General features: G+C 38.7%; 58 protein-coding genes (1 of these 58 cut by a window edge). 29 read left to right on the forward strand and 29 right to left on the reverse strand.

Going from position 1 to position 56,622, the window contains the following annotated elements; genetic code table 11:
- Positions 1-410 carry the 5' portion of a DUF47 domain-containing protein gene (locus ACLIJJ_RS05500; RefSeq protein WP_233317352.1) on the reverse strand. It extends 208 nt beyond the left edge of the window, so only the first 410 of its 618 coding nucleotides appear in the window; it begins with the start codon at positions 408-410; its stop codon lies beyond the left edge, outside the window.
- Between the two features lie 281 nt (positions 411-691).
- Here ACLIJJ_RS05500 and ACLIJJ_RS05505 point away from each other — a divergent pair, with 281 nt between their 5' ends.
- The 4 genes from ACLIJJ_RS05505 to ACLIJJ_RS05520 all read left to right on the forward strand — a co-directional run bounded on the left by ACLIJJ_RS05505 (position 692) and on the right by ACLIJJ_RS05520 (position 3,408).
- Positions 692-1,198 carry a GNAT family N-acetyltransferase gene (locus tag ACLIJJ_RS05505; protein ID WP_233317351.1) on the forward strand — a complete coding sequence of 169 codons (507 nt, stop codon included), beginning with the start codon at positions 692-694 and terminating at the stop codon, positions 1,196-1,198.
- Positions 1,199-1,205: 7 nt separating this feature from the next.
- Entirely contained in the window at positions 1,206-2,048 is an 843-nt protein-coding gene (locus ACLIJJ_RS05510; protein WP_396953794.1) for an SDR family oxidoreductase, read from the forward strand.
- A gap of 76 nt (positions 2,049-2,124) precedes the next feature.
- Entirely contained in the window at positions 2,125-2,955 is an 831-nt protein-coding gene (locus tag ACLIJJ_RS05515; RefSeq protein ID WP_411410806.1) for an aldo/keto reductase, read from the forward strand.
- A 198-nt stretch (positions 2,956-3,153) separates the two neighbouring features.
- Positions 3,154-3,408, forward strand: coding sequence for a GlsB/YeaQ/YmgE family stress response membrane protein (locus ACLIJJ_RS05520; RefSeq protein ID WP_233317348.1), 255 nt, complete (start codon positions 3,154-3,156; stop codon positions 3,406-3,408).
- Positions 3,409-3,456: 48 nt separating this feature from the next.
- Here the strand turns inward: ACLIJJ_RS05520 and ACLIJJ_RS05525 are convergent, their stop codons facing one another.
- On the reverse strand, positions 3,457-4,383 hold the full coding sequence (locus tag ACLIJJ_RS05525; protein ID WP_411229462.1) for an RluA family pseudouridine synthase: 927 nt from the start codon (positions 4,381-4,383) through the stop codon (positions 3,457-3,459).
- A gap of 155 nt (positions 4,384-4,538) precedes the next feature.
- Between ACLIJJ_RS05525 and ACLIJJ_RS05530 the strand changes: the two genes are divergently transcribed.
- Positions 4,539-4,925, forward strand: coding sequence for a DUF5365 family protein (locus ACLIJJ_RS05530; protein ID WP_251645091.1), 387 nt, complete (start codon positions 4,539-4,541; stop codon positions 4,923-4,925).
- Positions 4,926-5,051: 126 nt separating this feature from the next.
- Positions 5,052-6,599 carry a bifunctional GNAT family N-acetyltransferase/carbon-nitrogen hydrolase family protein gene (locus tag ACLIJJ_RS05535; protein WP_233317345.1) on the forward strand — a complete coding sequence of 516 codons (1,548 nt, stop codon included), beginning with the start codon at positions 5,052-5,054 and terminating at the stop codon, positions 6,597-6,599.
- A 54-nt stretch (positions 6,600-6,653) separates the two neighbouring features.
- On the opposite strand, the gene ACLIJJ_RS05540 is transcribed toward ACLIJJ_RS05535, so the two are convergent.
- A complete protein-coding gene (locus ACLIJJ_RS05540) occupies positions 6,654-6,899 on the reverse strand; it encodes a YhdB family protein (RefSeq protein WP_233317344.1) in 246 nt (81 codons plus the stop codon).
- Between the two features lie 175 nt (positions 6,900-7,074).
- Between ACLIJJ_RS05540 and ACLIJJ_RS05545 the strand changes: the two genes are divergently transcribed.
- Both ACLIJJ_RS05545 and ACLIJJ_RS05550 read left to right on the forward strand, forming a co-directional pair.
- Positions 7,075-8,067 (forward strand): M14 family zinc carboxypeptidase, encoded by a 993-nt coding sequence (locus ACLIJJ_RS05545; RefSeq protein WP_233317343.1) that lies wholly within the window; start codon positions 7,075-7,077, stop codon positions 8,065-8,067.
- Between the two features lie 28 nt (positions 8,068-8,095).
- Positions 8,096-8,425: a DUF3889 domain-containing protein gene (locus ACLIJJ_RS05550; protein WP_233317342.1), complete on the forward strand. Its 330-nt coding sequence runs from the start codon at positions 8,096-8,098 to the stop codon at positions 8,423-8,425.
- A gap of 29 nt (positions 8,426-8,454) precedes the next feature.
- On the opposite strand, the gene ACLIJJ_RS05555 is transcribed toward ACLIJJ_RS05550, so the two are convergent.
- From ACLIJJ_RS05555 to corA, 5 genes are all read right to left on the reverse strand, one after another.
- Complete coding sequence (locus ACLIJJ_RS05555) at positions 8,455-9,435, reverse strand: DUF2705 family protein (RefSeq protein ID WP_233317341.1); 981 nt, start codon at positions 9,433-9,435, stop codon at positions 8,455-8,457.
- Positions 9,428-10,339 (reverse strand): ABC transporter ATP-binding protein, encoded by a 912-nt coding sequence (locus tag ACLIJJ_RS05560; RefSeq protein ID WP_411410645.1) that lies wholly within the window; start codon positions 10,337-10,339, stop codon positions 9,428-9,430. Before ACLIJJ_RS05560 ends, ACLIJJ_RS05555 begins: the two co-directional genes overlap by 8 nt.
- Positions 10,332-11,123 (reverse strand): SGNH/GDSL hydrolase family protein, encoded by a 792-nt coding sequence (locus tag ACLIJJ_RS05565; RefSeq protein ID WP_233317339.1) that lies wholly within the window; start codon positions 11,121-11,123, stop codon positions 10,332-10,334. Before ACLIJJ_RS05565 ends, ACLIJJ_RS05560 begins: the two co-directional genes overlap by 8 nt.
- Positions 11,124-11,294: 171 nt before the next feature.
- On the reverse strand, positions 11,295-12,164 hold the full coding sequence (locus tag ACLIJJ_RS05570; protein WP_396953795.1) for a YitT family protein: 870 nt from the start codon (positions 12,162-12,164) through the stop codon (positions 11,295-11,297).
- A 191-nt stretch (positions 12,165-12,355) separates the two neighbouring features.
- A complete protein-coding gene (gene corA / locus ACLIJJ_RS05575) occupies positions 12,356-13,306 on the reverse strand; it encodes a magnesium/cobalt transporter CorA (RefSeq protein ID WP_411410646.1) in 951 nt (316 codons plus the stop codon).
- Positions 13,307-13,452: 146 nt separating this feature from the next.
- Here corA and ACLIJJ_RS05580 point away from each other — a divergent pair, with 146 nt between their 5' ends.
- Positions 13,453-14,079, forward strand: coding sequence for a nitroreductase family protein (locus tag ACLIJJ_RS05580; protein ID WP_233317336.1), 627 nt, complete (start codon positions 13,453-13,455; stop codon positions 14,077-14,079).
- Between the two features lie 159 nt (positions 14,080-14,238).
- On the forward strand, positions 14,239-14,940 hold the full coding sequence (locus ACLIJJ_RS05585; protein ID WP_233317335.1) for a response regulator transcription factor: 702 nt from the start codon (positions 14,239-14,241) through the stop codon (positions 14,938-14,940).
- Positions 14,941-14,978: 38 nt separating this feature from the next.
- On the opposite strand, the gene ACLIJJ_RS05590 is transcribed toward ACLIJJ_RS05585, so the two are convergent.
- The 3 genes from ACLIJJ_RS05590 to ACLIJJ_RS05600 all read right to left on the reverse strand — a co-directional run bounded on the left by ACLIJJ_RS05590 (position 14,979) and on the right by ACLIJJ_RS05600 (position 18,831).
- The gene (locus ACLIJJ_RS05590; protein ID WP_411410647.1) at positions 14,979-16,355 is read right to left on the reverse strand and encodes a hemolysin family protein; all 1,377 of its coding nucleotides are present in this window, start codon (positions 16,353-16,355) and stop codon (positions 14,979-14,981) included.
- A 441-nt stretch (positions 16,356-16,796) separates the two neighbouring features.
- On the reverse strand, positions 16,797-18,095 hold the full coding sequence (locus tag ACLIJJ_RS05595; RefSeq protein ID WP_237942237.1) for a hemolysin family protein: 1,299 nt from the start codon (positions 18,093-18,095) through the stop codon (positions 16,797-16,799).
- Positions 18,096-18,273: 178 nt separating this feature from the next.
- A complete protein-coding gene (locus ACLIJJ_RS05600; protein WP_233317394.1) occupies positions 18,274-18,831 on the reverse strand; it encodes a GNAT family N-acetyltransferase in 558 nt (185 codons plus the stop codon).
- A 260-nt stretch (positions 18,832-19,091) separates the two neighbouring features.
- On the opposite strand from ACLIJJ_RS05600, the gene ACLIJJ_RS05605 reads away from it, so the two are divergent.
- The gene (locus ACLIJJ_RS05605; protein WP_233317332.1) at positions 19,092-20,360 is read left to right on the forward strand and encodes a methyl-accepting chemotaxis protein; all 1,269 of its coding nucleotides are present in this window, start codon (positions 19,092-19,094) and stop codon (positions 20,358-20,360) included.
- Between the two features lie 159 nt (positions 20,361-20,519).
- Complete coding sequence (locus ACLIJJ_RS05610; RefSeq protein WP_233317331.1) at positions 20,520-20,975, forward strand: helix-turn-helix transcriptional regulator; 456 nt, start codon at positions 20,520-20,522, stop codon at positions 20,973-20,975.
- 51 nt (positions 20,976-21,026) lie between these two features.
- On the opposite strand, the gene ACLIJJ_RS05615 is transcribed toward ACLIJJ_RS05610, so the two are convergent.
- On the reverse strand, positions 21,027-21,329 hold the full coding sequence (locus tag ACLIJJ_RS05615) for a hypothetical protein (RefSeq protein ID WP_233317330.1): 303 nt from the start codon (positions 21,327-21,329) through the stop codon (positions 21,027-21,029).
- 235 nt (positions 21,330-21,564) lie between these two features.
- On the opposite strand from ACLIJJ_RS05615, the gene ACLIJJ_RS05620 reads away from it, so the two are divergent.
- The 3 genes from ACLIJJ_RS05620 to ACLIJJ_RS05630 all read left to right on the forward strand — a co-directional run bounded on the left by ACLIJJ_RS05620 (position 21,565) and on the right by ACLIJJ_RS05630 (position 27,033).
- A complete protein-coding gene (locus tag ACLIJJ_RS05620) occupies positions 21,565-22,851 on the forward strand; it encodes an MFS transporter (RefSeq protein ID WP_411410648.1) in 1,287 nt (428 codons plus the stop codon).
- A gap of 418 nt (positions 22,852-23,269) precedes the next feature.
- The gene (locus ACLIJJ_RS05625) at positions 23,270-25,036 is read left to right on the forward strand and encodes an ABC transporter ATP-binding protein (protein ID WP_411410649.1); all 1,767 of its coding nucleotides are present in this window, start codon (positions 23,270-23,272) and stop codon (positions 25,034-25,036) included.
- Positions 25,033-27,033, forward strand: coding sequence for an ABC transporter ATP-binding protein (locus ACLIJJ_RS05630; RefSeq protein WP_411410650.1), 2,001 nt, complete (start codon positions 25,033-25,035; stop codon positions 27,031-27,033). Before ACLIJJ_RS05625 ends, ACLIJJ_RS05630 begins: the two co-directional genes overlap by 4 nt.
- Positions 27,034-27,094: 61 nt before the next feature.
- On the opposite strand, the gene ACLIJJ_RS05635 is transcribed toward ACLIJJ_RS05630, so the two are convergent.
- A complete protein-coding gene (locus ACLIJJ_RS05635; RefSeq protein ID WP_233317326.1) occupies positions 27,095-27,298 on the reverse strand; it encodes an alpha/beta-type small acid-soluble spore protein in 204 nt (67 codons plus the stop codon).
- A gap of 274 nt (positions 27,299-27,572) precedes the next feature.
- Here ACLIJJ_RS05635 and ACLIJJ_RS05640 point away from each other — a divergent pair, with 274 nt between their 5' ends.
- Positions 27,573-27,812 (forward strand): hypothetical protein, encoded by a 240-nt coding sequence (locus ACLIJJ_RS05640; RefSeq protein ID WP_233317325.1) that lies wholly within the window; start codon positions 27,573-27,575, stop codon positions 27,810-27,812.
- A 38-nt stretch (positions 27,813-27,850) separates the two neighbouring features.
- Here ACLIJJ_RS05640 and ACLIJJ_RS05645 read toward each other — a convergent pair whose 3' ends face one another.
- The 8 genes from ACLIJJ_RS05645 to ACLIJJ_RS05680 form a co-directional block, all read right to left on the reverse strand.
- Positions 27,851-28,948, reverse strand: coding sequence for an ABC transporter ATP-binding protein (locus ACLIJJ_RS05645; RefSeq protein WP_233317324.1), 1,098 nt, complete (start codon positions 28,946-28,948; stop codon positions 27,851-27,853).
- A 161-nt stretch (positions 28,949-29,109) separates the two neighbouring features.
- The gene (locus ACLIJJ_RS05650) at positions 29,110-29,736 is read right to left on the reverse strand and encodes a metal-dependent hydrolase (RefSeq protein WP_233317323.1); all 627 of its coding nucleotides are present in this window, start codon (positions 29,734-29,736) and stop codon (positions 29,110-29,112) included.
- 122 nt (positions 29,737-29,858) lie between these two features.
- Complete coding sequence (locus tag ACLIJJ_RS05655) at positions 29,859-30,758, reverse strand: PucR family transcriptional regulator (RefSeq protein WP_411410651.1); 900 nt, start codon at positions 30,756-30,758, stop codon at positions 29,859-29,861.
- Between the two features lie 175 nt (positions 30,759-30,933).
- Complete coding sequence (locus ACLIJJ_RS05660; protein WP_233317321.1) at positions 30,934-31,104, reverse strand: hypothetical protein; 171 nt, start codon at positions 31,102-31,104, stop codon at positions 30,934-30,936.
- Between the two features lie 42 nt (positions 31,105-31,146).
- Positions 31,147-32,331 (reverse strand): YheC/YheD family endospore coat-associated protein, encoded by a 1,185-nt coding sequence (locus tag ACLIJJ_RS05665; RefSeq protein ID WP_237940764.1) that lies wholly within the window; start codon positions 32,329-32,331, stop codon positions 31,147-31,149.
- Positions 32,328-33,692 carry a YheC/YheD family endospore coat-associated protein gene (locus ACLIJJ_RS05670; protein WP_233317319.1) on the reverse strand — a complete coding sequence of 455 codons (1,365 nt, stop codon included), beginning with the start codon at positions 33,690-33,692 and terminating at the stop codon, positions 32,328-32,330. The genes ACLIJJ_RS05665 and ACLIJJ_RS05670 overlap by 4 nt, the downstream gene beginning before the upstream one ends.
- On the reverse strand, positions 33,670-34,764 hold the full coding sequence (locus ACLIJJ_RS05675) for a YheC/YheD family endospore coat-associated protein (RefSeq protein ID WP_237940766.1): 1,095 nt from the start codon (positions 34,762-34,764) through the stop codon (positions 33,670-33,672). The genes ACLIJJ_RS05670 and ACLIJJ_RS05675 overlap by 23 nt, the downstream gene beginning before the upstream one ends.
- Positions 34,757-36,157: a YheC/YheD family endospore coat-associated protein gene (locus tag ACLIJJ_RS05680; RefSeq protein ID WP_233317317.1), complete on the reverse strand. Its 1,401-nt coding sequence runs from the start codon at positions 36,155-36,157 to the stop codon at positions 34,757-34,759. The genes ACLIJJ_RS05675 and ACLIJJ_RS05680 overlap by 8 nt, the downstream gene beginning before the upstream one ends.
- 284 nt (positions 36,158-36,441) lie before the next feature.
- Here ACLIJJ_RS05680 and ACLIJJ_RS05685 point away from each other — a divergent pair, with 284 nt between their 5' ends.
- Positions 36,442-36,795: a YlbF/YmcA family competence regulator gene (locus tag ACLIJJ_RS05685; protein ID WP_233317316.1), complete on the forward strand. Its 354-nt coding sequence runs from the start codon at positions 36,442-36,444 to the stop codon at positions 36,793-36,795.
- A gap of 84 nt (positions 36,796-36,879) precedes the next feature.
- Here the strand turns inward: ACLIJJ_RS05685 and ACLIJJ_RS05690 are convergent, their stop codons facing one another.
- On the reverse strand, positions 36,880-37,077 hold the full coding sequence (locus ACLIJJ_RS05690) for an alpha/beta-type small acid-soluble spore protein (protein WP_233317315.1): 198 nt from the start codon (positions 37,075-37,077) through the stop codon (positions 36,880-36,882).
- A 211-nt stretch (positions 37,078-37,288) separates the two neighbouring features.
- Between ACLIJJ_RS05690 and ACLIJJ_RS05695 the strand changes: the two genes are divergently transcribed.
- The 10 genes from ACLIJJ_RS05695 to ACLIJJ_RS05740 all read left to right on the forward strand — a co-directional run bounded on the left by ACLIJJ_RS05695 (position 37,289) and on the right by ACLIJJ_RS05740 (position 50,189).
- Positions 37,289-38,155 (forward strand): Cof-type HAD-IIB family hydrolase, encoded by an 867-nt coding sequence (locus tag ACLIJJ_RS05695; RefSeq protein WP_233317314.1) that lies wholly within the window; start codon positions 37,289-37,291, stop codon positions 38,153-38,155.
- A 162-nt stretch (positions 38,156-38,317) separates the two neighbouring features.
- Positions 38,318-39,814, forward strand: coding sequence for a coproporphyrinogen III oxidase (locus tag ACLIJJ_RS05700; protein WP_411410652.1), 1,497 nt, complete (start codon positions 38,318-38,320; stop codon positions 39,812-39,814).
- A gap of 193 nt (positions 39,815-40,007) precedes the next feature.
- Positions 40,008-41,306, forward strand: a complete 1,299-nt coding sequence (locus ACLIJJ_RS05705; RefSeq protein WP_411229470.1) for an NCS2 family permease — start codon at positions 40,008-40,010, stop codon at positions 41,304-41,306.
- A 124-nt stretch (positions 41,307-41,430) separates the two neighbouring features.
- Positions 41,431-42,330, forward strand: coding sequence for an ABC transporter ATP-binding protein (locus tag ACLIJJ_RS05710; protein WP_233317311.1), 900 nt, complete (start codon positions 41,431-41,433; stop codon positions 42,328-42,330).
- Positions 42,323-43,567 (forward strand): ABC transporter permease, encoded by a 1,245-nt coding sequence (locus tag ACLIJJ_RS05715; RefSeq protein ID WP_233317310.1) that lies wholly within the window; start codon positions 42,323-42,325, stop codon positions 43,565-43,567. The genes ACLIJJ_RS05710 and ACLIJJ_RS05715 overlap by 8 nt, the downstream gene beginning before the upstream one ends.
- A gap of 120 nt (positions 43,568-43,687) precedes the next feature.
- Complete coding sequence (locus ACLIJJ_RS05720) at positions 43,688-44,557, forward strand: S66 family peptidase (RefSeq protein WP_233317309.1); 870 nt, start codon at positions 43,688-43,690, stop codon at positions 44,555-44,557.
- Positions 44,558-44,621: 64 nt separating this feature from the next.
- Positions 44,622-45,836: a metallophosphoesterase family protein gene (locus tag ACLIJJ_RS05725; RefSeq protein ID WP_411410653.1), complete on the forward strand. Its 1,215-nt coding sequence runs from the start codon at positions 44,622-44,624 to the stop codon at positions 45,834-45,836.
- Between the two features lie 3 nt (positions 45,837-45,839).
- Positions 45,840-48,836, forward strand: coding sequence for an ATP-binding protein (locus tag ACLIJJ_RS05730; protein WP_411410654.1), 2,997 nt, complete (start codon positions 45,840-45,842; stop codon positions 48,834-48,836).
- Between the two features lie 52 nt (positions 48,837-48,888).
- Positions 48,889-49,857, forward strand: coding sequence for a 3'-5' exoribonuclease YhaM (yhaM, locus tag ACLIJJ_RS05735; RefSeq protein ID WP_237940779.1), 969 nt, complete (start codon positions 48,889-48,891; stop codon positions 49,855-49,857).
- Positions 49,858-49,988: 131 nt separating this feature from the next.
- On the forward strand, positions 49,989-50,189 hold the full coding sequence (locus ACLIJJ_RS05740; protein WP_233317393.1) for a sporulation YhaL family protein: 201 nt from the start codon (positions 49,989-49,991) through the stop codon (positions 50,187-50,189).
- A 38-nt stretch (positions 50,190-50,227) separates the two neighbouring features.
- On the opposite strand, the gene ACLIJJ_RS05745 is transcribed toward ACLIJJ_RS05740, so the two are convergent.
- Positions 50,228-51,112, reverse strand: a complete 885-nt coding sequence (locus ACLIJJ_RS05745) for a peptidylprolyl isomerase (protein ID WP_233317305.1) — start codon at positions 51,110-51,112, stop codon at positions 50,228-50,230.
- A 358-nt stretch (positions 51,113-51,470) separates the two neighbouring features.
- Between ACLIJJ_RS05745 and ACLIJJ_RS05750 the strand changes: the two genes are divergently transcribed.
- Both ACLIJJ_RS05750 and ACLIJJ_RS05755 read left to right on the forward strand, forming a co-directional pair.
- Positions 51,471-51,554: a YjcZ family sporulation protein gene (locus ACLIJJ_RS05750; protein ID WP_060670486.1), complete on the forward strand. Its 84-nt coding sequence runs from the start codon at positions 51,471-51,473 to the stop codon at positions 51,552-51,554.
- A 52-nt stretch (positions 51,555-51,606) separates the two neighbouring features.
- Positions 51,607-51,699, forward strand: a complete 93-nt coding sequence (locus ACLIJJ_RS05755; RefSeq protein WP_127736325.1) for a YjcZ family sporulation protein — start codon at positions 51,607-51,609, stop codon at positions 51,697-51,699.
- Positions 51,700-51,800: 101 nt separating this feature from the next.
- On the opposite strand, the gene ACLIJJ_RS05760 is transcribed toward ACLIJJ_RS05755, so the two are convergent.
- The 6 genes from ACLIJJ_RS05760 to ACLIJJ_RS05785 all read right to left on the reverse strand — a co-directional run bounded on the left by ACLIJJ_RS05760 (position 51,801) and on the right by ACLIJJ_RS05785 (position 56,206).
- Positions 51,801-51,980, reverse strand: coding sequence for a hypothetical protein (locus ACLIJJ_RS05760; RefSeq protein WP_233317392.1), 180 nt, complete (start codon positions 51,978-51,980; stop codon positions 51,801-51,803).
- Between the two features lie 157 nt (positions 51,981-52,137).
- Positions 52,138-52,683, reverse strand: coding sequence for a DUF3267 domain-containing protein (locus tag ACLIJJ_RS05765; protein WP_233317304.1), 546 nt, complete (start codon positions 52,681-52,683; stop codon positions 52,138-52,140).
- A gap of 187 nt (positions 52,684-52,870) precedes the next feature.
- Positions 52,871-53,440, reverse strand: coding sequence for an HTH-type transcriptional regulator Hpr (locus ACLIJJ_RS05770; RefSeq protein ID WP_233317303.1), 570 nt, complete (start codon positions 53,438-53,440; stop codon positions 52,871-52,873).
- A 526-nt stretch (positions 53,441-53,966) separates the two neighbouring features.
- Positions 53,967-54,329 (reverse strand): YtxH domain-containing protein, encoded by a 363-nt coding sequence (locus ACLIJJ_RS05775; RefSeq protein ID WP_233317302.1) that lies wholly within the window; start codon positions 54,327-54,329, stop codon positions 53,967-53,969.
- 122 nt (positions 54,330-54,451) lie between these two features.
- Entirely contained in the window at positions 54,452-55,531 is a 1,080-nt protein-coding gene (gene serC, locus ACLIJJ_RS05780; RefSeq protein ID WP_233317301.1) for a 3-phosphoserine/phosphohydroxythreonine transaminase, read from the reverse strand.
- Between the two features lie 255 nt (positions 55,532-55,786).
- Positions 55,787-56,206, reverse strand: a complete 420-nt coding sequence (locus ACLIJJ_RS05785) for an HIT family protein (RefSeq protein WP_233317300.1) — start codon at positions 56,204-56,206, stop codon at positions 55,787-55,789.
- Between the last annotated feature and the right edge of the window lie 416 nt (positions 56,207-56,622).

Consider the following 56,622-nt stretch of genomic DNA (forward strand, 5'->3'; position numbering starts at 1 on the left):
TTTGGAAGTTTTTTCGTTGATAGAAGTTCAACTGATTTTTGAATTTCTACTCCACAGCTTTTAATTGCTTCAACAAAACGAATCATGAATTCGTCAGCTGTTGTGATATTGTACATCTCAAACAAAGCAGCACAATGCTCAAGTCCGTCAAGAACATCATCCATGCTCATAGAAAGTGCAAGAATATCTTCCCTTTCAATAGGAGTGATGAAAGCTTTATTTAACTCAGTAATTACATCATGGATGTATGTATCACCTTTTGTTTCAATTTCTTTCATGGTTTCGGAAAACGTTTTTAAGTCGCTTACGTTAGTGATTTTGTAATCTGCGAAATAGTCAGCGCCTTCCTTTAAGTTCGTTGCAATATTATTTAAAAGTACAGCGAATTTATCTTGTTTTTTGAAAACCATAATTGTTACCCCCGATTTAATTTAGACCCCAAAATAGTCAAGCCTTACATAGTTTATAGGAAAATTGTCGAATCTTAAAGTATTTAGACGAAAAATTTACAAAAACTTAATAATTGGTTTACAAAAAATATAAATTGGAACCTTATGTTATTTACATTCTTTATACTGTATTTACAAATCTTTTCTTTGTTTTACTGTTATTGTTAAACATTAAGCTTGTCACAATACCTCTGATATGGAATAGAATATATGATTTAATATTTGCCATTGGAGTGAGTGATATGTTGGAAAATGATATGATATTTATTAGGAAAACAACTGAAGAGGATTTACCGTATATTTTGAGAACAGAAAGTGATTCGGAAAACTCTCCGTTTATCCAGCAATGGACAGTCGATGAGCATATAGATGCAATCGTGCAGGATCAAAACCTTCTTCATTTAACTGTTATTAGTAAAGATTTAGAGGTGCCTGTCGGTTATTTATTAGTCAATGGCTTACTAAACGAAAACAACAGCATAGAATTGAAAAGAACCGCTTTTTCTCATAAAGGGAGAGGTTATGGAAGACAAATGCTGCTGTTAATTAAAAGTTGGGCATTTACTCAGCAAAATGCGAACAGACTGTGGCTTGATGTGGTGGAACATAACAAAAGGGCCAAGGATTTATATAAATCAGCAGGATTTCACGTAGAGGGGCTGCAGCGGGAAGCCGTCAAAATTATGGGGCGGTATGAGTCCATTTATTTAATGTCTATTTTGAAGGAAGAATATGATAACGGCTTATAAGGGGGATATAATGGCAAAGACAGTTCTAGTAACAGGAGCGAGCAGCGGTTTCGGATTCATCACAGCATTAGAGTTTGCTAAAGAGGGTTATGAAGTCATTGCAGCAGTTCGTAATAGGCAAAAAGGGGCCAAGCTAATAGAAGTAGCGAAGAAATTGGAGGTGCATGAACGAATTGCCTTGGAAATACTTGACGTTACGTGCACAGAATCCATTACAGCATTGAAAGAAAAGGTCGAAGCACAGGGGAAGCTTGATATTCTTGTTAATAATGCTGGTTTTGCGGGGGCAGGCTTCGCAGAGGAAATTTCGCTGCAAGAGTACAAGGAACAAATGGAAACAAACTTTTTTGGTGCTATTGCTGTAACGCAAGCTTTTCTTCCAATGATGAGAAGCAACAGATACGGTAAAATAATCATGATGAGCAGCATAAGCGGCAAAATTGGTTTCCCTGGCTTAAGTCCGTATGTATCCTCAAAGTTTGCCCTGGAAGGCTGGAGTGAGTCGCTTAGACTAGAACTCCTTCCTTTTTCGATATATGTCACATTAGTAGAGCCTGGTTCTTATAAAACAAATATTTGGACTGAGGGGAAAAAAATTACAGAAAAATCGCAGCTCGCAAGCTCCCCGTACGCCAGTCAGCTGGAAAGTGTTGAGGCTTATTTAAAACAGGGAGAACATAAGTATGGAGATCCACTGGAGGTTGCCCGTAAAATCGTTGTGATAGCAGAAACGAAAAAGCCGAAGCTGAGGTATCGTCTTGGAAAAGGTGTGGGAATGACTATCTTCCTAAAAGAGCATCTGCCTTGGAAATGGTGGGAAAAAACAGTTCTATATATGTTGCGAAAATAATACATATAGGTAGTAACTAACTTAATGCAGCAATCATAATTGCTGCAACCATTTTTATGTCTTCATTCTTTTGGAGGTGTCTATGAATATCCATCATAATTTGAAACTGCATAATGGGATAGAAATGCCTCTTATCGGTCTTGGCACTTATAATCTTGAAGGTGGCAGGCCGACAGTGGAAACGGTCAAGGCAGCACTTGATCTTGGGTTTCGGTCAATTGACACTGCTTCCTTCTATAATAATGAACTAGAGGTTGGTGAAGGAATAAAAGAAAGCGCTGTCTTTAGGAAGGACGTTTTTGTAACAACGAAGCTCTGGAATGATGAGCATGGTTATGATGCTGCGTTAAGAGCTTTTGAAGCTAGTTTGCGAAGACTGGATATGGACTATGTAGATTTATATTTAATACATTGGCCTGGCAAGGATAAATATATCGAGACTTGGAAAGCCTTTGAGCGTTTGTATGGAGAAGGGGTTGTTAAGGCGATTGGCGTCAGTAATTTTCAAGAACATCATCTAAGCAAACTTTTGTCCACCTGTAATGAAAAGCCGGCTGTAAATCAAATAGAATTGCATCCCCGCCTTACTCAGGAGAAATTAAGAGAATACTGCAAGAAGCTAAATATTAAAGTGGAAGCTTGGTCACCACTGGCCAACGGCAGGCTGCTGAACGAACCGACAATCAATTATATTGCCAAAAAACATGGCAGGACACCAGCGCAAATTATATTAAGATGGCATGTTCAAAATGACATCATAGTCATACCAAAAACATCCTCGATAAAGCGCCTTGCAGAAAACGGAAATATTTTTGATTTTCGCTTAAGCATGGAAGAAATGAATTTAATTGACAGCCTAAATATGAATGAACGAATTGGCCAAGATCCAGATAAAATGATTTTTTAATCTAAAGTATATAAGAAGGTGCAAGCTGTTTTGACGGCTTGCACCTTCTTGTTATACTGCTAGGTTTAAAAATAAAAACATGTGGTAAATATAGAGTACAAGCAGATAGCATAAAAGAATTACAAACAAGCTGCAGCTAATGTTACCTTGCTATCGCAATTTTTACTTAACAAAATGGAACTAAAAGGAGTGTTTAAGATGGGCTTTATTTGGTCTTTAATTATAGGTGGTATTATCGGTTGGCTTGCAGGGCTGATTGTCGGGAAGGATATTCCAGGAGGAATTATCGGTAACATTATCGCCGGATTTGTCGGTGCATGGTTAGGGTCATTAATTCTAGGAGATTGGGGTCCAACACTTGCTGACTTCGCTATCATTCCAAGTATTATTGGAGCAGTAATTCTAGTGTTTGTTTTAAGCTTTATTTTGAGAAAGATGCGCAAAACAGCGTAAATATAACTAAAAAACGGGATAAAGGCAGAGTGCCTTTATCCCGTTTTTTTATTCTCCGAGCAGCGTAAGTGCATTTTCAGGAAATACTGGCGGATCATCAAGGAAAGGAGCATATACTGTTAAGCTTTCCCCTGTAATCGGATGTGTCAGCTCAAGCCTTGCTGCATGCAAAGCCTGCCTGCTATACACAGGTGTTCCGCCGTACAGAATATCTCCTGCAAGAGGATGGCCGATGGAACTTAAGTGGACGCGGATTTGATGCGTTCTGCCAGTATCCAGACTGCAGGAAACTAATGATAAATCTTTTTCAGGAAAATAAGCAAGCTTTCTGTAGTTGGTGACAGCGGCTTGTCCATTTTCTGAGATCCTTCTTCTTGTAGCATGATGACGGTCTTTACCAATTGGCTTGTCAATCTTGCCTTTTTTTCCTTTAACATATCCGTGAACAAGAGCTAAATAGGTTCTTTTTATTTTCCGTTCCCGCAAAGCATAATCTAACATATTTCCAATTAGTTCATGCTTGGCAAATAATATACAGCCTGTTGTATTCCGATCTAGTCGATGAATATGTTTAAGCTGTCGTTCCTCTCCATTCATTAACAAATGAAATGCTGCCCCGTTTGTAAGGGAGGAAACATCTTCTAAGGAATTAGGATGGGTATCTATCTCTGCAGGTTTATTTATGATTAATAAGAAGTCATCTTCATACACAATGTTTAGCTCCATATAGGTAGGTTCTATATTAGCAGACTGCGAATCAAACATCTTAATGGATAACGTATCACCAGTAGTTAATGTTGTGAGCCAATTTGTGATTATTTTATTGTTCAGCATTACTTTTTTTTGCATCTTGAAAAGATGCACTTGTTTTTTAGATGCAAGCATTACCGTGCGGAATAAGTCCTCAAGAGACATATTCTTCCATTTATCAGGTATAGCCAGCTGCATCCATTCGCCTTTTCTTTCGAAATGCATAATTAAACCTCCATTAGTGCTGGTTTTGGCAATTATTAATAATCTTGCATAACCCATCATATCATGGTTTTAATTACCACGGAAAACTGGATGTGGTCTATGTTATTCTATTGATAATACTTTATGTATATTTTTAAAGAGGGTGGTAAAATCCAATGAAGGTAGCTTATGCTTCAACACCTGCACAGGAAGAGCAAATAAACGAACTTATACAAACTTTTTATACGTCCATTTTCCCCGACTTTTTTTCTGACGATGAAATTAACAAGTTCTCACGTTTGAATGTACTGCGTCTAACACAAGAGCAAGCCTATATGCTTAGCACCCTAAAAAACTCCTACCAAGTTATAGCAGCATTGCAGACCATTATTTCAATCGTCGAGAATGCGGAAGAAAGTGACCAATACGATTCATTATTCGAAAAGAATGTCGAGATTTTAGATGAGTTCGAGTTATTTTTCCCTTTCCGTCTGGATAATTTCACAAAAAAAGATAAAAGCCTAAGTATTTATGCAGAGGCAGCCAATGAACATTTAATATAAAGATGCCGCAGGATAAGCCTGCGGCTCTTTTTTTTGCATATACATAATATTATGTTCATAACAAGATTATCTTACAGGGAAATAGGGAAATGTAGAATTAAAAAGTGGAAAAAGGGAGCAGCTTAAATGACAAAACTAGATTTATCCAAGTTTGAAAAGCGGTTGATTATTAGAAATACAGAATATAAAGATATAGACAAAATTATGCAGCTTCAGGCAGAGTGCTTTCCTGGCATGGAACCGTGGACGAAAGCCCAGCTAAAAAGCCATTTGGATTTATTTCAGGAGGGGCAATTTGTTGCTGAATATAATGGAGAAATTATTGGGTCATGTTCTAGCCTGATTATCAATTTTGATGAGTATGATGACAGACATACATGGGATGATGTTACAGACAAAGGGTACATAACGAATCATAATCCAGACGGCTATAATTTATATGGTATTGAAGTTATGGTTGATCCAAAGTATAGAAGAATGAAAATAGGTCATCGCCTCTATGAAGCGCGCAAAGAGCTGGTACGCCGCCTAAATTTGAAAAGCATCATTATTGGAGGCAGAATCCCGAACTTTTATAAATATGAAAATGAAATGTCTGCGAGAGAGTATGTGGAAGAAGTTATCCATCACCGGATTTACGATCCTGTATTATCCTTCCAGCTGATTAACGGTTTTACGATGATGCGCATAAACCCTAATTATCTGCCGGATGATAAGCAGTCCAGCAAATATGCGACGTTAATGGAGTGGAATAATGTTGAATATTTGCCGCAGTCAAAGCGTTTTTTCAAAAGCAGTTATCCTGTCAGAATCTGTGTAGTTCAGTATATGATGCGGCAAATTGACAGCTTTGAGGACTTTGCTAACCAAGTTGAGTATTATACAGATGTTGCATCAGATGCCTCATCTGATTTTGTTGTATTTCCTGAAATTTTTACAACACAGCTTATGTCTTTCCTTGACGAGAAGATACCGATAAATGCTATCCGTAAAGTGACGCAATATACAGAGCAGTATATAGAGCTGTTCTCCAGTCTTGCGATCCGATACAATATTAACATTATCGGGGGCTCCCATTTTGTGCAAGAAGACGATGAAGAGATTTATAATATCTCGTATTTATTTAGACGAGATGGAAGCATTGAGAAGCAATATAAGCTTCATATTACTCCGAATGAGCAGAAATGGTGGGGAATCAGCCAAGGTGATCAAGTTCGTGTATTTGACACAGACTGTGGTAAAATTGCGATTCTGATTTGTTATGATATTGAGTTTCCGGAGCTTGCAAGGATTGCGACAGATATGGGTGCAAAAATCATCTTTACACCATTCTGTACAGAAGACCGCCAAGGATATTTACGTGTCCGCTATTGTGCTCAAGCAAGAGCTGTGGAAAACCAAATTTACACTGTTATCGCAGGGACTGTCGGTAATTTACCGCAGACCGAAAACATGGATATTCAATATGCCCAGTCTGCGATCTTTTCACCATCTGATTTTGAATTTGCAAGAGATGGAATTGTCGGTGAGACGAATTCGAATATTGAAATGGTCATGATTGGCGATGTAGATTTAGAAGTGCTTCGCCGTAAACGGCAAAATGGTACAGTAAGACATTTGAAGGACAGAAGAGACGATCTTTATGAAATTAATTATAAACATAAAAGATTTTAATGAAGTAAAAACCGCGGAACCCTAACCGCGGTTTTTTTTTGGTGGAATTCTTTTTTACATCATTGTTGTGTGAATGTCATATCCGCTTACATTGTCGTTGGCATGGTCAATGTAGCGGAGCAAAGAATATAAATGATTCTCGATTACAGTATAATCATGTTCGAAATTATAGGCGTGCAGGAAATGTTCAATTTTTTTTGAAAGAAAATGATCCTTAGTGCGCACCATTAATATTAAAAGATTATCCCATTCTGAACGATGGGTGTAGTACAGTGCACGATCATAATCGACTTTATTCAAGCTGTCCGCCTCCTTTTGTTTGAAGGAGATACTTATAGTATATAGCTGATCTGAACAAAATCTCATTCTAAAACTTGGCTATGTTGAATTATCAGGGTTTTCTTTTTTTACCTGTATAAAAAAGCTGAATAAAAATCTGTAATTGATAAAAAATAAAAGGGAAAAGGAGGGCAATATGAAGAAAATAACCATTTTTATGCTTTGCCTTGCACTTTTCCTTCCATCTTCAGCTAAAGTTTTAGGAAAGGAGCTAAGCAGGGAGGAGCAATACACATATGATGAATATCAGCGAGATATATGGAAAATGAAAAGCAGATACAAAAGGCAATTGGAAGTACATACAATTGGCTATTCAGAATATGGGAGAAAGCTGTACGGAATAAAAGTTGGAAAAGGTGAAAAATCCATTCTGATTAGCGGAGCGCATCATGGCAGAGAGTGGATCACTGCTCTTTTAATGATGAAAATGATTGAAAATCAAGTGCAGCAGGAGGATTTGTATAACCGTATGGGAGAGTATTCTATCTGGTTTGTGCCGATGCTCAATCCAGATGGTGTTACCATCCAGCAGGGAGACCTGCAGAAGTTTCCGCTGTTTTCACGTATTTCTTTAAAAAGGATGAATGAAGGATCGAAAGACTTCACCCGCTGGAAAAGCAATGGAAGAGGAATTGATTTAAACCGTCAATATCCGGCAGGCTGGGATGAGTTGAAGGGTGAAAGTCCGAAGCCTTCTTATAAGAATTATAAAGGCAAAAAACCGCTTGAAGCAAAAGAGGTTCAAGCGATCGTAAGCTTGACGGAAAAAATCAAGCCGACAATTGCTGTCGCTTATCATTCCTCTGGCCAAGAGATTTATTGGGAATACAACAATAAGGAAAACACAGAAAGAGACCGAGCTATTGCTGCAAAATTGGCAGAAACAACAGGCTATGACCTCGGCACTCCTGATGTGGACGCAATTGGCTCAGGTTATACAGACTGGTTTATCAGCACCTATCATTTGCCTGCATTCACCATTGAAATTTGTCCTTCTGTTGAAGAGACAAATCCGCCAATGGACACATTCGGTGAAGAATGGAAGCGGAATGTTCATGTTACGTCTGTTTTGCTCGAGGAAGCAAAACAATTGGAAAATGTACATAAAAAGAATCTAGACTACAGATAATAGGAAAAAAACCAAACGGAGGATTACTATGAAAAATCGGGCTTTTCCTATTTTAGTTGCTTCTATTCTTATTATGGGATTTTTGTTTCCATCCCATAATATAGCAGTCCAGAAAGTGGATTATGAAAAGTATGGGAGCATTGCCATTGCTGTAGTCAAAGCAGATTATCCTGAACAAGCTGTTACAGACTATAAATACATGGGCCGAAAGAAAATATCGACAATGGAAGTGGAAGACAGCTTTCAGTTCATAGTGAAGGAAAATAGCAAAGAGAAAACAGTTCAAGTGACAATTAAACATGATATAAAGAATGATAAGTTTATTTCTTTAACGGTAAGCGAACCTGAGCAGCCATAAAAAAAATCTGGGGGGAACCCAGATTTTTTTTAATAGACATCCTTTTTTGTAAAAGTGAAAAAGGAAACAGCTAATGCCGCAATTCCCCAAACTGCCAATACTGTTAACGAAAACGGCAAGGACATGCCTTCAATAGGCGGGATATTTCCTTGCAAATAATCGGTTAGCCTCAAGTTCACCATAAATAAATATTTGGCAGCTTCCCATGATGATGCAATATTAGAGATGATGGTCCCAGAAATTAAAAAGGCAAGCATCACTCCCATGCCAGCAGCTGTACTCCTGACAAGAATAGACAGCATAAAGGAAAGGGTCCCGACAACAAGGGAGACAAACCAGGCTAAACCAAACACCATCAATATATACTGCCATTGAGGAACGAGATGGACTCCTGCAGTATTAAGCTCTCCAGCTTGGACCGTAAATCCAGTCAAGATTGGAGCAGTCCAGCCTACATAGCCAAAGAACAGTCCGCTGATAAGATAAGAAAATAAACCGAACATAAACAAGATGAACGAGATGGACAGCACCAATGTGATGTATTTGCTGAGCAATATTTTCCAGCGGCGGACCGGCCTTGTTAAGAGCAGCTTTATGGTGCCGATGCTCCTTTCAGATGAAACTAGGTCGGCTGCGACAATCATCACCATTAACGGCAGCAAAAGCTGCATAGAGTTATCAAGAAACACTCGCAGAAATGTTGGCGCCCCAGGCTCCTGCGGATTAATATCATGATCAAGATAATATTGGGATTGACTGATTCGGACTTTTAGCTGATTCCGCCATTCGTCAGAAATCCCGCTTGAGCCTATTCTATTTTGAGTGTCGATAATGGATTGCTGCAAGGTTGTCCGCCAATCCACATCTCCTAATCGTTTCTTTAAGTTTTCCATTTCGCGAAACTGTGCATATGTGAACATAGCAATCATCACGGCAATAATTAAGGTAACAATATACAGCCTTTTGCTCTTAACAAGCTTAAGCATTTCGTTATAGACAAGATTACTCAATCGTGCCACCTCCTGTCAGTTCAAGGAAGAGATGCTCTAAAGAAGGAATTTGTCTATTCATTTCAATTATATTAACATTCGCCTCAAACAACATTTTGCTCCACTTGCTTGCCTCTTCTTCTAAAAAAGGCGTAATGACGTTTTCGCCGTCAATTTTGACAGAAGGAGAGACGCTCTTTAATAGATCAATACCAACATCCATAGGAGTAAAGCGCCAAATAATTCTTTCTTGTGCAGTAAGCAAGGATTGAACAGATTCTGTATGAATAATCTTGCCATTCAAGATGATTGAGACTCTGTCACAAAGCAGCTGGATTTCACTGAGGAGGTGGCTTGAAACTAAAACACTTAAGCCTTCCTTTTCCGCCAAAAAGCGGATAAATTGTCTCATTTCTCTTATGCCGGATGGATCTAAACCATTTGTCGGCTCATCAAGTATTAAAACTTTAGGTCTGCTTAAAAGTGCCTGCCCGATGCCAAGTCTCTGTCTCATCCCGAGTGAGTAGGTTTTTACCTTATCATGAATTCTGTCTTTCAAACCGACAAGCTCGATGATATCTTCAATCCGTTTATCATCAACCCCCTTTAACATGCGCGCAAAAAATTGCAGGTTTTCCCAGCCGGTTAAGTAAGGATATAGCTCTGGATTTTCTACAATGCAACCAAGCCTTTCCATTGCTTTAGAAAAATCCTGTTTAACATCATAGCCGCAAATTTGGATGGAACCAGAGGTTGGCTTAATCAAACCGACAAGCATTCGAATTGTTGTTGTTTTTCCGGCTCCGTTTGGTCCAAGAAAACCAAATACTTCTCCGCTTTTCAGTTCAAAGCTGATATCTTTAATAATCTTTCTTTTCCCAATCGTTTTCGTCAGGTTTTTAACTGCCAGTGTTGTTTCACTCATTTTCTTCTACCTCCCAGGAAATTAAGGAAGCGACTCTGTCTGCCATCAATTCGTATCCTTGTTTGTTCGGATGGAAATGGTCTGAATAAAGATAGGTTTGGACATTCTGCTGGAAAATATCATATGTAGGAACAAAGATTGTCTTCGCAAAAGCTGCACTCGTTTCCGCACTTTCATAATTCCAGTCCCGGACAATTTTAGAGGTAAGCTCACTATCTTCCAAATCACTGAAAGGATTATAGAGACCAATCAGGTAAATTGGTGTCTTCTCATTTGTCGCTCTAATTGTTGTCAAAATATCCTCTAAATTCTGATTATAGGTTGCAGATAATTTGGAAACAGTACCATCATCAAAATGGGATAGTGTTTCTCCACCCTGGAATAAATCATTTCCGCCTATCGTAATAAAAATGATGTCGGCATTTTTAATTTGCCGCTGTATTTCCTGCTGCTTGACCTGGGCCGAGAGCTCTGTAGAGGTTTGGCCTTTAATACCATAGTTTTTTAGTGTAATGTCTTCATCTGTTTTATCAGACAGCTTGTCTTTCAGATAGCCGATATAGCCTTTTCCTGCCTCATCGCCAGTTCCCCTTGTAAGAGAATCTCCTAGAGCTAAAAGCTGTACCCCTCCAGATGGTGCTGCTTCTGCAGGTTTATTGGATGTGTCTAATTCCTTCTTAGAGCCTTGGGCATAATCGACAAGCACCCAGCCGAGACCAAACATCCACATCAAACAGACGAGCAAAGAAAGCGAAGTAATATAGATGGTTGCCTTCTTTTTCAATATGTCTCCCCCTTTTTCTTTTTTAAGTTCTTATGTCATATTTTATCGATGCTTGTAAGCGGAAGCAAACAATAGCTAGTTTTAAGTGTTGACAAGTAAAAGATTAAATAGACGTTATCGATGTTAAAGCAAAAAAAGAGTCAGGCAAAAGCGCAAGACTCTATTTCTATGTTAATGAATGTCCTTTTTCTTAAAGCGTCCGCCTCGAACCTCTGCAATATTAGCTACTGCAAGGAAAGCAGTTGGGTCCAGCTCCTCTACAATCAGCTTCAGCTTCGCTTCTTCCAATCTGTTGATGACACAGAAGATGACTTTCTTATTATCGCCAGTATAGGCACCTTCACCTTTCAGATAAGTTACCCCCCGTCCTAATCTTGCGATAATTGTCTCACCAATCACTTCAGCATTGTCGCTGATAATCCAGGCTGACTTTGATTCATCGAGTCCAGCTATGACAATATCGATCACTTTAAAGGCAATAAAGTAAGCGATGATGGAATACATTGCACGATCCCAAGTGAAAACAAAACCTGCCGTAATAAAAATAAAAAAGTTAAAAAACATAATAATTTCTCCGACAGAAAAGGGAAGTTTCTTACTGAAAAGAAGTGCGAGTATTTCGGTGCCATCCAATGAGCCTCCGAAACGAAGAACGATGCCAACGCCAACACCAAGAATAATTCCGCCGAAAACAGTTGCAAGCAGTAAATCTTCTGTAAATACAGGTACATCATGAAGCAGAATGGTTGTTATGGAAAGAACCGTTATTCCTAATAATGTGGAAAGGGCGAATGTCTTCCCAATTTGTTTATAACCGATGTAAAAAAACGGAATATTCAAAAGGAAGATAAAGAAGCCTAGCTTAACGGATAGCAAGTGGGAAAGGATAATGGAAATACCGACAATTCCGCCATCAAGGATTTGATTAGGAACAAGAAATTCTTCAATGCCAATTCCCATCATGACACTTCCTAAGATAATAAAAAGTGCTCTTTTCAATAGAACGCTTTTAGGCAGCACTTTATGCTGCGGTTTTTCCATATTTATAGATGTTTCAAGCTGTGGTGATTCCATTCAGTTTCCTCCAATCAATATAGTGAATTTTAAGAATTATTAAAATTTAAAAAGGGCAAATATAAAGGGGATACTCTAAATAGAGGGGTTAGTATTATTTTATCATACAGATGTTTAGTTGGCATATTCTAAAGCTTAAAGAAGAAGCTAGGCTGGCTTTATTTAAACCAGCCTTTTCGTTTGAAGTATAAGAACATGCAGCAAGCTATCAGAACCATTGTTCCTAATAAACTAAAGTAACCATATTTCCAGTTTAACTCAGGCATATACCGGAAATTCATGCCGTAAAGGCCAGCAAGAAAGCTCAGTGGCATGAATATGGTTGTAATCACTGTCAGGATTTGCATAATGCGGTTGGACTGGTGGGCATTATAAGACAGGTAGCTGTCTCTAATATCAGCAGTCATTTCTCTGTTAGATTCAATTACTTCTGCCAGCTTCAATAAATGGTCGTAAATATCTGAGTAGTATTCCCGTTTATTAGAAACAGCTGTTAATCTTTTTGTGTTTAACAATGTATAGAGGAGATCTCTCATCGGCACAACTGTATGGCGCACAGATAATAATCGATGCCTTGTTTCATAAAGGTTGTCTAATAATACTTCCATTGATTTGTTTTCAGGGTTTTCGTCAATTTCATTCAGAAAATCTTCAATTTCATAAATAATGGGTATATAGTTGTCAACAAGTCGGTCTAATAATTCATAAAGTACAGTGAATTGACTCCACTTAGCTGGCTTTTTTTCACCTAAGAGCTTTTTGGCCACAAATTGGACTTCGATGGAAGGTTCCTTATGAAAGCTGACGATATAATTATCACCTATAAAAAGATTAAGTTCTTCTTTCGCATATGTTTTAGCTTCAAGACTGTGGGTAACCAAAAAAGTATACTCGTCAAAATAGTCTATTTTAGGACGCTGCAGATTATGGAGGCAATCTTCAATAGATAGGGGATGGAATTGAAGAGGCTCCCGTAAATATTCAATTTCACTATCCACAGGGCTATTGAAATCAATCCAATACCACTCATAATTGCCTTCCTGCAAGTCCTCCATAGTCAGGCCAGTTTCTAACGTATTCTGTTTTGTTAATGCGATAATGTCAATCATGTTTTCTCCTTAATACTGGGAGCAAGGATATACCTTATGTCCATAATAATAATAGTGTATATATTATCATATTCTTGACGAAAAAACTTTTCAAGGTTATTATTTCATTAGTTAGTTACAAAAAGTAAGTAAAATGGAGGGTACCAATGACTACAGAAATTAGCAGTGAACAGTTTATGGATATATTAAAAGCACGCAGAGCAGTGAAAGTTTACGACGAGAGCTATCAATTATCAAAGGAAGAAATTGAAGAGCTTCTTGAGTTAGCAGGTAGAGCGCCGTCTGCTTGGAATCTGCAGCATTGGCATTTTGTTGTTTTTCATGGAAATGAAGCACAAGAAAAACTTCTTCCGATTGCTTTCAACCAACAACAGATAACACAGTCATCTTGTGTTATCGCTGTGCTAGGTGATTTAGAAGCAGATAAAAACGCAGAAGAAGTATTCGGGAAAGATATGGAAAAAGGCAGAATAAAAGAAGAGCTTGCTGATGTTATTAAAGGCCAGATTAAAGGAGCATACTCTAACGACGTATATCCTAGAGATGCAGCTAACTCTAATGCTTCCTTGGCTGCTATGCAGTTAATGATTGCAGCAAAAGGCAAAGGACTGGATACATGTGCTATCGGCGGTTTCAACCGCGGGAAGTTTGTGGAAGAGTTCCAAATCTCTGAGCGCTATTTGCCGATAATGCTTATCACAGTCGGAAAGGCAGCTGCTCCTGGTAGAGAAACAGACCGCTTGCCATTAGAAAAAACAACTACTTGGATTTAAGGAAAAAACCGGACAGATGTCCGGTTTTTTGTCTATATGCCCATTCTTTTATGAGGCTATACATAACGATTTTTTGCATCAGAAGTAATGCTTAAATGCTTTTTTTGCTATAATAGTGATAATTAAATCGCATGTTAATGCCTGTGAGGATGAATGGATATGAAAATACTTGTTATAGAGGATAATGAAAGTGTATGCTCCATGCTGGAGATGTTTTTTCTAAAGGAAAACTATGAAGGCGTATTTATACATAATGGTAAAGAAGCGCTAGATTATTTTATGGAAAATCAGGAGTGGGATATCATCATTGTCGACTGGATGCTGCCTGGAATGGAGGGCGTGACAATCTGCAGGAAAATAAGAGAGGTCAGCTCTGTTCCAATTATCATGCTGACTGCAAAAGACAGTGAGTCAGATCAGGTGCTCGGACTGGAGATGGGTGCAGATGATTATGTGACGAAACCTTTCAGCCCATTGACACTGATGGCGAGAATTAAAGCTGTTACCCGCCGTTATCAGAAGGATGCTGTCAGCAAAGTGGATTCTAATTTCCTGACAAGCGAACATTTTAAAATCAGCAAAGAAACGAGAGAAGTAATCTATAATGGCAAGACACTTTCCAACTTGACTCCGAAGGAATTTGATCTGCTTTATTATTTGATAAGCAATCCGAAACAGGTGTTCACTCGAGAGCAGCTGCTTGACAGAGTATGGGGTTATCAGTTCTATGGAGATGAAAGAACAGTGGATGTTCATATTAAAAGGCTCCGCAATAAGATTGGCACAAAAGAACAGCCGTTTATTCATACAATCTGGGGAGTAGGATATAAGTTTGACGAAAGTGCCGGCAATGGAGAATAAAAGAAAAATAAAAGAGGAGGGATTTGTCCCTCCTCTTTTTATACGATTTCTGCTTCTGATGGGGAAACAGCTTGAGGAGCTATCTGCCTTTGGCTGGAGCTTTCAGGAAGCTCCTCAAGCTCGCGCATCTTCATTACTTCCACATATTTAATATGGTGGTCTTCCATTTCAATTATTTTAAAGCTGTAGGAATCGAATGTCAGGATATCTCCTTCTGTTGCATCATAATCAGAAGTCAAAATCCAGCCACCTAATGTATCAATATCCTCATCATCCATCTCAATGGACAGCAGGGAGTTGACTTGTGTTATCAACAGCTTTGCATCGAGGATAAAGTGGTTTTCCTTCACCTTTTGAATGCTTGGAATCTCATCCATATCAAATTCATCGCGAATATCACCGACAATCTCTTCAATGATGTCCTCAACTGTTACTAAACCTGAGGTTCCGCCGTATTCGTCCATTAATATCGCCATATGAATTCGTTCCTTCTGCATTTTAACGAGCAAATCATGGATTGGAACGGTTTCAATGACTCGGATAACTGGACGAATATAGGAATCTAGCTTTTTCGCGCTTAAATCTTTTGAACGAATCAATGCGGTCATAATTTCCTTGACGTTAATCATGCCGACAATATGATCCTTGTCACCATCTGTAATAGGGTATCTTGTAAACTGTTCACCTTGAATGACGTCCATTAGGTCATCAAGGTTGCTTTCTTGTTCCAATGAGATGATCTCTGTACGCGGAACCATAATTTCCTTTGCGATGCGATCATCAAAATCGAAAATCTTGTTTACATACTTAAACTCTGATTGGTTTATTTCGCCGCTTTTAAAACTTTCAGAGACAATAATGCGAAGTTCTTCCTCCGAATGGGCTAAATCATTTTCAGAAACAGGCTTTAATCCAAACATGCGAGTAATGATTCTTGCAGATCCGTTTAAGACCCAAATGAATGGGTACAGCACCTTATAAAAAGCAATCAATGGTCTTGCTGCCATTAAGGTAATTAATTCTGCTTTATGAATAGCGAATGTTTTTGGAGCCAATTCTCCCACTACTACATGAAGAAACGTAATAATGGCAAATGATATGGAAAAGGACAAGATTGTCACAGCTGCTTCCGGAATGTGAATAAAATGGAATAAAGGTAACAGAATGTCATGAATTGTTTCCTCACCAAGCCACCCGATGCCAAGTGCTGTAATGGTGATACCCAATTGACATGCCGATAAATATTCATCAAGGTTTGTGATGATTTTTTTTGCGGCAATGGCATTTTTGTTGCCTTCCTCCATTAACTGGTCAATTTTAGAACTGCGCACTCTGATAATAGCAAACTCTGAAGCTACAAAAAATGCAGTAAAAGCAATCAAAATGGCTATAATAACCAAGTTAAATATGTCCAATAAGTTTCCTTATCCCGCAATAGGCGAGTAAGGAGTCACCTCCTGATTAATACATGATATTAAATTTTCAAATGGCTAATTGACATGTCTATATTTCTGGATCCTTTTTTAAAATGAATGTGATCTAGTCTTAGTTTGTATAAAGCTGATTGTAGGTTCTAGGATATGATCAATCATTTTAGGAAAAGAATCAGAAGTTCTTTTTAGATTTACGATCCCATCGTACCACCTCAATCTTTCCGTTAGATATAATAATAATTATACTTTAAGCCAAACTGCGCAGTCAAACGATGCAATTTTTCAATTTTCAGTTTATTGAATGATGGCTAAAGCTCTTATTTATCATTTTATGTGAAAGAGAAAAAAATATGTTTAAGCATTGTTTGTCTTTTTGCTCAATATTTAGTGCGGTCTTTAAGCTTTGACCGCACTCTTATGTAGTTATTTTGCCTTTACCACTTCTATAGAAGAAATGTGATCGTTTTGTACTTCGGCTACTTTGAATATATAGCCTTCATATTCAATAGAATCTCCTAAACTTAACTCAGAGCTGACAGAAAACAGCCAGCCGCCAATCGTGTGCATTTCGTCATTTTCAATGGAAATGGAGAGAAGTTGGCTCACATCATTTATATGAAGTTTAGAATCCATTCGATAATGGTTTTCGCCGATTTTCTCGATGGAAGGCTTTTCGTCTACATCGAATTCGTCCATAATATCTCCGACTATTTCTTCTAAAATATCTTCGACAGTAACAAGCCCTGCTGTCCCGCCAAACTCATCATGAAGAATGGCAATGGAAGTCCGTTCCTTCTGCATTCTTATTAAGAGCAGTTGGATTGGTATTGTTTCCATCACATGAATAATCGGTTGAATATACGTTTTTAATGGAGAATTATCCATGCAGCTGTCTCTAATACAATCAGTCAATATTTGTTTTGCATGGATAAAGCCGACAATCATATCCTTATTCCCGTCTTTCATAATCGGAAATCTTGTGTAGCGATTAGAGCTGATTGCTGTAATGGCCTCATTTAATGGCATGTCCTCTGATAATGCTACCATTTCTGTTCGCGGCACCATCACTTCATGAGCAAGTCTGTTATCAAACTCAAAGATTCGTTGGACATAACGATATTCCGTCCTGTTTATTTCTCCATTTTGATAGCTTTCCTTCAAAATAAGCTGAAGCTCTTCTTCTGACAGTGCGTTGTCATTCGTATCAGTGCTTTTGACCCCATATAAGCGGGCTACTAGTCTAGCTGCATGATTCAATACCCATATAAAAGGGAAGGTGATTTTATAAAACAAAATGAGAGGTTTCGATAAAGACAAGGTGACTCTTTCCGCATAACGGATAGCGATAGATTTAGGAAAGAGCTCCCCAATGACAACATTAATATAAGTGACAACAGAAAACGCCAGCACAAAGGAAATAATATGTGCTGCAGAATCTGGCAGCTGTAATTTTGCTACAACCGGCGCCATAATTTTCAGCACAGTCGGTTCACCGAGCCAGCCTAAACCCAATGAGGTTATGGTGATTCCGAGCTGGCAAGCAGATAGGTAGCTATCCAAATGGGTCGTGATTGTTTTGGCAGAAGCTACGTTCTTATGTCCAGCTGCCTCCAAAGAATTCAACCGGCTTGGTCGCACTCTGACCATGGCAAATTCGATTGCAACAAAAAAGGCAGAAAAGGCTATTAGTACAAGTATGAGAAGAAGATTGGAAATAATCACTGCGCTCAACACCATTCGTTATTGTCTTTGCTGCTACTCCTAAACTAATTGTTAGTCTGCACTAAATGCAGAATTCTTAGTAAGAATTTAAATAGCATTATTTTTTAAATAGCGCATTTCCAATAATTTTAAACATTTTAGTGTTTTTAGAAGAATTCAAAAGGGGAAAAGGAGGGGATTAGGTACGGCGATTTAATGCTGTCCAATCTCGCTCTAGCATGCTGTACAAATATAAATCATGGTAATGATCATAAAGCCATTCTCCGTCCCTAAGGATACCTTCCTTTTTGAAGTGAAGCTTCTCAGGTATTGCTTGACTTTTGAAATTGTTAACTCCACAGCGTATTTCAATTCTGTTGAGGTTTAAATAATAAAAAGCGTGATTTAAAACAGCAACGACACATTTAGTCATGATTCCTTTTCCTTGGACAGCTTCTCCTAAATAATAGCCGATGCTTGCTTGGCGGCTCATCCAGTCCAGCTGCTGAAGAGATATCATACCGATAAGTTTGTCTCTGTAAAAAATTCCGGCCTGGAAGCCATTGTTATCTGCAAGCTGTTTATGCCAGTCAGGAATGATCGACTGGTATTGATAAGGAGAGATAATATGATCAATCCAAGGAAGCCATTCCTTTAAATAGGCACGATTCTGGTCAACAAGCTGAAAGAGCTCATTGCTATCCTGCATATGAAGCATGCGGATGTGGATTTCATGATCGACAGCTAAATGAAATATATAGAATCATTCCCTTCTATGAATGATAATTAATTCCCTTTAGCTTATGCCAAACTAACGTTTCTTGTTATCAGAAATGCTTTAAATTCCAACGAGAATAGGCGTTTTGACTAGAAAAGGAATATTGCAAAAAATATAAAAAATAGCTTAATATTCTCCTATATACGCCGATAGACATAGTAAATGAGTAGTTATTTTATCCTATGTTGTTAGCGCTTTTATAAAGCGAACTAGTTTGCTGTGAAGGGAGATAGATTGTTGTGAAAAAGAAAAGTTTATTAGCTAAAATGGTGGCACTTGTATTCCTAGCTGTCCTAGTTGGTGCAGCTGCAAGTGGAACGGCAGTATATTTGTTAAACAGCGGGTTTGAACAGTCTGTTCTCTTGATTGGAGCTGTTGCATTAATTCTTGCTGTCGTACTTTCTGCTGTATTCTACATAGTCTGGAGAAGGAAGTTTGTTGTATTAGCAAATGTAAGCGAATCCTTCATGAGGCTGTCTGAGGGCAATATGAATATCAATATGCAAGCTCATTCATCAAAGGATGAGGTAGGGATACTTTGCAATGCGATGGAGAATTTAAAAGATCAGCTTGAATATTTACTGAATGAAAGCAGCAATATTAGTAATTTAATTTTAGAATCATCTGCTGAACTATCAGCTGTTGCTGAGCAAACATCTGCAAGCTCAGAGGAGATAGGCAGAGCGATGGGAGAAATCGCCCATGGTGCAGGAGAACAGGCTGCAGCATTAGAGGATGTAAATAAGGAAATGGGCAGACTGAATAATTCTATTAACAAAATGAATGAAAAGAATGACCAAATTGATAATGCCGCTCATAGCTCAGAAACGGCAACTAAAAAAGGGCAAGAAATGATAAACCAACTGAAAAAATCAAATGAATTGGCAAAGAAAGCGACAGATGAGGTAAGTGTCGGAATTTCAAGCCTTTATACAAAAATCCTTGATATTTCAAAAATCACGGTCACAATTGACCAGATATCCGAACAGACAAATCTGCTTGCATTAAATGCCAGCATTGAAGCGGCTCGTGCCGGAGAGCATGGCAAAGGATTCTCTGTTGTTGCCAGTGAAGTAAGAAAGCTGGCAGAAGGAACGAATCTGGCGACAAAGCAAATTCAGGAAATGATTCAAGCGATAGAAAAGGAAACTGAAAAAACGGTTCAAGCATTATTTGAAACAACCTCTCAATCAGAAGAGCTGAATAATGCCGTCAATGGGACAGAAAATGAATTCACAAACATATCGGCTGCTGTTAATGAAACAATCCATGCTGTTAAGGATCTGGGAAATGAGCTTGCATCCGTGGTAGATCAAAATAATCATATTTTAGAATCTGTTACTGCAATATCTGCTGTTTCTGAAAGTGCAGCAGCTGCAGTTGAAGAGGTATCCTCATCAACAGATGAACAAATTGCTGCAATCAGTAATGTGACAAAGGCAGCAGAAGCAATGATCAGTCGCGGCGAGCAGCTGAAGGATATCTTAAAAAATTACAAACAGCATTAAATATACTGGCCTGCTGCAAAATGTGCAGCAGGCCTATTCTAGGTTAGTCAAGCAAGGTTTATAAATGATTAGGCTAAAAATTGAAATTTGACTTATATAAGCTTATAATATAGATATCGGTGTAAAATTACACATAACTAATAAGGGAATGAATGCATTTTGACAAGAGAAGAGATTATTTTTAATGTATCGGAAAAAATGCGGTTAATACGAACGGAAGCAGGTTATACCCAGGATAAGATGGCAGAGGTTATTGGCTTGTCTAAAAAGACATTAGTTCAGATTGAAAAAGGACGACTATATGCAGGCTGGTCGACTGTTGTTGCTGTGTGTGCGCTTTTTAGGGAAACAGAAACAGTGCGTTTCCTTTTTGGGAATGAGCCATTGGAAGTGCTAGAGACAGTTGCGCGCGACGGCATGGATTATCGGAAAGAAAAGACGCTCGGAGGCAAAGTATGGTGGCGTGAAGTCGACCGGAAAAACGGCTTTATTTTTCAGCAAAACATCATTAGCCAGCATTACAGAATTATTGATGAAGATCATTTTCGCATCTTTTCAAGCTTTGATGAAAAGGAATCAATGGAAAGATTTCAAGAATTATCGACAGCACAATAATTTGCCAACAAAAAGCTTGAAATGATCAATCATTTCAAGCTTTTTGTTCTTTTAATATTCTTCTGTTAGATTGTTTCTGTTATATGACTTTACGAAGGGATTTTCACCATTGGAAAGCAGGCTCTTCCAAAAGGTGTTTGCTTGAGTTCCCTCCAGCTTAATTTGGATATCTTGTCTTGCGCCTGCCGTTAAGAAAAAAGAAACAAGCTTTGGAAGGCTGGTCGTCTCCACGACGTGTTTTTTGCAGAGCAGCTGACATTTCACATTAAATTTCTTTGTTGCCTCGTAGAAAGATAAAATATCTTTCACCGTCATATTTTCATGAAGTGTAACCTTTTTCAAAAATGTCTCCATTATCCTTGCTCCTTTTTTTAGAATTTTATATTTGAAGTATCGTCCATTATTTTTTTGTTATGTAACAACAAGTACCCGCATCTGCTCGAATTAAACGTTCAGATGGGAAAACACGACTTAAATACTAAACGAACTCCGACTTAAGGCTGAAATCAAAACCATCTACTGGCTATTATCGCAACTACCAGAAAAAGGTAGAATGGACCTTATCACATAAGAAGATGAGGGATGCAAAGTGAAGCAATTTTCAGAGGTATTCAGCAATAAGGATTTCAGGAAGTTATTTATGGCCAACATTACTTCGCAATTAGGCGGTTTAGTTGGGCTGACTGCGTTTATGTACTATATACTGGACCGGTTTACGAGCCAGCCTGCATATGCATCTGTAACAGAGCTGATGTATTCTGTGCCTACACTGGCTGTGTTTTTGTTTGTCGGTGTAGCTGCAGACAGGCTGGACAGACAAAAAATTGCTTATACATGCAATTGGGTAGCAGCTTTTTCTTCACTATGCCTGCTTGTGGCAGTTGCCATCGGATGGATGCCGCTCATCTTTTTTATTCTGTTCCTGAGAAGCGCTGTTCTTAAGTTCTTTTTTCCGGCAGAGCAAGGGCTTATGCAGGGGATTTTAAAGAAGGATGAATATACAATAGCAGCAGGGCTTAATCAATTCGTGAACAGTATTTTTATGCTCTTTGGCAATGCTTTAGGGATCTTTGTTTATTGGACATTAGGGATATATGGAGCAATACTGATAGATGCAGGAGCTCTGTTAATTGGCAGCCTGCTTATCAAGCTGACGCCTCTTAGTGAAAATATTAGAATGCCAAATGGAGAGCACCGCATTCAGGATTTAAACTTAAAGATTGTCTGGCAGGATTTTAAACGAGGTTTTACGTACATTCTAAATAACAAGCTGCTGCTTGCGCTTATTTACGGGTTTATTGCATTTGGAGTTGTTAATGGCGGTTTTAGTGTAATGCAGGTGTTCATTTTAAAATATAAGCTTTCTCCATTAAACTATGAGGAAATGTCGATATATTTAGGAATTGTCTTTGGCAGCGGCATCTTGATTGGAAGTCTGGCAGCATCATTGCTTGCTCAAAAGGTCAAGCTTCATAAGCTCATCATTACTGGTGTACTGTTTGTAGCTATATTTACTATCGCAGCATCTTTCGCCGCTACCACAGCAGTATTTATGGTGTTCTATTTCTTTATTGCTTTAGCATTGCCACTGATTAATATTGCAATAGGAGGGTGGATGCCTACCATTATTGCGCCTGAAATGATGGGCAGAGTACAGGGCTGGATAAACCCGCTTATGATGCTTGCACAGTCGATTACATTAGGTGTTATTACGATCGGCTTTCCTGGTGTAATTTCTATTGAAGCTATATTCTGGTTAGTGGGAGCCTGCTTTATTGTCGTTGGCATCTATTACAGTCTAGTGCTCCCAAAGCTTGCGAAAACCTCGGGAGAAACTGCAAAGAGGGAAGCGGTTGTGCCTGCCCCTGAAGGGTAATTTGTCGAAATATTGGCAATTGACTTTAGTATAGGAGCATGTTAATCTTCTATTATATTATATTGGAAAATTAATGAAATGAAGGGAGGCGACTGACATGACAAACAAAATCAATCTAAATCGTAACAAATTTCATATGTCAGTGGCCTTCGCTTCTGTTAAATAATTGATGCATTAACCATAATTGCCATTTTGTGGCTGTTACGGCCGTTTTATGAGCATCAAAAAGAGACAGAAACGCATGTAGCGGGTCTGTCTCTTTTTTCGTGGCGAGAAATAGAGGAAAACCTCTTTTCTATAGATACTTGAAAATTTAAGGAGGAAGATGTTAATGATTGTAATGAACAGAAGTCATGGAGCAAATAGAAAGGATATAGAAAGCGGCTAGTAAAGTTAGCTTAGAAGAGGAGAGAACAGCATGTTTTCCATATTATTAAAATTGAAGTGGTTTTTTAAAGAACATTGGAAAAGATATACGGTTGCTATTGTCCTGTTAATCATTGTTGGTGTAATTGATATTTTACCGCCGCAATTGCTCGGGATGTTTATTGATGAAATAAATGTCGGGACTCTGACAAAAGCAAAGACAGCCCAGTATTTGCTGGGTATTGCGGCAATTACAATCAGCTCTTATGTGATAACTTATTTTTGGATGTATAAGCTGTTTGGAGGGGCTATAGTGCTTGAGCGGAAGCTGCGGAGCAACTTCATGGGACATTTATTGAAGATGACTCCGACATTTTTTGAGAAGAACCGTACAGGCGACTTAATGGCAAGAGCGACAAATGACTTGAAGGCAATCAGCATTACAGCAGGATTTGGTATATTGACACTCATTGATTCAACAGCGTTTATGATTACAATTCTTATCACAATGTGTCTTTTAGTAAGCTGGAAGCTCACACTTGCTGCCATTTTGCCACTGCCGATTATGGCAATTATGATGCAAATATATGGAGATAGAATTCATAAACGTTTTATGGAGGCTCAGGATGCTTTTGGTGATTTAAATGACCGCGTGCTGCAATCCATTGCTGGGGTCCGAGTTATTCGGGCATATGTATTAGAAAAGGATGACGAAAAAGAATTTCACCACATGACAGAGGATGTTTACAATAAAAACATTCGAGTTGCGAAAGTGGATTCACTGTTCGAACCGACAATCCGTATTCTTGTAGGGCTAAGCTATATTATCGGTTTAGGCTATGGATCTTATCTCGTCTTTCAGCAGCAAATAACGATTGGGCAGCTTGTGAGCTTTAATGTTTACCTCGGTATGATTGTGTGGCCGATGTTTGCAATCGGTGAGCTGATGAATGTTATGCAACGGGGAAATGCTTCATTAGACCGGGTGCAGGAAACATTAGATTATAAGCCTGATGTCTTAAACCATGGTGACAGTAAAGCAGTTGCTGTTCCTGATACGATCGTGTTTGATTCTGTCCAATTTCAATACCCATCTTCGGCTGTGAAAAATCTCGATGATATCGATTTGAAAATCACAAGGGGAGAAACAATTGGTGTTGTTGGGAAAACAGGAAGCGGAAAGACAACGCTTATTAAGCAGCTGCTCAGAGAGTATCCAAAAGGAAAAGGGGAGCTTTCTGTCAATGGAATAAGCATTGATGATATCAGCTTGGATAAACTTCGCGGCTGGATTGGATATGTGCCACAAGATCACGTCCTATTTTCAAAAACAGTGAGAGAAAATATTCTGTTTGGCAACAAGGAAAACGCATCGGAAAGTCAGCTAAAAGATGCGATTCAGTTGGCATCGTTTCAGCAGGATATTGAAATGCTTCCTGAAGGATTGGAAACGCTTGTAGGAGAGAAGGGTGTTGCATTATCAGGCGGTCAAAAGCAGCGAATATCCATTGCGCGGGCGTTAATTAGAAATCCTGGGATTCTTATTTTGGATGATTCGTTGTCAGCAGTCGATGCGAAAACAGAGCAGAGTATTATCCAAAACATCAAAAAAGAACGTGCAGGAAAAACAACAATTATTACCACCCATCGCATGACAGCCGTTCAGCATGCTGATCAGATTATTGTCCTTGAGGATGGAAAAATCGTCGAGCGCGGCTCACACGAACAGCTTATGCAAAAAAATGGCTGGTACAAAGAACAGTTTGAAGTCCAGCAAACAAAAACCGCACAGTCTGCAGGACAGGAGGTGCAAGCATGAGTACTGGCAAAAGATTAGTGCAGTATGCCTTACAGTTTAAAAAAATAATTATCTTTGCCTTAATTATGCTGACAATTGCAGTTATAGCAGATTTAGCAGGACCTTTTATCGCAAAAAAAATAATTGATGATCATATTATGGGAATCGAAAACAGCTGGTATGAAACGTCTTCAGGTGAAGGGGCCGTGCAGTATAAAGGCAAATATTATACGAAAGGGAAACCACAGGCAGCCGATGATGCTGATGCAAGAGTATTGCAGGCCGGAAAGGATTTTTTGTTTATAGAGGAGGAAATTTCCTTTGACGGAGAGAGAAGCTATGCCGATGGGATCTTGACTATCTCATCAGGAAATGAAGTGGCCAAGTACGAGGCTGACCGTCTCAGAGTTGAACAGGTTTTTGCCTTTTACAAACCGGAAGTTCCATCGATTATTAAGCTGCTTGCCTTTTATTTCGGGCTTGTTATCGTTGCTTCTGTGTTTCAGTATGGACAGCATTTATTTCTGCAGAAATCTGCAAACAGAATTATTCAAAAAATGCGGGAAGATGTGTTTGCGCAAATCCAGCGCCTGCCAATTAGGTACTTTGATAATTTGCCTGCAGGCAAGGTTGTAGCAAGGGTTACAAATGATACAGAAGCAATAAGAGAGCTGTATGTGACCGTTCTTTCCAACTTTTTCTCAAGCGGAATTTATATTATTGGAATTTATGTTGCCTTATTTATTCTTAATCCTACGCTTGCGGCAATCTGCCTCATCCTATTGCCGATCCTTTATGTATGGATGATTGGATACAGACGCTTTGCGGCTAAATATAATCATGTGATAAGAGCAAGAATAAGCGACATTAACGGTATGGTAAATGAATCGATTCAGGGGATGAACATCATTCAGGCTTTTGGTAAAGAAAAGCACACAATGGGTGAGTTTGAGACGTTGAATGAAGAACATTTCCGTTACCAGAACAAGATGCTGAATTTAAACAGCTTGACTTCCCATAATCTTGTAGCAGTATTGAGAAACCTAATCTTCGTAGCATTTATCTGGTTTGTTGCAGGTCAGACATTAAGCGTGTCTTCTGCGATATCATTAGGTGTTCTTTATGCATTTGTTGATTATATTAACCGCTTGTTCCAGCCTGTGCAGGGAATTGTCAATCAACTGGCAAATCTTGAGCAAGCACTTGTTGCCGGGGACAGAGTATTTGAACTGCTTCGTGAAGATGGCATTGATGTGGCAGAGCCTAGCACGGAGAGGTACAAAGGCAATGTTAAGTTTGATCATGTTAACTTTGCATACAAGAAAGAAGAATATGTTTTAAAAGACATTTCCTTTGAGGCAAAGCATGGAGACACTGTTGCGCTTGTCGGTCATACCGGTTCAGGTAAAAGCTCTATCATGAACTTATTGTTTCGATTTTATGATATTCAATCAGGAACGATAACAATAGACGGCAAGGATATCTCCAAAATGCCGCGGCAAGATTTACGGAAGCATATGGGAATCGTTCTGCAAGATCCATTTTTGTTTAAAGGAACGATTGCCTCCAATGTGACATTAAATAATCCTGCCATCACGAGAGAAATGGTTGAGAAAGCATTAAAGGATGTCGGTGCAGACAGGGTTCTGAAAAATCTTGAAAATGGATACGATGAGCCTGTTATTGAAAAGGGAAGCACATTGTCAAGCGGACAGCGTCAGCTTATCTCCTTTGCCCGGGCTCTTGCCTTTAATCCGGCGATACTCATATTGGATGAGGCAACCAGCAGTATTGATACAGAAACAGAACAAATTATTCAGCACGCGTTGGAAGTGCTCAAAAAAGGCAGAACCACCTTTATCATTGCACATCGCCTTTCGACTATCCGTAATGCGGATCAAATTATTGTCCTAGATCATGGGGAAATAGTTGAAAAAGGGAATCACGAAGAATTAATGAACCTAAAAGGAAGATATTATCAAATGTACCAACTCCAGCAAGGTACGAAAGCAGGTTAATTAGGTAAGCCCCCATTTTAAAAAATGGGGGCTTTGGCCATTTTATATTAAGTTGTGCAAATTAGAATTGAGAACCGCCAAGTTGACGTTCAGCCATTTGAACTAAGCGTTTAGTGATTTCTCCACCAACTGATCCGTTAGCACGAGAAGTAGTTTCTGCACCTAAGTTAACACCGAACTCTGATGCGATTTCGTATTTCATTTGATCTAGAGCTTCAGATACTCCTGGTACTAAAAGGTTGTTAGATGAATTGTTGTTTGCCATTGTGTTTCCAGCTCCTTGTAAATTAGTTTTTTTTTGGTTGGACCAGCTGGATTTGCACCAGCAAGTAAGAGAATCTTACTACCGCTTGGTATGGCCCAATGCTTTGTCGCTGCTTGTAATCTTATTATGGTCTGTGGCTGTGTTTCTATGCATTTGTTTTTAGATGAAATTTATTCCAATTTTTCTGCTTGTTTAAAATAATTCCTAAAGAATAGTTTCTTCTTGACCAACAAAAAATAAACGGAAATATGAAAGGTTTTAATGAGGTGAAGGAATGAATATTTGCCCTTTATGCAATGGCTTTGAACAACTGAACAAAGTCTGTGCCGATTGCGGACAGCAGGTAGAGGACAAGGGAAGAATTATGGATTATTATGATGACTATAGTGCGTATATGCCAATTGACCAAATGAAGCTGGAGAACGGCTATCCCGATTTGGAACAGCATTTATGTCCCCATCTTGTCCTATGCCCGTCATGTGAACGTGAGGATTTAGTTTTTATTCAGGAATAGAAAAAAGGAAGGGGAATTCCCCTTCCTAATCTTTGATATTAGCGGATACGGTTTTCTGAGTCTTTGTCAAAGAAGTGGCCTTTGTTCATATCAAAGCCTAGTTGAACAGTAACTCCTGCTGCCAAGTTAGCTCTTGAATCAAGGCGAGCAACGAACTCTTTCCCAGCAAGCGTTGAGTATACTAAGCTTTCCGCACCAGTCAATTCAAATACGTCAACTCTTGCATCAAAGCTTGTATTTTCAGAGCTGCTCAAGAATAATAGCTCATCGTGAATATCTTCTGGTCTGATGCCGAAGATTACTTCTTTGCCGATATAGTTTTGCTCACGAAGGATTTTCAATTTGCCTTCAGGGATGACAAAGGATGCATCGCCGATGACTAATTTATTGTCCACGATTTTTCCAGTAAAAAAGTTCATTGCTGGAGATCCGATAAATCCGCCAACGAAAACATTTTCAGGTTTTTCATAAACTTCTTTCGGAGCACCAACCTGCTGGATAACGCCGTCCTTCATAACAACAAGTCTTGAAGCCATTGTCATCGCTTCTGTCTGGTCATGCGTAACATAAATAGTAGTAGTTTGCAGTCGTTGATGCAGCTTGGAAATTTCAGCACGCATCTGTACACGAAGTTTTGCATCAAGGTTGGAAAGAGGCTCATCCATCAAGAACACTTTTGCATCACGGACAATGGCACGGCCAAGGGCTACCCTTTGGCGCTGACCGCCTGATAATGCTTTTGGTTTTCTTTTCAGGTACTGCTCCAAGCCAAGAATTTTTGCAGCATTATTCACACGTTGTTCAATTTCTGCTTTTGGAAATTTTCTTAGCTTTAATCCGAATGCCATATTATCATAAACAGTCATATGTGGATACAAGGCATAGTTTTGGAATACCATGGCAATATCGCGGTCTTTTGGAGCAACATCGTTAACACGCTGTTCATCAATAAAGAAATCTCCTTTTGAGATATCCTCCAAGCCTGCAATCATACGCAATGTCGTAGATTTACCACAGCCTGAAGGCCCAACAAATACGATAAATTCCTTATCTTCAATATGTAAATTAAAGTCGCGAACCGCTTCTACTTTTTCATCATAAATTTTATAGATATTTTTTAAGACTAACTCTGCCATCTTTTTCATACCCCCTGCGATTTGATATATATAATGTAACATGTTTGGGAACGTTTTCAAATTGGCGGTTTGCATGAAAAAAACCAGTGTTGTTTTGAGCAAGTTGCACTAAAGCGCTTTCTTTTTATAAAAAAAGAGAGGAACTGTTTGTCCTCTCCTTGTCAAAATTCCTTCGATGAGAAGGGAAGAAATAATTTAACTCCTCTTCTGTTAAATGGGAAAATCGACATATCTGCTACAAGATGGCTGATATAAGCTAATACACATGTCCAAAACACACCATCAATTTGCAGAGATTGTGCAAAATGAAACGATATGTAGGCAAAATAAACGGTTCCAATGATGGAATGTGTATAGCTTCTATGCGGTACGAATGAAGCAATCAATATAAAGACAGCCAAAAGGATAAGCCAGTATTCCTGAAGGGAAACCCCGCCAAACAAAACACCAGCGCCAGTGATTGTTAACATATGCCGCTGCTTAATTAAACTAGAAACGAGTATGATGGCAATCCCTGCACCAATGCTGAATAACAGCTCTGACGCGCTTCCGGCATAAATACTGTATAAAATCATCAATGCTCCAACTGCTTGGGCAATGGATCGAAACACCTTATGGGAAATCGTAATTTTGTTGCTTAGCTTGCCGTCAATGTCCATATCAGGCATCAGTGCCGAAATACCGCCAATCCCGACTAAAAGCAATGTAGTGGAAGGGGAGGCATCAAAATAATTCGCCGCTGCGAATCCAACCCCTGCGCCAATACAAGAATGTGCTGTACCTTTCAACTATAATCCTCATTTCTTTCTAGCATATAAACTAGCATTCTAGTGCTCTATTATATGCCAAGAAAAAAGAGTTTACCAGTTAATAAATGGAAACATACGTTCTTGTGAAAGATTTGTTTCTTCTAAGCCTTTTTTTGGCTGAAATATAGGCAGGCTAAATAGGCGGTAAAGAAGTTATGATAATTTTTTAAAGGCAATCCGGTTTTTTCAGTGAATTTGTCTAATCTGTATTGCAATGTATTGCGGTGGATAAATAGTTTTTTTGCTGTATTTGTATTATGTCCGTTGTTTTCAATGAATGTTTTAATTGTTAACAGCAATTCCTTATCTTCCCCTAAGATAGAGAACCAGTTTTTAAATGGCTCCAGCTCATGCTGATCAAGCCTGCTTATTAATAGATGAGGAAGGATTGTTTCAAAGGATAATACTCTTTCAGAAGAAATCACAGATAAGCCGGCTGTGAAAAAATCCCGTTCCTGAGTAAAGACGGTAGGACTTTCCATTGTGAAGGGCAGGATTTTTCCAATATAAAAGGTTATCGTAAAATAAAAATCGGACTGCAGGGCTTCAGCAAAAGAGGAATATTCCTCATCCTCAAGAAAGTGCCCGTCTCGCTCTAAAATACTTCCTCTATTAGCACCATTCCAAATAATGATGCTGCTGCTGTGAATAAATCCTTTGAATACAGTTTCTACAGCTTCTTTATCAATAGGAGTGTTATTTATTTGAAATTGTATAACCCGGAAATTTTTACATACTTTTTCTGGCATGCTACCGCCGAAAAATAAGAATTGGCTCCATTTAAAGTCCTCTGTATTTTCCTTGTTGTTTTTCGGTAAATAATGCTGAAAAAGCGTTTTTAATAAATCAAGTTGAGAATCGTTCATCTCATTTTTTTGAAAGCCAAACCACCCATTTTCCCCTTCAATGTGAAACCAATGGTAGTCAATTAGCTGTGGTTGAGAAGGAGGTGCAGACTGCTCTACCGCACCTGGAAAATAGGTTAATAATTTTTGTTTCATCGTCATTCCTCCATTTAGAGATGAAAGCGTTTGAAAAAGTAAGCAAGTACGATTGCTTCTTTTTACCTAAAAACTGGCCTGTGTAAAGTGTAATCGTTACCATTATCTTATTATAGTTACAGAAAAACGGCAATCAAAAAAACACAGTCTAATAATGACTGTGTCGAATGAAAGCTCATTTATTAGGGGGAGCTTCTTCTCCAAGTTCCCTTGCTTCTTCAATATTTGTGCTAGTATCGTGACGAAAGACTTTTCCGCCAGACATCCCTTCGTTTATCATTCTGTCGATGTCTAAATAAGCTTCTTTTTTACCTTCATATTGCAGGTCATCGTTTTTATTTCCCATAAATATCCCTCCTGCCGTTAGAATGTGTCAGGAAGGTGTATTTCATTCTTGCTGTTTAAAGCCAGCAAGCTCATAAAAAAGCTGGGCTAGCTGTCTGCAGCGGTTCGTTTCAATTTCTGGCTCATCAAATAACATCGGTTTAGAGTTTACTTCAAAAATATAATAATTGCCTTGTTTATCCACACAAGCGTCAATGGAAAATTCTCCGAAAAATCCATGCTGGCTTGATAATAATGCTCCGCAATGTTCAATAGCAAGCTTAATAAAGTGATCATGTTTTTTTGTTCGCACAGCTTCATATGGAATGATTTTTCCACCTGCAGGCACATGTGTTGTGACATCTTGAAGGGAGGACTGTCTTATACCAACTCCCGTTAAGCGGTAATTACCGTCGAGATAAGTAGCCAGTATTCGAAAATCAAAGCGTTGTCCATCGAAAACATCCACATCTATTTCTTCCTGAACAATATATTCCTTAGAAGTCCATTGTGGTAAATAATCCTCGATAATTTCCTGTAATGTATGAAAGCTTCTTGTCCCTTGAATGTCTCCGAGGAGGAAGGAATTATCAGGATTTCTAGTTAGCCTGTATAAATCCTTGCCTTTAGAGCCTGAAGCAGATTTAACATAAATGGAACCATGTCTTTGGAGGAAATCAATCAGTTCTTGTTCAGATTGAAGCAGTGCGGTTTCAGGGAGAAACTTTGCTAATATTTCCTGTTGCTTTAATGCTTGATATAATGCAAATTTATGAATAAAATGCGGATTGAAAAATGGTATGTCAAAGCTTTTGATGATAGAAATAGCTGCTGCGAAATGATCGCCATCCTCTGTTTTGCGGAAAGGCACACGATTATATATAACATGGGGAAGAGGGGTTGTTATAGGAAGCCATTTATCTTTAGCTGTGACATACGTAAAACCGTCAATTTTAGTATTTGTCAGTCTTTCAGGAGGAAAGACGACAATCATTCCCCCAAAAGAATCTAGTTCTCTTTGCAGCTTTTCAAATAAAGACCGGTTGCCGATTAGCTTGTTTTTGGAATTGTAGGAAGTCAGTATGCCGACAATGGGGCCTGCATTGTTTGCCTTGTAGATCATTTTAAATGGCTGGAACTCTTTAAGGAAAGGGAATAAAGGCAGCAACGGAAGCTGATTGCTTCCGAAGGTTAATCCAGGCTGATTAAAATGCCAACTCTTTGCATTGCCATCATAGTAAATATTCATTTAAATATATCCTCAGGCTTTTTAATGCTCTGCTCATACAAGTAGATGGCATATTCTAGCGACATTCTTCTTGTCAGTAAGTCGTCTTTTTTTAGTGAACTGTGTTTAAAGATGCTTCTTCCAGGCTTAGAATTTGCTTCAAAAAGCCAAACTCTTCCTTTACGGTCTACTCCGATATCAAAGCCAATCTCTCCGATTGTTCCCTCCGTGTACTTCTCAAGTGTCTTAGATATTCTTAATGCAGAATTGATAAGCTTCTCTTTAAGCTGTTCCTTATCCTTGTCAACATCTAAGAGCTCGTCAATCGATTTAACAATACCGCCGCTATTCATATGTGTAGTTGCACTGCCTGCACCGGCAATTTTGGCGGCAATTGCGGTGACTTCCCATTTACCTTGTTTATTCTTATTAGTATGAACTCGGAAATCAATCGGTTTTTTCTCTGAGCGCATAAGATGAATGCCTTGTTGGACGAGAAGATTATTAATATTTGTTTTTGCTGTAATATGCTGTATCAGCTTTTCTAATGTATCGAATTTAAGCAGTCGTTTTTCTCCGCTCGGTTCTTTAAAACGTGTATAGTAGTTTTCGTCTTTCTTATTATAGATGACTTGATAGATTCCTTTTCCCAGGCTGCCATTTTTCGGTTTAATGTAAATATGCCCATAGTTGCTCAGCATTCGTTCTACGACAGAAAAAGAAGTGAAGGGAAGCGTTTCAGGCAAAAAATCGGCAATGCTGTTTTCTTGAAGCAGACGTTCATATATATCAAGCTTGTTAAAGAAGCCTGGATTATACCACGGAATCATATATTCCTGTTGAAGACGGTACTTTACCTTCTTTATTTTTGGCAAACTCTCTGTACGGCGATTAGGGATACGATCATAAATAACATCTGGAAACGGAACTTCAAACCGTTTCCAGCCATCATGATAAAACAGTCCGTTAATTGTGCCTTTATCCCAATCAATATGCTGGGCTCCAAATAAAAAGGCGGTGACACCTGCTGTGTTTTGGACAGCTAACAGCTTTGAAAAGATAATAGTGCGTTCACCGATTGGTTTGACCTCGACTGAGCTGAAGCCAGAGGTGAATATTCCAACAAGCGGACCGATATACAAGACATCTTTATCGTAAAAAACATGTAAGATAGGAAGAGTTGGCGGTATCTTTAAGGCTTGTATTAAATCTTCACTTATTCTAATTACATTGCCTCCGAATTTTTGGACAGCAATGAAAGCTTCTACCTTCATTGTTCCGAAGGCAGCCCGCTTAAGATTACTTGGTATTGATGCATCTGCAGGAAGGTAGATTGTATTAGTGCAATCATTTATCACTTCAATAGAGTAAAGTTTTTTCATTGCTGTTCCTCCTCTGTCCATCTCGCAGCATGGCTGCATAGGCTAGCGGAGCTTTATACAGCCTTTCACTCAAGTCTGGGTATGCCAGGAGAATGACTTTTCTGCCAGGCTTGCTGTTGACGTCGAGTATCCATAACGAGCCATTTTCGGTAATACCTATATCAACTCCTAACTCGAAGAGGGCAGGAAAGGATTGTTCTAATATAGGTGGGAGGCTAGAAAGAATGTCGTTTATTTCATTCTCAATAAAACTCTTCATTTTATAGGGAGCTGTATCAAGCCATTGTTTAAAAGGAATTACTTCTGCTCCTGCACTAAGATTGGAGATGATTCTGTCTTTGGCGCCAAGTCTTATCCCCTTTTCAATGATTTCCCATTTGTTTTGCCCATTTTTTTGCAGCAGTGCTCTAATATCAAACGGCTGTTTATCCTGATTGCATAAAGGTAAATAGCTTTGGCTAAAATAATCATTTTTCTGAAGCAGAGTAGTCAGCCAGCGTGAGAATTTTTCTTTATCTTTAAAGATATGTTCCACATGTCGCTCTTTTTTATCTGTTCTGACAAAAATGCGCTTATGTTGTTCTTTAATAAAATAAATGCCGTTTCCCTGTGAGCCGTTAATTGGTTTTAAGATAATCGGATTAACAAATCGCAAATCTTCTAATACTTCATCAGCTGAAATTACTTGTTTTGACTTAGGAATATAAGGGGCCAGCTTAGAAGCTTTCAATACATCATACAGCTTCAGTTTGTTTGGGAGCCCATTGCCAATAAAGACAATATCCTTTTTCTGTTTCAGCCACTCAACGATGTTTTTGCATTGTCTAGAATGAGAATTTTCTTGGTAATAGCAGCGGTCATATAAAAAGGAAGGGACGGGAAAGTCTTGTGTGAGCCAGCAGTTCTGCTCACTATCGAAAATCTTGCCAGATACCTTTTCTGTGAGAGGATTGTAGCTTGAAGGTACGAAATGATAAACATCAAAGGCCAGCGATTTTCCCAGTTTAGCAATTTCCGTGATATAGCTTTTTTCATTTTCTAATGAGAGTGACATGATTCCAAAACTAGACATCTTGTTGTTCTCCTTTTTTTATATGTGGAAAAGAAAGGCTCAAACAATATTCCAGTAATGCCTTTGTAGAAGGCCTTCCTTTATTTGTTGCCGAATCAAGATTTTTAGACGGTTTAGAATTGACCTCGATAATCCAAAGCCCGCCATGTATGTCAATGCCCATATCAATTCCGAGCTCGCCTAAGTCTCCGGTCATTTGCGACGACAGGGCCTCAGCTGTCTGAAGAGATATCTCTTTAAACTGTTGCTCCACCTGCTTAGCAGAAGCTTCACCAACTAATGCTTGAAGCACAGATTTTGATGAGATCATTTCTGCACCTTGATACAAATTAGCGACAAATGCTTCTGGCTGGGCACATCTGGCGACAATAGAGGTTATCTTCCATTGGTGCCGTATATCCTTATGGCAGAGAATTCTAAAATCAAGGGAACGATTATGATATTGTTGAAAGTTAATGCCTTCCTGACAAATATAAGCGCGTTTTTTAGTCAATTGCGAAAGCCATCTCCATAATTTATTAAATGAAGAAAAGAAGCGGATTTTTCCTTTTTCTTTACCAGAAGAAACGCTCGTTTTCCATGCATGTTCCTCGCGGCGTATCTGGATAATTTGCCGGCCTTGACTGCCATGAATCGGCTTTACATATAAAGTGCTGAATAGATTTAACATTGCTTCCAGTACCTCTTTAGAGAGCAGGTTCGTTTCTGGAATATATTTTTTTAATGCAGGAAGTTTGTTTAAGATTAAGGAGGTATCATATTTAGAAAAGAATTGTGCATTAAAGATAGGAATATTTCGTTTTTGCAAATCCTTTTTTAGGTCGTTAAATTGCGTTGATGCTTCTGCCTTGCGTATATGAATGCGATTATAAACAACATTGGGATATGGCAGGGCCGTCTTTTTCCAGCTGTCCTGCTGGTAAGAATAGCCTTCGACATATCCTTCTTTCCAATCATAAAGGCTGCATACATAAAGAATTCCGCCAAGGCGTGACAGCTCTTGCTGAAATTCCTCGCAAAACTGATGAATGGAACGGAAAGAAGGTCCATCTTCCGCAGAATCATGTGCAGGAGCATCTGTCAAAATGGCTATTACCGGCCCAAGTGTTAATGTCTGGCTCTGTTTATTGAAATGACTGAGCAGTGTTAAATCTTGATTTGGCACTGCTAATGACTGAAGCAAGCTGTCACAGAAAAATATCGCTTGCTTATCCTCATGTACAGGTTCAACTAGGACAGGAACTGCCGTGCTACCTAAGTTAAGCAGAACAGGATTATTGCGATCTATTTCCCAATGATGAACTAAGGAGTGGCTCAAACGTAGTACCGTCTCCTTGTTTGCTGGGAAGGAGGAATTTTCTTTCATATACAGGGGAAGCAAATTTAGTTTCATCGCAATTCCTCATTTGTAAGGTGAATTTTTTAGTTTAATTTTTCTTATAGGCTAAAGCTGATATGGTATCGTATGTTAAATGGAATGATTTGTGCATGTATCTAAAGGGATGAAGGGTACTGCAGACTTTTTGTGGGCATTGTTGAATTGCATGTGAATTTATATAATTGTCCGGTCTTAACAGCGAACACTTGTCCAGTCTTAAATGAAATAAAGGGTCTTATTGGCAATATGAAGCATAGTTTGATATAGTGGAGACAATTGTTAAAAAGGAGTTGTTAATAATGGCAGTAAACCTTCATGATTCTGCTTATGAACTAGAAAAAGCTATTCGTCAAAGTGATGAATATACAAACTTAAAAAAAATGTATGACTTGGTTAATGCTGACCCATCTGCAAAGGCCATGTTTGAAAACTTCCGCAACATTCAAATGCAGCTGCAGCAAAAACAAATGTCAGGGATTGAAATTACACAGGAAGAAGTGGAACAAGCCCAAAAGACAGTGGCATTGGTTCAGCAGCATGAGTCTATCTCCAAACTGATGGACGCAGAACAGCGTATGAGCATTGCTATTACTGAGCTTAACCAAATTATTATGAAGCCACTTGAAGAGCTTTATGGAGCTCCGCAGCAATAAAATAGCAGAAATACATAAGTGCCCAAAGCTATGCTTTGGGCACTTTTTCCATATTATAATGTTGCTTATTTAAACTAGCTTACATTAAAACTGAGTACCAGACAGCTGCTGCTGAGCCATTTGCACTAAACGCTTCGTGATTTCTCCACCAACAGAACCGTTGGCACGAGCAGTTGTTTCAGCACCAAGGTTTACTCCAAACTCAGTCGCAATTTCATATTTCATTTGATCTAATGCTTGAGAGACTCCAGGTACTAGTAGTTGATTTGAATTGTTTGACATTGTTGTTTCCTCCTTTAGTGATTGTCGGTGTTACAGTCAATAGTTTGTAACAGACAGAGATATCTATGCAGTTTACGAGTCTGTAAATGTTTCCAGCAACAAGCATAGATTGCATTGGTTAAAACGGATAATTCGTGAAAGCCGGTTCTAATACAGGTGGTTTTTTCATACATGTTTATAAAGACAAAACAACCTGAAATGGGGGAACAAGATGATTTATCGCTTATTAGCTTTAAATATTGATGGGACTCTTATCCAATCAAATGGACGTCTGAGCAAATCCACGAAGGATGCAATTGAATACGTTCAGCAAAAAGGAATATATGTAACATTAGTCACATCAAGAAGTTTGCCTTCCGCAAGAAAGGTTGCCAAAGCATTAAAGCTGAATAATTATATTGTGACACATCAAGGTGCACTTATTTCAGACAATGCCGACCAAACATTGTACGTAAACAGGCTGACTGATGAACTTACATATGAAATTGTCCGTTTCCTAGAAGGGTTTATTTGTCAGATTAGAATCGTGCATGAGAAATTTTCTTTAGCGAATAAGTCAAGGCTTAACCATAATATGCTTGCTAAAACAGTGTTTAACTCTGGCGATCCTGTGTTTTATTCCCATCAATTTGTAGAAGTTCTTAGTGAAGTTTTGCTGGAAGAACCTGTCAGCGCTCCGAAAATTGAGGTGTATTTCGAAGACAAGAAAGATTGTTTAGATGCTAAAGAGGTTTTAGACAAGATGTTTGATGAAATCAATATTGTCCAAATGAATGACCTTCGCTTAGAAGTGCTGCCTGAAGGTGTTAATAAGCTCAACGGGCTGCTGTACTTGGCAGAGCATCTCGGTATTAACAGAAGGGAAGTAGTAGTAATTGGCGACAGTCTTGATGATAAAGATATGATAGAAGCAGCCGGCCTTGGAGTAGCTATGGGAAATGCGCCAAGTGAGCTGAAATTTGCAGCCGATTGGGTGACAAGATCCAATAACCAGGACGGAGTTGCTTACATGGTAAAGGAGCATTTTCGTAAACAGCAGCCTATTGAGTTTCTGCGCAAAATGAACATTATTAAATAGCAATTATTATACTCATCTTAATAAACCAAAAAATTCCTTAGAGCGTAAGGAATTTTTTGTTTTTCTAGCCAATATTTTGACCTGGCTGGTCACTTTTTGTAGACTGAAGTATAATGGAATTTTAGAAGCTATTAACTATGATAATTAAAGGTGAATATAAAAATGAAATCAATTTCGATAAGCGGGTTACATGACGACCGACTAATCAGACCATTAGAGCATATCGGCAACTTGTTTTTTGAAGATACTAAGGTTGCTTTCGCTGAAGACGAAGCAGATATTTTAATACGTTTTGATGTTTCAGAAACAGACGACCGGTTTTTTGTTGAAGGAAAAATAGACGGCAAGTCAGCATTCGATTGCGAAAAAGCTGTAGCCGGTCTTGATGAAAAGGAAAGATTTAAGGAACAAAAGAATGCCATTTCACAAGTTTTCCTAAAGGTATTACAAGATTATACTGGCATGATTCAAAAATGGGGAATTTTGACGGGAATTCGCCCGACAAAGCTTCTTCATAAGCATATGCAAAACCAAACGCCAATCGAAGAGGCGCATCAGGCATTAAAGGATGAGTATTTAATGTCGGATGAGAAAATCGATCTCATGCAGCGCATTATAAACAGACAGCTTGCGGTTATTCCCGATTTATATGATTTGAAAAGAGAAGTAAGCATTTATATCGGGATTCCATTTTGCCCAACTAAATGTGCGTACTGTACGTTTCCGGCTTATGCTATAAACGGCAGACAAGGTTCCGTATTTTCCTTCTTAGGAGGTCTTCATCATGAAATAAAGAAGACTGGAGAATGGCTGAAATCTAAAAATATTAAGATAACGACCGTCTACTATGGTGGAGGAACTCCTACAAGCATAACTGCTGAGGAAATGGACATGCTTTATGAGCAAATGAATGAATCCTTCCCGGATGTGCAAAACATCAGAGAAATAACGGTAGAAGCTGGCCGGCCAGACACCATTTCTCCTGAAAAGCTGGAAGTACTGAATAAATGGAATATTGACCGCATCAGCATTAACCCACAATCGTATACACAACAAACATTAAAAGCAATCGGAAGGCATCACACTGTTGAAGAAACGATTGACAAGTATCATCTAGCCAGACAGCATGGAATGAATAATATCAATATGGACTTAATTATTGGCCTTCCTGGAGAAGGTGTGGAAGAGTTCCAGCACAGCCTTGATAAAACGGAAGAACTATTGCCTGAATCACTGACTGTTCATACATTGTCATTTAAACGGGCTTCTGAAATGACGAGAAATAAAGCGAAATATAAAGTTGCTGACAGAGATGAAATCCAAGAAATGATGAGAATGGCTGAAGTTTGGACAGACAAATATGATTATGTGCCATATTATCTGTACAGACAAAAAAATATTCTTGGCAATCTGGAGAATGTAGGATACTCCAAGGTTGGCCAGGAAAGCATTTATAACATCATGATGATGGAAGAACTGCAGACAGTAATTGGTCTTGGCTGCGGTGCTTCAAGCAAATTTATCCATCCAGTAACAGGAAAAATCACTCAGTTCTCTAATCCGAAGGACCCTAAAACATATAATGACAGCTTTGAAGAATATACAGACAGAAAATTAGCGCTGTTAGAAGAACATTTTTCAGCAGAAAAATCGTTTTAATACAAATAAAATTAGCGTTATTGAAGGAAGATAGAAAGAGCAGGACACTGCTTTTACTGTCTTCCTTTTTTCGTAGACTAAAGAAAACGCCAGCAACTTCTAAATAAAAGGCGAAGAAAAAGATTGCGTTTTTGTTAGAAAACGAATAATATAAAAGAGTTGTGTAAAAATGTTCGTTTTTTCGGAGGTATACATGTTTAAACTTAAAGAGAACAATACAAATGTGAAAACGGAAATAACAGCCGGCTTCACTACTTTTTTGACAATGGTCTATATCGTTATCGTTAACCCTGTTATTTTATCAAGTGCAGGCATTCCTTTTGACCAAGTATTTATGGCAACAATTATTGCTGCTGTCGTTGGTACACTTTGGATGGCCTTATTTGCCAATTATCCGATAGCTATAGCACCGGGTATGGGATTAAATGCTTATTTTGCTTATTCGGTTGTCGGAAGCCAAGAAGGCCTTGATTATACTGTTGCTTTATCTGCTGTTTTTGTTGCAGGAATCATCTTCTTAATTCTTTCTTTAACAACATTCAGAGAAAAGCTGATAGAGGCAATTCCGGAAAATTTAAAGCATGGTATCACTGCAGGTATCGGTTTGTTTATCGCTTTTATTGGTTTAAGACAGACACAAATTATCGTGGATAATGAGGAAAATCTTGTTGGTCTTGGTGACCTGCAGTCTCCCTCTGTTGTGCTAGCTTTAGTCGGTCTTGCTATCACAATTATTTTATTTGCGATGAATGTTAAAGGCGCCTTATTTTTGGGAATGATCGCAACAGGTATTATTGCTTTCTTTACAGGCCAGCTGTCATTTGATGGTTTTGCAGCTGTTCCTCACTTGCCAGAAGGACTAATTATCACAAATCCTTTCTCAGCAATCGGTGATGTTTTCCAGCATAGCTTATATGCAGTTGTGTTCTCCTTCTTGCTTGTGACAATCTTTGATACGACTGGTACGATGGTCGGTGTTGCTGAACAAGCAGGATTAATGAAGAATAACCGTCTTCCTAAAGCTAGACAGGCTCTGCTTGCAGATTCTATCGGAACTTCTGTTGGTGCTATGTTCGGGACAAGCCCGACGACTGCATTTATTGAGTCGACTTCTGGTGTTGCAGCAGGAGGAAGAACAGGACTGACTGGTGTCACGGTTTCTGTATTGTTTATTATTGCTGCTTTCTTTGCACCGCTTGTCAGCGCTGTTTCTGGCTTGTCTGCTATCACAGCTCCTGCCCTCATTATTGTCGGAAGCTTAATGATGGGAGCAATTGCACAGGTGCGCTGGTCTGAATTTGATGAAGCTTTCCCAGCTTTTCTTGTGATTTTGAGCATGCCGCTTACTTCAAGTATTGCAACAGGAATTGCACTAGGATTCATATCTCATCCGTTGCTGAAATTAGTGACAGGCAAGGGTAAATCTGTACACCCACTCGTTTATATATTCGCCGTATTATTTTTATACCAGCTCGTCTTTTTATCTCACTAGAGCATAAAAAGTCCCATGAAGTTTATTCTTCATGGGATTTTTTTTATTTTTGTCCAATCTTTACAGTTATTTGTGAAACCTTCAGCATATCTTTTCGTATGAATGAAAGAAGGAGGAGATCGGAATGTCATTAGAAATAAAAAATGTTACAAAAAGATTCGGTTCATTTGTTGCAGTCGATAATATATCCTTATCAATTCCAGAAAATGAAATGTTTGGATTTTTAGGAGGAAACGGTGCTGGCAAAACGACAACCTTTCGCATGCTGCTAGGCATATTAGATATTAGTGAAGGGACCATTACTTGGAACGGGAAAAGCATCAACTATTCGACAAGTCCAGAAATCGGTTATCTGCCTGAAGAAAGGGGACTTTATCCGAAATTAAAAGTAAAGGACCAGCTTATTTACTTAGCAAGATTGCGAGGAATGGATAAAAAGGAAGCGTTGACAGAATTGAAAGGATGGCTGGAACGCTTTAAAATATCCGATTATTTAGAAAAAAAGGTGGAAGAACTGTCAAAGGGTAATCAGCAAAAAATTCAATTCATCAGCGCTGTGCTTCATAAGCCGAAGCTGCTGATTTTGGATGAGCCGTTCAGCGGTTTGGATCCGGTTAATGTGGAGCAGCTGAAGACCGCCGTCATTGACTTAAAAAATTCGGGAACGACAATTGTATTCTCTAGCCACCGGATGGAGCATGTGGAAGAAATGTGTGAAAATCTTTGTATTATGCATAAAGGAAAGCCAGTCGTCCATGGGGGCTTAAAGGAAATTAAACGCAGCTTTGGGAAGAAAAATGTTGTTATTCATGCTGATTTCGATTTGGCCTATTTAATAAAGTTTCCTGGTGTTGTCAAGCTGAAGCAAACGACAGAAGGCGCTGCTCTCCAGATTGAAGGCGAGGAAATCGCGGAAAATATATTAAAGGATATCGTAGGAAAAGGCTTCGTCCGGAAATTTGCGTTAGAGGAGCCGACTTTAAATGATATTTTTATCGAAAAGGTAGGTGCTTCACTTGAATAGTTTCTGGATTATTTTATTGCATACGTATTGGACAAAGGTAAAGACAAAATCCTTCATCTTCACAACGGTTATTACATTGCTGCTTATTTTAGGCTTAACAAATCTCCAGTCCATCATCCAAGTGTTTAACGATGATGATATAGACAAGATTGCAGTCATCGACAACACAAAAGAACTATATTCATCTGTTGCCGCAATGTCAGAAACCCTTAACGAAGATATTGTGCTAGAGGATTATGTAGACGGTGAAGCGGAAGCGAAACAAAAGGTGGAGGACGGTACGTATCAAGGATTGTTAATTCTTGATTATGATAAGGAAAATCTGCCGCAGGGATCCTTCTACAGCATGGATATTACAGACTCCTCGACAGCAACCGGTATTGAGACATTGGTTCAGGCTGTAAAGAGCCAGCTTGCTGCAGCACAGTTAAATCTCAGCAGTGAACAGCTTGAAAAGCTTAATGAGCCTGTTGAATTTGAACATATTGCTCTTGAACAAAATGCAAAATCAGAAGAAGAGCTGAACCAGGCAAGAGGGCTTGTCTATGTCTTATTATTCCTTATTTATTTTGCAGTCATCCTTTATGCTAATATGATAGCGATGGAAGTAGCGACAGAAAAATCATCTCGGGTTATGGAAATTTTAATTTCCAGTGTGTCACCGATTAAGCATATGTTCGCAAAAATACTTGGTATTGGCTTGGTGAGTATAACACAATTAGTGGTGCTTCTAGTGGTTGGCTATTTTTCTGTTACAAATAATGAAGATATGAGCACACTTGATGGCTTTCTAGGCTTCAGCGGCATACCTGCAGCCACCATTATTTATGCTGTTTTGTTTTTTGTGCTTGGTTACTTTTTATATGCCACACTTGCAGCATTCCTCGGTTCTCTTGTCAGCCGAATCGAAGATGTTCAGCAGATGATTACCCCAATGACTTTAGTTGTCGTGGCAGGTTTTATGATTGCGATGTTCGGCTTAGGTAATCCCGATACGACATTCATTACGATTACTTCGTATATTCCGTTCTTTACGCCAATGCTGATGTTTATGCGTGCAGGCATGCTGAGCCTTCCGGTATGGGAACCGATCTTAGGAATGCTTATATTGGCCGTTTCTATCATCCTCTTAGCAGTCTTTGGCGGCAGAGTTTATAAAGGTGGAGTGCTGATGTACGGCAAATCGAATTCCTTTAAAGACATTAAAAAAGCACTGCAACTGACGAAAAAAGAATAACATCACAAGACTCACGAAATTCGTGAGTCTTTTTTTATTAATAGCAGGAAAAATATTTGGCGATTTCAGAGTCAATTCCGTACAATTAACAGTAGTCTTTTAGAAAGAAGGAATGTCAGGATGAGTATTTTACATAAAGGTGATAAAGTCGGATTTATTGCGTGCTCTGACGGCAGAGACCGCTCCAAATCAAACATATATTTAACATTAGAAAATATATTGGCACAGTTTAGTGTTCATGCCGTTTACGCGAAAACCTTTTATGCTGTCGGTAACACGCCATTCAGCGGTACACCAGAGGAAAGAGCAGCAGAATTAGCGGAATTATACCAAGATAAGGAAATAAAGGCCGTTTTTGATTTGTCAGGAGGAAATGCTGCCAACGAGCTGCTCCCATCTATCAATATGGAAGTAATTAAAGAAAATCCAAAGCCTTTTGTCGGCATGAGCGACCTGTCTGTCCTTAATAATGCCCTGTTTACATTAACTGGTGTTCCTAATCTTCATTATCAAACAACCAATTTACTGGGACCAGACAGTGCCTTTCAAATGGAATTGTTTACGAAAGTGTTTTTGGCTGACTGGCACAATCCGAATGAATTAGTAACATTTCCATATACATGGCTGCGAGGAAGCAGTATGGAGGGTACTGTTATTGGCGGAAATGCAAGATGCTTCTTGAAACTGGCTGGCACTCCTTATATGCCAAATCCAGAGGATAAGCTGCTTTTCTTGGAAAGCCTCGGTGGTGGACCGGCTGCGATTGCCTCTTATATTGCTCAGCTTACCCAGCTTGGTTTTCTTGAGAGATGCAATGGCATCCTGTTAGGTACCTTTACGGAGCTAGAGCAGAGTGCAGGCATGCCGACAGCAGAGGAGCTAGTGCTTGCTGCCACAGAAAAGTTTGGAATTCCTGTGGCAAAAACAGCTAAGTTAGGGCATGGGTACGACAGTCACTGTCTTCCGATTGGAATGAAACTTCAGTTATAACTTTTTTAGAACGTGCATTCGTATTTTAAGGATGATAATATAAAAGAAAAAGGAGGTGGTCATTATGGAGGAGATAACATTTATACATTGTGCAGACCTTCATTTGGACAGCCCTATGCTCGGGTTGAAAAATCTGCCTGCGCCTATACGAACACAGCTGCGGGAAAGCACCTTTACGTCGTTCAAAAGGATTGTTAATACTGCCATTGCCAAGCAGGTCGACTTCGTTCTTATTGCCGGGGATATTTATGATGGAGAAGACAGAAGCTTGAGAGCGCAAATATTTTTCCGGAAAGAGATGGAAAGACTGAATACCTCTGGCATTGAGGTATATATCATCCATGGAAACCATGACCATTTAAGCGGCAAGTGGCTGGAGATTAACTTTCCGGACAATGTACATATCTTTCCTTCCGAGGTCACTGTCTTTGAGCACAGAAAAAACAATGCGACAGTTCATTTATATGGCTTCAGTTATGAAGCGAGACATCTTTATGACAGAAGAGTAAACAGCTTTGAAAAAAAGGCAGGAGCAGATTACCATATTGGCATACTGCATGGCAGTTTGGAAGGAAACAGCGAACACAGTCCATATGCTCCTTTTAACTTACAGGAGTTAGCTTCAAAGGAGATGGATTATTGGGCATTGGGTCATATACATAAAAGAGCAATACTGCAAGCAGAACCGCCGGTAGTGTATGCAGGAAACATTCAAGGAAGGCATAAAAAGGAAACAGGAGAGAAGGGCTGCTACTACGTAAAACTAAGCAAGCTGGCTGCAGAGCTAGAATTTATCCCGACAGCGGCATGTTTATGGAAATCAGTTGAAATAGATGCAGCTGCAGCCAAAAACGTTGATGAGCTTTTGCGCTTATGTCAAAGCGCGCAAAATATCGAAAGAGACAATGGAGTACCTGTAATCATGTCCATTAATGCTGTTAACGCAGAAAAACTTGGCAGCTTCCACGCAGGAGAACTGCTGGAAATCCTTCAAGCTGACGAGTTGGAGGGATCGGATTTTGTGTGGGTGTCGAGCTTATCGATAACAGAACGCAGCAGCTGGGATAAAGAGCAGCTGCAAACAGAATCTGCTTTTTTTGCTGAGCTTTTTCAAGCTGTTACAGACTACGATTCAATCGCAGAAGCTGTTGCGCCGCTTTATCGTCACCCAGGTGCCTACCGATATCTTTCAGAATTAACGGAAACAGAGAAGCAAGAGCTAGCAGTAGAAGCGGAGCGGGTGCTTCTTCACATGCTGAACGGAGCAGCCAGGGGGTAAAATATGCGGATTAAAACAATAACTATTTACGGGTATGGAAAACTAGAGAATATAACGTATAATCTGGATGCAGATCTTCAAGTATTTTATGGAGAAAATGAAGCAGGCAAGTCGACGATCATGAGCTTCATCCACAGCGTTCTGTTTGGGTTTCCTTCAAAGGTTCAGACAGAGCTCCGCTATGAGCCGAAAAATCAAGCTAAGTATGGCGGTAAATTAACAGCATGGTTTCCTGAACATGGTATGGCAACAATTGAGCGTGTTAAAGGAAAAGCAGCCGGTGATGTTACTGTCATTTTGGAAAACGGCCGAAAAGGGCAAGAGGATTTGCTCGGTGAATTACTGCAGAGAGTAGATAAAGGTCTCTATCAATCGATTTTTTCTTTTAATCTTGATGGCTTGCAAAATATCCACGGATTAAAGAGCGAGGAGATTGGAAGATTCCTGTTTTCAACAGGTGTAATCGGTTCTGATCTAATAGCAAGGACAGATACAGAGCTGCAGAAAGAGCTGGATGCCCGCTTTCGACCAAATGGAAAAAAGCCAGTCCTAAACGAACTGCTGGTGTCTTTAAAGGATGCTCACCAACAGCTGAAAAATGCAGAAAAAACAAATGAGCAATACAGCGGGCTGCTGCAAAGAAGAGAGGAGCTGGCCCAAGAGCTGGAAGCAGAAGAAGACAATGCTGTCAGTCTAAAGGAAGACATTAATAAACTGGAGAGCTGGTTAGAAGCGGCTCCAATAGTAGCACAAACAGAGCTTTTAGAGCGTAAAGAGGAAAAGTATGCTGATTTGACGTTTCCCAATGCTGGTATGGACAGATGGGACCGAATCAAAGACCGAATCTTAACAGTCCAAAGCCGAATTCAGCATGTGCAGAACAAGATTAAAGGATTAGAAGACAAAGACAGGCAACTTCAGCCTAATGAGGAGCTGTTAGCAGCTACTGGAGAAATAACAGAGGCTAGCGGGAAAATGCCCGTCTATGAAGAGCTTCAAAAACGAAAGAACCAGCTGTTGAACCAGTTATCCTTATTGGAGAAGGAAATGGAAGTTTTGCAGGCGAAATTGCATGTGCCAATAACAGAAGAGGATATTTCTGATATTAATACGAGCATCTTTATGAAGGAGCAATGTGCAAATGCAGATGCCTTGCAAAAAAGGCTTAAGGCCTCCAGATTAGAGCTTGATGCGAGATTAAAGGAAGAACAGCAGCAGCTCGAAAGCATGGAAAGGGAAACCGCTGAACTGAAAAGTCGACTGCTTTCAGAGGATAAGCGCAAAGAGCTAAAAACACAGCTTAAAGCAGCGGAAAACATAAGCTGGCATAAAGAAAAGCTTGCAATTCTACAGAGGGATATCGAAAGCGTCCAAAAACAGCTTGAGGCTAATCGGAAAGTCCATCTTGCAGCTAATATGCAGTTTCTGTTCGTTCTAATCATGCTGATTGCAATCGGGCTGGCAGGTGCAGCTGAACAGCTCCTATACTTAATGCTTGCAGCCTTGTTAGGCAGTATTGCAGCCATTCTTTTCTTTTTTAATAGAAGGAAGGCAACGAAGAAAGAACGGTCAGAGCTGCAAAGAAAAGCAAAAGAGCTAAAGCGGGATAAGGCTGGCATGAGAGAGGAAACTGGCGGTTTTGAATTGCCTGATGCATTTTCAGCCAAGCATGCCTTAGAGAAGGATAATCAAGCAAGAGAAAGCTACAGCTTACATCTAGTAAAGCTGGAGCAGCAAACGAAGGCGTATGAGAGAATTTTAAGCGGCTATGAAAGCTGGGAACAGCAATACAGGGAGCATCAAACTGTTCTTGCAGAACTTGGCGATACATTGAGGATACCTGCTTCTCTCGCATATGATTATATTTACGATGCTTATTTGCTGTTAGACGAATGGAAGGTAAAGCTTAAGGATAAAAGGGCGGTTATTGAGGAAATAACGGCAATAGAGACAGAGTTAGAACTTATTGGAGCGCGAATCTCCAAACAGTATGAAAAATTCTTCTCCTTTAAAGCAGACTCACTTGCCCAAATGTCTAACCAGTTAATGAATGCTGTGAAAGAAGAAAATGAAAGAAAGATTTATTGGCAGGAGAACAACCGGGCGTTAGAAGAATGCAGGCAGGAGTTGCATGGGTTAGCAGGAGAGCTGTCGGTATTTTCCGCTGAAACCGAAGCGCTGCTCGACATTGCTGAAGTGAAAACAGAAGAGGAATACCGGAAAAAGGGAGAGTTATATGCAGAAAAAATCGAGCTAGAGCAGAAGCTTTCCACACTAAAGCAAAAACTTGAGCATTTTCGTCTAACACAGGAAGAGATCGAGTTTCTTCGCACAATCGATGAGCCGGAACAGGAGCAGTTACTGTTAACTGAAAGGTTAGCGGAAACAAAAGAAAGAATAAAACAGATTATGAAGGCCAGTGCTGAAAATCAACTAACCATAAGTCAAGCCGAAAGCGGCGGAACGTACACAGAGAAATTGCATCATTTCAAACAGCTGCAGGATGAGTTTCAAGAGGAAGTAAAGATATGGGGAAAATTTGCTGCTGCCAAGCACTTCTTGACACAAACAGTCAATGTCTACAAAGATAAGCAGCTCCCAGTTATGCTGCATAAGGCAGAGGAGTATTTTGCTATTTTAACAGACAATCAATACGTTAGAATTTTGCCGAAGGAAGAAGGCATCGGCTTTTTGGTGGAAAGGGAGGATAACACCTTTTTTGAAGCAAAAGAGCTGAGCAGGGGAACAGCAGAACAGCTTTATGTGGCGCTTCGACTTGCCTTGACACAGACATTTTATCAGAAATATCCGCTGCCGATTATTATCGATGACAGTTTCGTCAATTTTGATAATAAACGGACGAAGAAAGTGCTTGAGCTTTTAAAAACTTGCAGAAATAATCAGCTGCTCTTTTTTACATGTCATACCCATCTATTGGAGCATTTTCCTGATGGTCAAATACATTCTCTGCTGCTGCCCTCTTTAGAGCGAGACCGTTAATATAGATAGTGTTATACTAGGAACGAATAGATTAAATAAAAGATTGTACAAGATGAAAAAGGAGCGAAAAGCCTTGGATAAAAAAGGAATCCTACACTATGCGGTTGGGGACCAGTTTGATTCACATTTATTAATAAAAAGTTCAGCGAGAGCAATGGCCAGCAATGGCAAACCTTTCTTAACATTAATTTTTCAGGATAAAAGCGGAGAAATAGAAGCAAAGCTGTGGGATGCTACTGATGAAGATGCACAGTCTTATCAGCCCCAAACAATTGTGAGAATAAATGGAGACCTCCAAAACTACAGAGGCAGGCTGCAGCTAAGAATACGCCAAATAAAGGCAGCATCCCATGAGGATAGTGTACGCTTATCTGACTTTATTGAAACAGCACCGCTTGAAACAGAAGAAATGCAGGCGAAAATTAATCAGTATATCTTTGATATGAAAAATCCTAACATCCAGCGGATTACAAGACATCTCGTGAAAAAGCACCAGCAAGCATTTTTAGAATATCCGGCTGCAACAAAAAATCATCATGAGTTCGTTTCAGGACTTGCTTATCATGTTGTTAGCATGCTTGATTTAGCTAAGTCTATTGCCACTCTTTATCCGAGCCTTGATACAGACCTGCTGTACAGCGGTGTAATCCTTCATGACTTAGGGAAGGTGCTTGAACTGTCAGGTCCAATTTCAACGACTTATACAGTGGAAGGAAACTTACTTGGACATATTACAATAATGGTAAATGAAATTGGCAAAGCAGCCGATGAACTTAGTATTAAAGGTGAAGAAGTAATGGTCCTTCAGCATCTGGTGCTTTCACATCATGGAAAAGCAGAGTGGGGCAGCCCGAAAGCTCCACTGATTAAAGAGGCAGAAATTCTTCATTATATAGATAATCTGGATGCTAAAATGAATATGCTAGACAGAGCGCTTGAACGTGTTCAGCCAGGCGAGTTTTCAGAAAGAATCTTCCCATTGGAAAACCGTTCCTTTTACAAACCTTCTTTCCATAAATAATAATTTAATCCTATGGTCTCCTTTTAATAAAGGAGACCTTTTTTTTGTTTAGTGAGGGCTTCTGCGAAAAGGTGAATATTCTAGTTTATCTAGCATATGATGTAGTAATTAAGAGGAAGGGAGTTAATAGTATGTTTGAGATTCCGATGTGGGTTCTGTTTGTATTAGGAGGTATTGCTGTAAGTGCATTTATGGCTGTTAAGACAGGAAAAGAGGACAAGCAGCAAGAGAATGAATATATCGAAAAGGAAGGAGAAGTATATATTAAGAGGATGGAAGAGGAAAAACAAAAGAAAAGCGGAAATACTCAAGAACGCGCATATGAAAATTAAAGGGAAACTAGAGTATATCTCTAGTTTCCCTTTTTTTGTTAACTGCCTGAAGTTGTGTTTGTTGAACCGCTTGTAGACGTTGCATCAAGCAAGGACTCTAAGTCCTTATCCTCGATTTTTACATCTGCATCCTTTAGTTCTTTTTCCATGGCACTGTTGATTGTATCAGATGTAAGCTTGGACACTTTTAATTCATATTCCATGTCATCCTTTACATCTTCATATTTGCCTTTTTTCTTTTTATCTGTTACTTGAATTATATGGTAGCCATTTTCTGTTTTGACTGGATCACTGATTTCGTCTACATCCAGCTTGTATGCTGCCTCTTCAAACTCAGCAACCATTGTGTTAGCACCGAACCAGCCTAAGTCACCGCCATTTTCTTTAGAAGCAGTATCTGTAGAATATTCCTTCGCTAGATCTTCAAATTTTTCGCCATTATCAAGCTTCTTTTTGACTTCTTTTGCTGTTTTTTCATCAGCAACAAGAATATGACGAGCTTTAATTTCAGGCTTATAGTCATCGTAATATGCTTTAATTTCATCTTCTGTTACATCAACTTCTTTAACTGCGGCTTTTTCTTGAAGCATTCCAGTCTTAATCATCGAACGCAGCTCATCTTCATCCTTATAACCATATTGCTGAAGGGCCAATTCGAAGTTATCGCCAAGCTGTGATTTAATGCTATCAACTCTCTCGTCTAACTCTTCATCGGATACGTCATACTTATCTTCAAGTACTTTCTCATATAGAAGGGACTGCAGTACAGTCGTACCGTATTTTTCCTTCATCGCATCGTAGAGTTCATCTTTAGTAATATCACCTGCATCTGATTTTACAACTGCGTCTGAACCACCATTGCTGCATGCGCTAAGTCCAATGATGCCAGCAGCGAGAGAGATGGATAGTAGCCTTTTTTTCAAGTTAAACACTCCTAAGTTAGTTTTATCTGTAACATCCATCATTACTATATCATAAATTTTCAAAAGAGCAAAAATCCCTTTTAATGTAAAAGAAAAACGATAGGCAAAAGCAACAAATTAAAAATTGGGTAAATGTCCTGTTCCGTTTTTAGGTCCTAGACATATGATACATTGAGCTTGAAAAACAGCTTAAAGAATTAGCCGGTGGCTTATTCGTGCTGAATTGTGCAAAGGGTCAGGATGGGGGCAGCTTAGTATGCTGCATGTAACTGACTTTTGGCAAGCAAGTCTTTAGTCTTATTAGACTTAAACCATTTATCAAAAGGATACAGTAGCAGCCTTAAAAGGAGGTGTTACTATGGGTCATGCATACGGCGGAGGATTTGCGTTAATCGTAGTACTTTTCATTCTTTTAATTATTGTTGGCGCTGCTTGGCTGTAAGAGCCAAAGTAATGCAGAACATGAATTCAACTGATAGAAAGGAGGAGTCTTCATGTCAGGTACAGGTGCATACGGCGGAGGATTTGCATTATTAGTGGTGCTATTCATCTTGCTTATCATTATCGGAGCAAGCTGGGTATACTAATACTCTCTAAGAAAATAAAAGCAGCGATGAATAATCATCGCTGCTTTCCTTCCAATAAAGGGATATGAAGCACCTTGTTAGGAGCATATTGTCCGTTTATGTCAACTAAATAATAAATCAACATAGGAAGAAATCAAAAGAATCGTTATAAGGACATTGATTGTGCGGAAAACCTTCGGCTGTTTCTCTTCCGGGATTTCCTTTTGTGCGCATAGTGCATTTGTCATTCTATTAATATTATATAATATTAATATGGCTAAGATAATAAAAATGGAGATCATCATTGATTCCCTCCTTAAAACAGAATTATTGTATGATACTTACAATATCAAATTAAGGGATAAAAAGATAGTATTATATCCTATGATATGTCAATTAAATACATGCATCCTTTTCCTTTATTATCTTATGTCCTGACCGCAAGTGTTGCCTCCAGCATTAGCTGACATTGCTGACCAAAATTTCAATGCCATCTTCATTTTCTTCTACATAGCATGACCTTGGAGATTTCCATAAGCTTTTTATGCGAATAAAATCAGGTACACACATCCCGAAATGATAGGCAAACAAAATTAAGAAATAATGGACATAATGAGGAAACAGGAAACAGCAAATGACCAATGCAGTGTTAATGACGAGCATCGGCATAATCAAAGCAAATATAAACTGAATTTTCCCGATTGGGTCTGCTGCCCTAATACATATTAACGGAAAAATACCATAGTGTATATCAATTGATTTTTTTATTTTTTTGCCTAAATGGACAACCGGCAGAAAGTGCAGCAATTTATGAGCAGGATAAACGAGCAGAAATGCTGCCATAAAAGGTAAAAAGTAGTTGTCATTTAAACTGTTATACCCAAAAAATGCAATTGTCGGAGTGTAAAGGAACAAAAAAGAAAAAACCATTGTTAAGGAAGACATAAAAAGTATGCGTTGAAAGCCGTACTGTTTATGAAAATTAATTGTCTTCCAGCAGTTCATAAAGTAATCACCCTCCAAAAGGAGAAATTTTCTAGTTTAATAAAACTCACCTTGCTACTTTACGACGAATAGGGCAAAAAATCAATAGTTGTTTTTGATTATTTACTGGTGTTTTAAAACAAAAAAAGATAAGACTCTGTCTCATCTTTTTTTTGCCCTTTATTCCATTTTTACGAGTATATGTGGATTACTTCATAGGCGCCGGTTCTTTATGTTTAAGCTGCCCATTTTGTTCAACGAATGAATCTTCGATATTGTTGAAGGAGTTTTCGAATATTTCCATGAAGTTGTCTCCATAAATATTCTTGACGATTGTCATCATTTCCAGCAATTCTGGAAATTTTCCATATAAGTTTTTGATTGGCAATGCAGCTGAATATGCTGAGCTGTTGTCAGGATTGTATTCCTCCATGATATTAAGGAACAATTGCTCACCTTTTTCTGTGAGACAAACATAAGTGTTCCGTTTATCATTTTCTTTTTTGGAGAACTGCAGCAGTCCTCGTTCTTCTAATTTCTTAGAGAAGTTAAAGGCTGTTGAGACATGCATTACCCCAAAATTGGCCACATCTGATATGGAAGCGCCATTTAACTGATAAGCTATCCATAAAATATGATGTTCATTGATATTAAGATCATACGGCTTAATCCAATTTTGCCAATCCTTTTCAATTGATTTCCATAGTGCTTTACTGAGTTGTCCTACTCTTTGAGTAAACATTAAAGCTTCCTTCATCGAGCATTCTTTTTCATTCATCCCCAAATCTATTCACCTACTTTTCTATATTTATAATCATTATGCCAATAAAACAAAAATTAATAAAGAAAAAATAAGCGAAATTTTTAGAAATAAGCATATTTTTTGAAAGAAAACGTTTTATTGTATAATTATTTCTAAAATTAAATAAAAATTCACCCTTTTTCTACCAGCATTATACACTGTAACTTTCTGGAGTGAAAGAAATATTAAGAAGACCGAACTGCTTGAAATCAAGGTTTTAAACATCAGATTTTAAAATCTGAAAAATAGTTTCATATTGAAATATTTCTATACTCTAAAAACAAATCGAGAAAGAATGAATAGAGAATAAGTTTTTTAAAAAGTCAGAATATGTACTTTGTTATACTTTTCTTACATGAATTTTTATATTTACTATACGCGTATATTTATTTTTCCAAATTTTAGATGTTTTTATGTAAGGAAATTTAACATTACTCAGGAGGAGATGAAGGGGTTTAGCACAAAGAGAGGTAAACTATGTTAGTTTTCCTCTCTTTGTGTGTTATTGTTGCTTTTTTAAGTCGTTTTCTAATTCAGTTACTGTTTGTTCAATTTGGTTTAGTTCGATTTTCAGCTGTTCTTGATGTGGTTGAATTTCTGTTTTCCATTGCTCGAGCGATTCTTTTATATCTTCCACGAAGGTGCCGATGACATTTTTCCCTTCTTTGCTGGCAGTAGCAATGCTGTCTTTAATTTCTATAAGGTCTTCTTTTAAATCTTTGAATTCCTTTAGAAATGCTTTGCTGTTGTCCACACATGCTTTTCTTGCCTCTTTACCCGAAACAGGGGTAGTGAATAAGGTTGCTGCTGCAGCTGCAAGCCCGCCAATGATAAATCCTGATAGAAATGTTTTTCCACTCATCATGTTCACCTCGTCTTTTTTTTCTAATTATAGCCTATTTTAGGTTAGGTTTGCATATATATGTCATTACCCATAGAAAGGCAAAAAAAACAGATAGGCGAAACCTATCTGTGTAAAGCCTTGTTTTAAGCGTTTTGCTGGAAGTCTTTCATAAATTGAGCTAAAGCCTCAACATGCTCTAATGGAACAGCGTTATAAATGGAAGCTCTGCAGCCGCCAACAGATCGATGGCCGTTCAGTCCCACAAATCCAGCAAGTTTAGCTTCATCCAGGAATTTTTTTGTCAGTTCATCAGATTGCAACGTGAACGTTACATTCATCTTAGAGCGGCTGTCTTTAACGGCATGGCCTTTGTAAAAACCTTCGCTGTTGTCAATGACATGATAAAGTGTTTCCGCTTTTTGGTTATTAATTGCTGCGATTCCTTCAATACCGCCTTGGTTTTCCGCCCACTTCAGCACAAGTGATAATAAATAAATAGCCAAAGTTGGAGGTGTATTGAATAAGGAGTTGCTGCTGGCATGTGTTTCATAGCTCAGCATCGTAGGAAGCTCTGGGTTCTTTTTAATGAGCTCCTTTTTTATGATAACAACTGTAACACCTGATGGTCCTAGATTTTTTTGTGCACCAGCATAAATGATATCGAAGTTTTTGATATCAAGTGGTGTACTCAAAATATCGCTGGACATATCAGCAATCAATGGAACCTTCAACCCAGTCGGGAATTTATGCCATTGAGTTCCGTATATAGTATTATTCGTTGTAATATGAAGATATGCCGCATTCTCAGGAACTTCTATTTCTGCTGGATCAGGAATATACGTATAGTTATCATCTTTGCTTGAAACTGCAGTCTCTGTTTTTCCTACTTTTGCAGCTTCTTTAAGTGCTTTCTCCGCCCAGACGCCAGTAAGTGCATAATAACCTGTTTTATCATCTGCCAGAAGATTCATTGGCACCATAGTAAACTGCAGGCTTGCACCACCTTGGAGGAAGAGAATTTCATAATCATCCGGTATAGAAAGCAGGGATGCAAGCAGAGATTTTGCTTCATTATGGACTGCTTCATAGTCTTTGCTGCGATGGCTGAGCTCCATTATGGACATGCCTGTGTTGTTGAAATCCATCCAGCTTTTTTGTGCCTCCTGCAATACCCATTCTGGCAATGCTGCAGGACCAGCATTAAAGTTATACGCGCGTTTCATGTTTTTTCCTCCTTGTGCTTTTACTACGATTTTGATTGGAAGTTTACCCTTATACTATCAAATTGTGAAGATTTGTACAGATAAAAAAAGCAGCCTTAAAGCGAATTTCACTGCTTCAAAGCTGCTGTTGTTACATTACGAAAATAATATATGTGTTGGAATACTCGAAAATCCAATGTGTAAATCATTGATAACGATTTCATGAAGCTATTGGATAATAGCTTTTTTATGTAGAAATTTTTAAAAATTTTCTGTTTACAGCTTTTCTTTAATGTCATTTGCAATTTGGGAAAGCTGTTCATCAGAATATGCGTCGAAGTTCGTTTTCCAAACGGCTCCAAAGCCATCGCCTTTTCCGTAGCGGGGAATAAGGTGCATATGATAATGGAATACAGATTGACCTGCTTTTTCACCATTATTATTAAGTGTATTCAGCCCTACCGGCTCAAAAGCTGCTTTTAATCCGTTTGCGATAGAAGGGACAACTTCAAATAAGTTTTTAGCAATTTCAGGCGTTAATTCATAAAGATCTTTTACATGCGTTTTCGGAATAACTAAAGTATGGCCCTTTGTTACTTGGCTGATATCTAAAAATGCAACAACATGCTCGTTTTCGAATACTTTTTTGGCAGGAATTTCCCCTGCAACAATCTTGCAGAAAATACAATCACTCATTAACAATTTCTCCTTTTCCTGTTCATTTTTCTATTTATTTTATCATAGAGAGGAAATTCTAAAAACAAAAAACAGAGACAGGATCAAGAGATCCTGCCTCGTTGAAGAGGAACTTCTTATTGCGCTCGATTAAAGGTCATTCTCTTTGATAAACACCTCATTTAATAATGAATTGTTTTCTATGAGAAAAATCGATCATTGTTCAAACGAACCATCCCCTTAAATTAGGTCTTTATATGCGTTAACGTATAAAGAATAGATGACAGTCTGCGACACCACACCTCATTCCGTAATGGAATTTTTAACTACTTGGATAAGCAACTATTGGTGTATTGATCTTCTGGTATACTTAACAAATAATGCAAGCTAACCATCCCCTTGTTTTGAACGAATGGAAGTTTCAGTTGATTATTTAA

Origin of the sequence: Niallia laureatilytica, assembly GCF_046613985.1 — a bacterium.
GTDB lineage: Bacteria > Bacillota > Bacilli > Bacillales > Cytobacillaceae > Niallia.

What these genes read in the sequence shown, in the direction of transcription:
- ACLIJJ_RS05505 (WP_233317351.1), top strand. Translation starts at nt 692, where the DNA reads ATGTTGGAAAATGATATGATATTTATTAGGAAAACAACTGAAGAGGAT.
- ACLIJJ_RS05520 (WP_233317348.1), top strand. Translation starts at nt 3,154, where the DNA reads ATGGGCTTTATTTGGTCTTTAATTATAGGTGGTATTATCGGTTGGCTT.
- ACLIJJ_RS05525 (WP_411229462.1), bottom strand. Translation starts at nt 4,383, where the DNA reads ATGCATTTCGAAAGAAAAGGCGAATGGATGCAGCTGGCTATACCTGAT.
- ACLIJJ_RS05530 (WP_251645091.1), top strand. Translation starts at nt 4,539, where the DNA reads ATGAAGGTAGCTTATGCTTCAACACCTGCACAGGAAGAGCAAATAAAC.
- ACLIJJ_RS05535 (WP_233317345.1), top strand. Translation starts at nt 5,052, where the DNA reads ATGACAAAACTAGATTTATCCAAGTTTGAAAAGCGGTTGATTATTAGA.
- ACLIJJ_RS05545 (WP_233317343.1), top strand. Translation starts at nt 7,075, where the DNA reads ATGAAGAAAATAACCATTTTTATGCTTTGCCTTGCACTTTTCCTTCCA.
- ACLIJJ_RS05550 (WP_233317342.1), top strand. Translation starts at nt 8,096, where the DNA reads ATGAAAAATCGGGCTTTTCCTATTTTAGTTGCTTCTATTCTTATTATG.
- ACLIJJ_RS05560 (WP_411410645.1), bottom strand. Translation starts at nt 10,339, where the DNA reads ATGAGTGAAACAACACTGGCAGTTAAAAACCTGACGAAAACGATTGGG.
- ACLIJJ_RS05570 (WP_396953795.1), bottom strand. Translation starts at nt 12,164, where the DNA reads ATGGAAAAACCGCAGCATAAAGTGCTGCCTAAAAGCGTTCTATTGAAA.
- corA (WP_411410646.1), bottom strand. Translation starts at nt 13,306, where the DNA reads ATGATTGACATTATCGCATTAACAAAACAGAATACGTTAGAAACTGGC.
- ACLIJJ_RS05580 (WP_233317336.1), top strand. Translation starts at nt 13,453, where the DNA reads ATGACTACAGAAATTAGCAGTGAACAGTTTATGGATATATTAAAAGCA.
- ACLIJJ_RS05585 (WP_233317335.1), top strand. Translation starts at nt 14,239, where the DNA reads ATGAAAATACTTGTTATAGAGGATAATGAAAGTGTATGCTCCATGCTG.
- ACLIJJ_RS05615 (WP_233317330.1), bottom strand. Translation starts at nt 21,329, where the DNA reads ATGGAGACATTTTTGAAAAAGGTTACACTTCATGAAAATATGACGGTG.
- ACLIJJ_RS05625 (WP_411410649.1), top strand. Translation starts at nt 23,270, where the DNA reads ATGTTTTCCATATTATTAAAATTGAAGTGGTTTTTTAAAGAACATTGG.
- ACLIJJ_RS05630 (WP_411410650.1), top strand. Translation starts at nt 25,033, where the DNA reads ATGAGTACTGGCAAAAGATTAGTGCAGTATGCCTTACAGTTTAAAAAA.
- ACLIJJ_RS05635 (WP_233317326.1), bottom strand. Translation starts at nt 27,298, where the DNA reads ATGGCAAACAACAATTCATCTAACAACCTTTTAGTACCAGGAGTATCT.
- ACLIJJ_RS05640 (WP_233317325.1), top strand. Translation starts at nt 27,573, where the DNA reads ATGAATATTTGCCCTTTATGCAATGGCTTTGAACAACTGAACAAAGTC.
- ACLIJJ_RS05645 (WP_233317324.1), bottom strand. Translation starts at nt 28,948, where the DNA reads ATGGCAGAGTTAGTCTTAAAAAATATCTATAAAATTTATGATGAAAAA.
- ACLIJJ_RS05655 (WP_411410651.1), bottom strand. Translation starts at nt 30,758, where the DNA reads ATGAAACAAAAATTATTAACCTATTTTCCAGGTGCGGTAGAGCAGTCT.
- ACLIJJ_RS05660 (WP_233317321.1), bottom strand. Translation starts at nt 31,104, where the DNA reads ATGGGAAATAAAAACGATGACCTGCAATATGAAGGTAAAAAAGAAGCT.
- ACLIJJ_RS05665 (WP_237940764.1), bottom strand. Translation starts at nt 32,331, where the DNA reads ATGAATATTTACTATGATGGCAATGCAAAGAGTTGGCATTTTAATCAG.
- ACLIJJ_RS05670 (WP_233317319.1), bottom strand. Translation starts at nt 33,692, where the DNA reads ATGAAAAAACTTTACTCTATTGAAGTGATAAATGATTGCACTAATACA.
- ACLIJJ_RS05675 (WP_237940766.1), bottom strand. Translation starts at nt 34,764, where the DNA reads ATGTCTAGTTTTGGAATCATGTCACTCTCATTAGAAAATGAAAAAAGC.
- ACLIJJ_RS05680 (WP_233317317.1), bottom strand. Translation starts at nt 36,157, where the DNA reads ATGAAACTAAATTTGCTTCCCCTGTATATGAAAGAAAATTCCTCCTTC.
- ACLIJJ_RS05685 (WP_233317316.1), top strand. Translation starts at nt 36,442, where the DNA reads ATGGCAGTAAACCTTCATGATTCTGCTTATGAACTAGAAAAAGCTATT.
- ACLIJJ_RS05690 (WP_233317315.1), bottom strand. Translation starts at nt 37,077, where the DNA reads ATGTCAAACAATTCAAATCAACTACTAGTACCTGGAGTCTCTCAAGCA.
- ACLIJJ_RS05695 (WP_233317314.1), top strand. Translation starts at nt 37,289, where the DNA reads ATGATTTATCGCTTATTAGCTTTAAATATTGATGGGACTCTTATCCAA.
- ACLIJJ_RS05700 (WP_411410652.1), top strand. Translation starts at nt 38,318, where the DNA reads ATGAAATCAATTTCGATAAGCGGGTTACATGACGACCGACTAATCAGA.
- ACLIJJ_RS05705 (WP_411229470.1), top strand. Translation starts at nt 40,008, where the DNA reads ATGTTTAAACTTAAAGAGAACAATACAAATGTGAAAACGGAAATAACA.
- ACLIJJ_RS05710 (WP_233317311.1), top strand. Translation starts at nt 41,431, where the DNA reads ATGTCATTAGAAATAAAAAATGTTACAAAAAGATTCGGTTCATTTGTT.
- ACLIJJ_RS05720 (WP_233317309.1), top strand. Translation starts at nt 43,688, where the DNA reads ATGAGTATTTTACATAAAGGTGATAAAGTCGGATTTATTGCGTGCTCT.
- ACLIJJ_RS05725 (WP_411410653.1), top strand. Translation starts at nt 44,622, where the DNA reads ATGGAGGAGATAACATTTATACATTGTGCAGACCTTCATTTGGACAGC.
- ACLIJJ_RS05730 (WP_411410654.1), top strand. Translation starts at nt 45,840, where the DNA reads ATGCGGATTAAAACAATAACTATTTACGGGTATGGAAAACTAGAGAAT.
- yhaM (WP_237940779.1), top strand. Translation starts at nt 48,889, where the DNA reads ATGAAAAAGGAGCGAAAAGCCTTGGATAAAAAAGGAATCCTACACTAT.
- ACLIJJ_RS05740 (WP_233317393.1), top strand. Translation starts at nt 49,989, where the DNA reads ATGTTTGAGATTCCGATGTGGGTTCTGTTTGTATTAGGAGGTATTGCT.
- ACLIJJ_RS05750 (WP_060670486.1), top strand. Translation starts at nt 51,471, where the DNA reads ATGGGTCATGCATACGGCGGAGGATTTGCGTTAATCGTAGTACTTTTC.
- ACLIJJ_RS05755 (WP_127736325.1), top strand. Translation starts at nt 51,607, where the DNA reads ATGTCAGGTACAGGTGCATACGGCGGAGGATTTGCATTATTAGTGGTG.
- ACLIJJ_RS05760 (WP_233317392.1), bottom strand. Translation starts at nt 51,980, where the DNA reads ATGATCTCCATTTTTATTATCTTAGCCATATTAATATTATATAATATT.
- ACLIJJ_RS05765 (WP_233317304.1), bottom strand. Translation starts at nt 52,683, where the DNA reads ATGAACTGCTGGAAGACAATTAATTTTCATAAACAGTACGGCTTTCAA.
- ACLIJJ_RS05770 (WP_233317303.1), bottom strand. Translation starts at nt 53,440, where the DNA reads ATGAATGAAAAAGAATGCTCGATGAAGGAAGCTTTAATGTTTACTCAA.
- ACLIJJ_RS05775 (WP_233317302.1), bottom strand. Translation starts at nt 54,329, where the DNA reads ATGATGAGTGGAAAAACATTTCTATCAGGATTTATCATTGGCGGGCTT.
- serC (WP_233317301.1), bottom strand. Translation starts at nt 55,531, where the DNA reads ATGAAACGCGCGTATAACTTTAATGCTGGTCCTGCAGCATTGCCAGAA.
- ACLIJJ_RS05785 (WP_233317300.1), bottom strand. Translation starts at nt 56,206, where the DNA reads ATGAGTGATTGTATTTTCTGCAAGATTGTTGCAGGGGAAATTCCTGCC.